Source organism: Isoptericola sp. NPDC019482 (assembly GCF_040632295.1).
Taxonomy (GTDB): domain Bacteria; phylum Actinomycetota; class Actinomycetes; order Actinomycetales; family Cellulomonadaceae; genus Isoptericola.
The window spans coordinates 1-56,240 of record NZ_JBEYBQ010000030.1 but is presented as its reverse complement, the minus strand read 5'-3'; the positions used below and the strand labels follow the sequence as shown (position 1 = coordinate 56,240).

The 56,240-nt window shown below is 73.2% G+C and carries 49 protein-coding genes, 1 tRNA gene and 1 pseudogene; 26 read left to right on the top strand and 25 right to left on the bottom strand.

The genetic code is table 11. The annotated features are described in order from the left end of the window. Nucleotides 1–106: 106 nt before the first annotated feature. From ABZ493_RS17000 to ABZ493_RS16980, 5 genes are read right to left on the bottom strand one after another with little or no spacing between them, the layout of a single operon-like run. A complete protein-coding gene (locus tag ABZ493_RS17000; RefSeq protein WP_430583329.1) occupies nt 107–2,950 on the bottom strand; it encodes a molybdopterin cofactor-binding domain-containing protein in 2,844 nt (947 codons plus the stop codon). Continuing rightward, nucleotides 2,947–3,825 (bottom strand): FAD binding domain-containing protein, encoded by an 879-nt coding sequence (locus tag ABZ493_RS16995; RefSeq protein ID WP_430583328.1) that lies wholly within the window; start codon nt 3,823–3,825, stop codon nt 2,947–2,949. The genes ABZ493_RS17000 and ABZ493_RS16995 overlap by 4 nt, the downstream gene beginning before the upstream one ends. Continuing rightward, the gene (locus ABZ493_RS16990; protein WP_430583327.1) at nt 3,816–5,042 is read right to left on the bottom strand and encodes an XdhC family protein; all 1,227 of its coding nucleotides are present in this window, start codon (nt 5,040–5,042) and stop codon (nt 3,816–3,818) included. Before ABZ493_RS16990 ends, ABZ493_RS16995 begins: the two co-directional genes overlap by 10 nt. A gap of 60 nt (nt 5,043–5,102) precedes the next feature. Beyond that, entirely contained in the window at nt 5,103–6,581 is a 1,479-nt protein-coding gene (locus tag ABZ493_RS16985; RefSeq protein ID WP_430583332.1) for an NCS2 family permease, read from the bottom strand. Nucleotides 6,582–6,618: 37 nt separating this feature from the next. Next, complete coding sequence (locus ABZ493_RS16980; protein ID WP_430583326.1) at nt 6,619–7,158, bottom strand: nucleoside deaminase; 540 nt, start codon at nt 7,156–7,158, stop codon at nt 6,619–6,621. A gap of 430 nt (nt 7,159–7,588) precedes the next feature. Between ABZ493_RS16980 and ABZ493_RS16975 the strand changes: the two genes are divergently transcribed. Further along, on the top strand, nt 7,589–8,515 hold the full coding sequence (locus ABZ493_RS16975) for a sulfurtransferase (RefSeq protein WP_430583325.1): 927 nt from the start codon (nt 7,589–7,591) through the stop codon (nt 8,513–8,515). A 160-nt stretch (nt 8,516–8,675) separates the two neighbouring features. Next, nucleotides 8,676–9,119 carry a SufE family protein gene (locus tag ABZ493_RS16970; RefSeq protein WP_430572182.1) on the top strand — a complete coding sequence of 148 codons (444 nt, stop codon included), beginning with the start codon at nt 8,676–8,678 and terminating at the stop codon, nt 9,117–9,119. Nucleotides 9,120–9,147: 28 nt separating this feature from the next. On the opposite strand, the gene ABZ493_RS16965 is transcribed toward ABZ493_RS16970, so the two are convergent. Continuing rightward, complete coding sequence (locus tag ABZ493_RS16965; RefSeq protein WP_430583324.1) at nt 9,148–9,558, bottom strand: zf-TFIIB domain-containing protein; 411 nt, start codon at nt 9,556–9,558, stop codon at nt 9,148–9,150. Between the two features lie 80 nt (nt 9,559–9,638). On the opposite strand from ABZ493_RS16965, the gene ABZ493_RS16960 reads away from it, so the two are divergent. After that, nucleotides 9,639–10,025, top strand: a complete 387-nt coding sequence (locus tag ABZ493_RS16960; RefSeq protein WP_430583323.1) for a universal stress protein — start codon at nt 9,639–9,641, stop codon at nt 10,023–10,025. Between the two features lie 91 nt (nt 10,026–10,116). After that, on the top strand, nt 10,117–11,532 hold the full coding sequence (locus ABZ493_RS16955) for a sodium:alanine symporter family protein (RefSeq protein WP_430583322.1): 1,416 nt from the start codon (nt 10,117–10,119) through the stop codon (nt 11,530–11,532). Here the strand turns inward: ABZ493_RS16955 and ABZ493_RS16950 are convergent. The 3 genes from ABZ493_RS16950 to ABZ493_RS16940 all read right to left on the bottom strand — a co-directional run bounded on the left by ABZ493_RS16950 (nt 11,486) and on the right by ABZ493_RS16940 (nt 14,656). Beyond that, nucleotides 11,486–12,793 carry a DUF2235 domain-containing protein gene (locus ABZ493_RS16950; RefSeq protein ID WP_430583321.1) on the bottom strand — a complete coding sequence of 436 codons (1,308 nt, stop codon included), beginning with the start codon at nt 12,791–12,793 and terminating at the stop codon, nt 11,486–11,488. The two genes, ABZ493_RS16955 and ABZ493_RS16950, sit on opposite strands and share 47 nt — an antisense overlap. Nucleotides 12,794–12,885: 92 nt before the next feature. After that, nucleotides 12,886–13,767 carry an NAD(P)-dependent oxidoreductase gene (locus ABZ493_RS16945; protein ID WP_430583320.1) on the bottom strand — a complete coding sequence of 294 codons (882 nt, stop codon included), beginning with the start codon at nt 13,765–13,767 and terminating at the stop codon, nt 12,886–12,888. A gap of 157 nt (nt 13,768–13,924) precedes the next feature. Next, entirely contained in the window at nt 13,925–14,656 is a 732-nt protein-coding gene (locus ABZ493_RS16940) for a DUF4352 domain-containing protein (protein WP_430583319.1), read from the bottom strand. Nucleotides 14,657–14,835: 179 nt separating this feature from the next. Between ABZ493_RS16940 and ABZ493_RS16935 the strand changes: the two genes are divergently transcribed. The 3 genes from ABZ493_RS16935 (at nt 14,836) to ABZ493_RS16925 (ending at nt 18,064) form a co-directional block, all read left to right on the top strand. Next, nucleotides 14,836–16,119, top strand: coding sequence for a histidine kinase (locus tag ABZ493_RS16935; protein ID WP_430583318.1), 1,284 nt, complete (start codon nt 14,836–14,838; stop codon nt 16,117–16,119). A gap of 51 nt (nt 16,120–16,170) precedes the next feature. After that, nucleotides 16,171–16,842, top strand: coding sequence for a response regulator transcription factor (locus ABZ493_RS16930; RefSeq protein WP_430583317.1), 672 nt, complete (start codon nt 16,171–16,173; stop codon nt 16,840–16,842). Nucleotides 16,843–16,933: 91 nt separating this feature from the next. Beyond that, nucleotides 16,934–18,064, top strand: a complete 1,131-nt coding sequence (locus ABZ493_RS16925; protein ID WP_430583316.1) for a hypothetical protein — start codon at nt 16,934–16,936, stop codon at nt 18,062–18,064. 5 nt (nt 18,065–18,069) lie between these two features. Here the strand turns inward: ABZ493_RS16925 and ABZ493_RS16920 are convergent, their stop codons facing one another. Genes ABZ493_RS16920 through ABZ493_RS16910 form a run of 3 tightly spaced genes read right to left on the bottom strand, consistent with a single transcriptional unit; the run spans nt 18,070 to nt 20,602 of the window. Then, nucleotides 18,070–18,843 (bottom strand): amino acid ABC transporter ATP-binding protein, encoded by a 774-nt coding sequence (locus tag ABZ493_RS16920; RefSeq protein WP_430583315.1) that lies wholly within the window; start codon nt 18,841–18,843, stop codon nt 18,070–18,072. Beyond that, nucleotides 18,840–19,733: an ABC transporter permease subunit gene (locus ABZ493_RS16915; protein ID WP_430583314.1), complete on the bottom strand. Its 894-nt coding sequence runs from the start codon at nt 19,731–19,733 to the stop codon at nt 18,840–18,842. Before ABZ493_RS16915 ends, ABZ493_RS16920 begins: the two co-directional genes overlap by 4 nt. A 5-nt stretch (nt 19,734–19,738) precedes the next feature. Beyond that, nucleotides 19,739–20,602, bottom strand: coding sequence for an ABC transporter substrate-binding protein (locus ABZ493_RS16910; RefSeq protein ID WP_430583313.1), 864 nt, complete (start codon nt 20,600–20,602; stop codon nt 19,739–19,741). A gap of 201 nt (nt 20,603–20,803) precedes the next feature. Here ABZ493_RS16910 and ABZ493_RS16905 point away from each other — a divergent pair, with 201 nt between their 5' ends. From ABZ493_RS16905 to ABZ493_RS16895, 3 genes are read left to right on the top strand one after another with little or no spacing between them, the layout of a single operon-like run. Beyond that, the gene (locus tag ABZ493_RS16905; protein WP_430583312.1) at nt 20,804–21,190 is read left to right on the top strand and encodes a YciI family protein; all 387 of its coding nucleotides are present in this window, start codon (nt 20,804–20,806) and stop codon (nt 21,188–21,190) included. Continuing rightward, nucleotides 21,187–21,537: a YciI family protein gene (locus ABZ493_RS16900; RefSeq protein ID WP_430583311.1), complete on the top strand. Its 351-nt coding sequence runs from the start codon at nt 21,187–21,189 to the stop codon at nt 21,535–21,537. The genes ABZ493_RS16905 and ABZ493_RS16900 overlap by 4 nt, the downstream gene beginning before the upstream one ends. A gap of 21 nt (nt 21,538–21,558) precedes the next feature. Continuing rightward, the gene (locus ABZ493_RS16895; protein WP_430583310.1) at nt 21,559–22,809 is read left to right on the top strand and encodes a DUF6596 domain-containing protein; all 1,251 of its coding nucleotides are present in this window, start codon (nt 21,559–21,561) and stop codon (nt 22,807–22,809) included. Nucleotides 22,810–22,838: 29 nt separating this feature from the next. Here ABZ493_RS16895 and ABZ493_RS16890 read toward each other — a convergent pair whose 3' ends face one another. Both ABZ493_RS16890 and ABZ493_RS16885 read right to left on the bottom strand, forming a co-directional pair. Next, nucleotides 22,839–23,333, bottom strand: coding sequence for a dsRBD fold-containing protein (locus ABZ493_RS16890; RefSeq protein ID WP_430583309.1), 495 nt, complete (start codon nt 23,331–23,333; stop codon nt 22,839–22,841). Nucleotides 23,334–23,421: 88 nt separating this feature from the next. Further along, nucleotides 23,422–23,691: a Rho termination factor N-terminal domain-containing protein gene (locus tag ABZ493_RS16885; RefSeq protein ID WP_430583308.1), complete on the bottom strand. Its 270-nt coding sequence runs from the start codon at nt 23,689–23,691 to the stop codon at nt 23,422–23,424. Between the two features lie 1,483 nt (nt 23,692–25,174). Between ABZ493_RS16885 and ABZ493_RS16880 the strand changes: the two genes are divergently transcribed. From ABZ493_RS16880 to ABZ493_RS16850, 7 genes are all read left to right on the top strand, one after another. Next, on the top strand, nt 25,175–25,660 hold the full coding sequence (locus ABZ493_RS16880) for a hypothetical protein (RefSeq protein ID WP_430583307.1): 486 nt from the start codon (nt 25,175–25,177) through the stop codon (nt 25,658–25,660). A gap of 1,386 nt (nt 25,661–27,046) precedes the next feature. Further along, nucleotides 27,047–27,727: a hypothetical protein gene (locus tag ABZ493_RS16875; protein WP_430583306.1), complete on the top strand. Its 681-nt coding sequence runs from the start codon at nt 27,047–27,049 to the stop codon at nt 27,725–27,727. Continuing rightward, on the top strand, nt 27,724–27,909 hold the full coding sequence (locus ABZ493_RS16870; RefSeq protein WP_430583305.1) for a hypothetical protein: 186 nt from the start codon (nt 27,724–27,726) through the stop codon (nt 27,907–27,909). The genes ABZ493_RS16875 and ABZ493_RS16870 overlap by 4 nt, the downstream gene beginning before the upstream one ends. A 97-nt stretch (nt 27,910–28,006) precedes the next feature. Continuing rightward, nucleotides 28,007–28,348: a hypothetical protein gene (locus ABZ493_RS16865; RefSeq protein ID WP_430583304.1), complete on the top strand. Its 342-nt coding sequence runs from the start codon at nt 28,007–28,009 to the stop codon at nt 28,346–28,348. Next, nucleotides 28,345–28,554, top strand: coding sequence for a hypothetical protein (locus tag ABZ493_RS16860; RefSeq protein ID WP_430583303.1), 210 nt, complete (start codon nt 28,345–28,347; stop codon nt 28,552–28,554). The genes ABZ493_RS16865 and ABZ493_RS16860 overlap by 4 nt, the downstream gene beginning before the upstream one ends. A gap of 377 nt (nt 28,555–28,931) precedes the next feature. Next, nucleotides 28,932–30,191: a tyrosine-type recombinase/integrase gene (locus ABZ493_RS16855; protein ID WP_430583302.1), complete on the top strand. Its 1,260-nt coding sequence runs from the start codon at nt 28,932–28,934 to the stop codon at nt 30,189–30,191. Then, nucleotides 30,188–30,463: a hypothetical protein gene (locus tag ABZ493_RS16850; RefSeq protein WP_430583301.1), complete on the top strand. Its 276-nt coding sequence runs from the start codon at nt 30,188–30,190 to the stop codon at nt 30,461–30,463. Before ABZ493_RS16855 ends, ABZ493_RS16850 begins: the two co-directional genes overlap by 4 nt. A gap of 97 nt (nt 30,464–30,560) precedes the next feature. Here ABZ493_RS16850 and ABZ493_RS16845 read toward each other — a convergent pair. From ABZ493_RS16845 to ABZ493_RS16835, 3 genes are all read right to left on the bottom strand, one after another. Continuing rightward, a tRNA-Met gene (locus ABZ493_RS16845) sits at nt 30,561–30,634 on the bottom strand. Between the two features lie 170 nt (nt 30,635–30,804). After that, a complete protein-coding gene (locus ABZ493_RS16840) occupies nt 30,805–33,885 on the bottom strand; it encodes a UPF0182 family protein (protein WP_430583300.1) in 3,081 nt (1,026 codons plus the stop codon). A gap of 118 nt (nt 33,886–34,003) precedes the next feature. Further along, nucleotides 34,004–35,173 (bottom strand): PDZ domain-containing protein, encoded by a 1,170-nt coding sequence (locus ABZ493_RS16835; protein ID WP_430583299.1) that lies wholly within the window; start codon nt 35,171–35,173, stop codon nt 34,004–34,006. A gap of 212 nt (nt 35,174–35,385) precedes the next feature. Here ABZ493_RS16835 and ABZ493_RS16830 point away from each other — a divergent pair, with 212 nt between their 5' ends. After that, nucleotides 35,386–36,933, top strand: a complete 1,548-nt coding sequence (locus ABZ493_RS16830; RefSeq protein WP_430583298.1) for a zinc-dependent metalloprotease — start codon at nt 35,386–35,388, stop codon at nt 36,931–36,933. Between the two features lie 47 nt (nt 36,934–36,980). Here ABZ493_RS16830 and ABZ493_RS16825 read toward each other — a convergent pair whose 3' ends face one another. Continuing rightward, nucleotides 36,981–37,523 carry a M48 family metallopeptidase gene (locus ABZ493_RS16825; RefSeq protein WP_430583331.1) on the bottom strand — a complete coding sequence of 181 codons (543 nt, stop codon included), beginning with the start codon at nt 37,521–37,523 and terminating at the stop codon, nt 36,981–36,983. 154 nt (nt 37,524–37,677) lie between these two features. On the opposite strand from ABZ493_RS16825, the gene ABZ493_RS16820 reads away from it, so the two are divergent. After that, nucleotides 37,678–38,763, top strand: coding sequence for a ThiF family adenylyltransferase (locus ABZ493_RS16820; RefSeq protein WP_430583297.1), 1,086 nt, complete (start codon nt 37,678–37,680; stop codon nt 38,761–38,763). Between the two features lie 136 nt (nt 38,764–38,899). On the opposite strand, the gene ABZ493_RS16815 is transcribed toward ABZ493_RS16820, so the two are convergent. The 3 genes from ABZ493_RS16815 to ABZ493_RS16805 form a co-directional block, all read right to left on the bottom strand. Then, nucleotides 38,900–39,271: a WhiB family transcriptional regulator gene (locus ABZ493_RS16815; protein WP_429762635.1), complete on the bottom strand. Its 372-nt coding sequence runs from the start codon at nt 39,269–39,271 to the stop codon at nt 38,900–38,902. 488 nt (nt 39,272–39,759) lie between these two features. After that, the gene (locus ABZ493_RS16810) at nt 39,760–39,957 is read right to left on the bottom strand and encodes a hypothetical protein (RefSeq protein WP_430583296.1); all 198 of its coding nucleotides are present in this window, start codon (nt 39,955–39,957) and stop codon (nt 39,760–39,762) included. 148 nt (nt 39,958–40,105) lie between these two features. Next, complete coding sequence (locus ABZ493_RS16805; RefSeq protein WP_430583295.1) at nt 40,106–42,142, bottom strand: ATP-dependent DNA helicase UvrD2; 2,037 nt, start codon at nt 42,140–42,142, stop codon at nt 40,106–40,108. Between the two features lie 82 nt (nt 42,143–42,224). On the opposite strand from ABZ493_RS16805, the gene ABZ493_RS16800 reads away from it, so the two are divergent. Further along, nucleotides 42,225–42,494 (top strand): mycoredoxin, encoded by a 270-nt coding sequence (locus tag ABZ493_RS16800; protein WP_430583294.1) that lies wholly within the window; start codon nt 42,225–42,227, stop codon nt 42,492–42,494. Between the two features lie 25 nt (nt 42,495–42,519). Here ABZ493_RS16800 and nudC read toward each other — a convergent pair whose 3' ends face one another. Beyond that, the gene (nudC, locus tag ABZ493_RS16795) at nt 42,520–43,521 is read right to left on the bottom strand and encodes an NAD(+) diphosphatase (protein ID WP_430583293.1); all 1,002 of its coding nucleotides are present in this window, start codon (nt 43,519–43,521) and stop codon (nt 42,520–42,522) included. 108 nt (nt 43,522–43,629) lie between these two features. Between nudC and ABZ493_RS16790 the strand changes: the two genes are divergently transcribed. From ABZ493_RS16790 to cynS, 3 genes are all read left to right on the top strand, one after another. Continuing rightward, the gene (locus ABZ493_RS16790) at nt 43,630–44,553 is read left to right on the top strand and encodes a macrolide 2'-phosphotransferase (RefSeq protein WP_430583292.1); all 924 of its coding nucleotides are present in this window, start codon (nt 43,630–43,632) and stop codon (nt 44,551–44,553) included. A gap of 168 nt (nt 44,554–44,721) precedes the next feature. Further along, nucleotides 44,722–45,579, top strand: a complete 858-nt coding sequence (locus tag ABZ493_RS16785; RefSeq protein ID WP_430583291.1) for a formate/nitrite transporter family protein — start codon at nt 44,722–44,724, stop codon at nt 45,577–45,579. Between the two features lie 62 nt (nt 45,580–45,641). Then, a complete protein-coding gene (cynS, locus tag ABZ493_RS16780) occupies nt 45,642–46,079 on the top strand; it encodes a cyanase (protein ID WP_430583290.1) in 438 nt (145 codons plus the stop codon). A 13-nt stretch (nt 46,080–46,092) separates the two neighbouring features. On the opposite strand, the gene ABZ493_RS16775 is transcribed toward cynS, so the two are convergent. After that, complete coding sequence (locus ABZ493_RS16775) at nt 46,093–49,851, bottom strand: UvrD-helicase domain-containing protein (protein WP_430583289.1); 3,759 nt, start codon at nt 49,849–49,851, stop codon at nt 46,093–46,095. Next, nucleotides 49,848–53,327, bottom strand: coding sequence for a PD-(D/E)XK nuclease family protein (locus ABZ493_RS16770; protein WP_430583288.1), 3,480 nt, complete (start codon nt 53,325–53,327; stop codon nt 49,848–49,850). Before ABZ493_RS16770 ends, ABZ493_RS16775 begins: the two co-directional genes overlap by 4 nt. Nucleotides 53,328–53,551: 224 nt before the next feature. Here ABZ493_RS16770 and ABZ493_RS16765 point away from each other — a divergent pair, with 224 nt between their 5' ends. After that, nucleotides 53,552–53,776 (top strand): DUF3107 domain-containing protein, encoded by a 225-nt coding sequence (locus ABZ493_RS16765; protein WP_430583287.1) that lies wholly within the window; start codon nt 53,552–53,554, stop codon nt 53,774–53,776. A 6-nt stretch (nt 53,777–53,782) separates the two neighbouring features. Here the strand turns inward: ABZ493_RS16765 and ABZ493_RS16760 are convergent, their stop codons facing one another. After that, complete coding sequence (locus tag ABZ493_RS16760; protein ID WP_430583286.1) at nt 53,783–54,457, bottom strand: ferritin-like fold-containing protein; 675 nt, start codon at nt 54,455–54,457, stop codon at nt 53,783–53,785. A gap of 363 nt (nt 54,458–54,820) precedes the next feature. Between ABZ493_RS16760 and ABZ493_RS16755 the strand changes: the two are divergent. Both ABZ493_RS16755 and ABZ493_RS16750 read left to right on the top strand, forming a co-directional pair. Further along, nucleotides 54,821–56,122, top strand: a pseudogene (locus ABZ493_RS16755) (DEAD/DEAH box helicase); the annotation flags it as partial. Between the two features lie 13 nt (nt 56,123–56,135). Continuing rightward, nucleotides 56,136–56,240, top strand: a 105-nt coding sequence (locus tag ABZ493_RS16750) for a M48 family metalloprotease (RefSeq protein WP_430583330.1), incomplete at its 3' end; no start/stop codon positions are given.

Genomic DNA, 56,240 nt, shown 5'->3' with positions numbered 1-56,240 from the left:
TAGGAAGCCGAGGGCTCGACCGGCTTGTACAGGAGCGACATCTCGTGGGTCCCGGGGACTATCGGACCGCCGATAGTCCCGGAAATCGCGCTCACAACACCTCGGGTCAGGGCGTCGCGTCTCGCATGCCCAGGTAGACCTTGTCGCGCGCGAGCGGCAGCTCGGTGAACCGCACGCCGGTGGCGGCGCGCAGCGCGTTGGCGAGCGCCGGGGCGACGGGGTTGAACGGGCTCTCGCTCATCGACTTCGCCCCCATCGGTCCGGTGGAGTCGGACGTCTCGGCGAAGTACACCTCGCTGCGCGGCACGTCCGCGAACGTGGGCAGGTGGTACTGGCGGAAGATGTCGGTCGTGACGCGGCCGGCGTCGTCGACCACGACGTCCTCGTAGAGCGCCGCACCGAGGGCCTGCGCGATGCCGCCCTCGACCTGGCCGCGGCACTGGCGCGGGTTGACGACCTCGCCGGCGTCCGCGGCCTGCACGCTCTGCAGGATGCGGATCTCGCCGGTGCCGCGGTGCACGGCCACGCGGAAGCCGTGCACGTTGAACGCGACGGACCGGGGCGTGCCGCCCCAGCGCCCCTCGGCCTCGAGCCGGACGCCGGCAGCCTCGGCGTGCCGGGCCACCTCCGCGAGGGGCACGACGCCGCCCGCGCACTCCACGCCGCCGGGCACCAGGCGACAGTCGGCCGGCGCCGTCCCGGTGAGCGACGACGCCACCACGCGCACCCGCTCCGCGAGCTCGGTCGCCGCCGCGAGCGACGCCTTGCCCGCCACCACGGTGCCGGTGGACCCGAAGGCGCCGGTGTCGTGCTCCACGAGGTCCGTGTCGGACTGCTTGACGACGACGTCCGCGGCCCGCTGCCCCAGCGCGCTGGCCACGAGCTGCGCATGCACGGTCGTGGTGCCGTTGCCGAACTCGGCGGTGCCGACCTCGGCCTCGACCATGCCGTCCGGGCGCAGCCGGGCGCGGGCGTGCGCCACGTGCCCGCGCGGCGGAACCGTGTCGATCATCGACAGGGCGGTGCCCTCGCCGATGCCCCACTCGTCTCCGAGCCAGGGTCGCGTCGGGTCGGCGGGGTCGGCTCCGTACGCCGCGACGTCGCGCGCGCGGCCGCGGGCGAGCGCGTCGTCGGCCAGCTCGATGCACTGGTCGAGGCCGTAGCTGCCGTACAGCACGTCCTCCTCCGGCTCGGGCGCGGTGGACAGCATCGGCACGCCCGGGTGCACCACGTTGCGGCGGCGCAGGTCGAGCGGGTCGAGGCCGAGCCGCCGGGCCAGCTCGTCCATCGCGGACTCGACGGCGAAGATCATCTGGCTCAGCCCGTACCCACGGAACGCGCCCGACGGCAGCGTGTGGGTGTACACGGCGTGCGCGTCGACCTTCTTGTTCGCGCAGGAGTAGACGGCGATCGACTCGCCGCAGCCGTGGAACATCACGCCCGGCCCGTGGTTTCCGTACGCGCCGGTGTTGCTCAGCACGTCGAGGTGCAGCGCGGTCAGCGTGCCGTCGCGGCGGGCGCCGGCGCGCACCCGGATGCGGAACGGGTGCCGGGTCGTCGTGCCGACGAACGTGTCGGTGCGCGTGAGCTCGAGCTGCACCGGCCGGCCGAGCCGCAGCGCGGCGAGGCCCGCGACGTCCTCGACCAGCACCTCCTGCTTGCCGCCGAACCCCCCGCCCACGCGCTCGCACACCACGCGCACGCGGTCCATGGGCAGGTCCAGCACGCGCGCGAGGTGGCGCCGCGCGAGGAAGGGCACCTGGGTCGAGGACCGCACCACGAGCCGGCCGTCGTCGTCGAACGACGCGATCGCCGCGTGCGTCTCGAGCGCCGCGTTCTGCACCCGCTGCGTGCGGTAGGTGGCCTCGTGCACGACGTCGGCCTCCGCGAGGCCCGCCTCGACGTCACCCAGCTCGCTGTGCAGCTCGGCGACGACGTTCGCGTCCGGCCGCGAGACCCGCGCGGTCGCGGCGTCGAGGTCCGGGTGCACGAGCGGTGCGCCGGGGAGCATCGCCTGTTCGGGGTCGATCAGCGCGGGCAGCACCTCGTACTCGACGCGCAGCCGGCGCACGCCCTCCTCCGCGGCGGCCACCGAGTCGGCGACGACGGCGGCGACGCGCTGCCCCACGAAGCGGACCACGTCGTCGAGGATGCGCGTGTCGTCCGGGTCGTCCGTCCACAGCTCGTGCTGGGCCGTGCTGAACCGGACGGCGGGCGCGTCCTCGTGCGTGAGTACCGCGTGGACCCCGGGCACGGCGAGCGCGTCGGAGGCGTCGATCGACAGGATGCGCGCGTGCGCGTGCGGCGACCGCGCCAGCTTGATGTGCAGCAGGCCCGGGTACGCCTCCGGGTCGACGTCGAGCGTGTAGCGCACCTGGCCGGTGACCACGCCGCGGCTCGCGGGGGCGGGCTCCGAGGTGCCGAACGCCGTGCCGCAGCCGCCGATCGTCTCGGCGTTCTCGGTGCCCCGCACCGCGTCCTCGATCGCCCGGTACCCGGTGCACCGGCACAGGTTGCCCTTGAGGTTGCGGGGCAGGTTCGCGCGCTGGTCGTCGTCGAAGGTCGCCGCCGTCATGATCATGCCGGCGGTGCAGAAGCCGCACTGGAAGCCCTGCGCGTCGTGGAACCGCTGCTGCACGGGGTGCAGCCCGTCCGCCGTCGGCTCGTCGGCCGCGGCCGCGAGGCCCCCGATCGTCGTCACCTCGCGCCCGGCGGCGCGCCGCGCCGGGTAGACGCAGCTGTGCACGGGGACCCCGTCGACGTGCACCGTGCACGCCCCGCAGTCGCCCCCGTCGCACCCCTTCTTGACGCCGAGCGAGCCCTGCTCGCGCAGGAACGTGCGCAGGCACTGGCCGGCGCGCGGCACGGCGCCCACGTCGCGGCCGTCCACGCGGAGCACGGGCGAGGCGCCCGGGGCGAGGGTCGTGGGGCGGGTGGTCGCGTCGGTCATCGCCGGCCTCCGTCGGTGGTGCTGTCGAGCAGCTCGCTGGTCAGCTCGGTGCGGATCTCCTCCGCGAGCCGGTAGGTCATGTCGCGGCGCCACGCGGGCAGGCCGTGGATGTCGTCGTGGTAGAGGTCGGACGGGATGGCAGCGTCGATCGCGGCGGCCAGTCCCGCGGCGCCGGGGTGCGCACCGGCGGGGAACCGCAGCTGCACGGGCCGGCGCGTCGAGGCGGTCACGGTGATGACGAGCTCGCCGCCGTCGTCGGGCGTGTCGAGGCGCCCGATCAGCAGCACGCCGGAGCGGCCGAGGTTCGTCAGCGACAGGCGGCGGAACGCCGTCCGGGACCGCAGCGCGGCGGCTGGGACCCGGATCGCGCGCAGCAGCTCGCCCGGGACGAGGGTGTTGCGCATCTCGCCCGTCACGAGCTCGGCCACCGGCTGGGCGCGCCGCGAGCCGCCCGGGCCCCACACCTCGGCGACGCCGTCGAGGGCCGCGGTCAGCGACGTCATCGGACCCGCGGGCAGCGACGTCGCGACGTTGCCGCCGACGGTCGAGGTGTTCCAGATCTTGAACGACGCGACGAACGCGTCGCAGCACGGGCGCACGAGGTCCAGCGCGCGCCAGGTGCCGCGCACCGGCGCCGACGCGGCGGCCTCCGGGAAGGCGTACAGCTCGGCGACCGTGCACGTCGCGGCGATCTCGAGCCCGTCGTCGGTCACCGTGAGCGCGGGCCAGCCGGCGCTCGTGACGTCGAGCAGGCGGCGCAGCGTCTGACTGCCGTAGGAGAACAGGACGGTGCCGCCGGCCAGCCACGCGTCGCCCTCGCGCCAGTCGGCGGGGTCGGCGGTGGGGACCAGGTCGGTGACGGTGTTCAGGTCCACCGGTGGTGCTCCTTGCTGTGCGTGGTTCGGGGTGTGTCCGGTACTGCGTGCAGCGGCCCGTCGGTGCTGCTCAGCGGGACGGCGGCGGCGCGGCCGTAGCGCACCGCGACGAGCTCGGCGACGACGGACACGGCCACCTCCTCCGGCGTCACCGCCCCAAGGTCGAGCCCGATCGGCGAGCGCAGCCGGGCCAGCCGGTCGGGGGTCACGCCCTCGTCGTCCAGGGCCTGCATCCGCTGGGCGTGGGAGCGGCGCGAGCCCATCGCGCCGACGTACGCGAGCGGGAGCCCGAGCGCGAGCCGCAGGGTCGGGACGTCGAACTTCACGTCGTGGGTGAGGACGGCGACGGCGGTGCGGGCGTCGAGCCGCCCGGCGGCGGCCTCGGCGGCCAGGTACCGGTCGGGCCAGTCCACGACCACCTCGTCGGCCTGCGGGAACCGGCGCGGCGCGGCGAACACCTCGCGGGCGTCGACGAGCGTCACGCGGTACCCGAGCAGGTGCACGGCGCGCACGAGCGCGCCGGCGAAGTCGTTGGCGCCGACGACGACGAACCGCGGCGGCGGCAGGCGCGTCTCGACCAGCAGCGTCACGGGCTCCTCGGGGACGCCGTCGTCGCACGCTCCGTCGGGAACGCCGGGGGCGGCGTGGACCGTGGCGGCGCCGCCCGCCCGCAGCACGGCCGCGACCTGCGCGGACACCGCGGGCAGCGCGCCGTCGTCGACCAGCCCCCGCAGCGGGTTGTCAGAGCCAGGTGGGGCCATACCACCCTGTGGCTCTGACAGGTCGTCGAGGAGGACTGCGGTGGGGCGCGCGACGTCGAGGCGGCGCACGAGCGCGGCGGGCGCGTCCCGGCCCGCGACGAGGCGGGCGAGCGCGACGGCGGCGGGATCGCCGTCCTCGCCGGGACGCACGGGCTGCACGTGCACCTCGAGGCTGCCGCCACAGGTGAGCCCGACGGCGAACGCGTCGTCGTCGGAGTAGCCGAAGGTCTCGCGGTGGCACTCGCCGACGGCGATCGCGTCGAGCGCGGCCGCGTGCACGGCCGCCTCCACGCACCCGCCGGAGAGGCTGCCGACGACGGCGCCGTCGGCGCGCACGGCCATCGCCGTGCCGACGGGCCGCGGCACCGAGCCGGACGCGCCGACCACCGTCGCGACGGCGAACGGCTGCGCGCCGGGCTCGAGCCACTCGGCCAGGTGGTCAGCCAGGGTGAGCATCTGGGTCCTTCCCCGTCGGTCGGGCCTGCCGGGTCGCGGCAGGCCCGACCGACGTTGCCGTCAGGCGCCGAGCGCCGCCGAGAGCGGGCCGCGCACGAAGTACACGAGGAAGCCCGCGGCGACCACCCACAGCAGCGGGTGCACGTCGCGCGCCCGGCCGCAGGCGAACCGCAGCAGCACCCACGTGATGAAGCCGATCCCGATCCCGTTGGCGATGGAGTACGTCAACGGCATCGTCACGACCGTGAGGAACACCGGCAGGGCGACGGAGAAGTCGCCCAGGTCGATCTCCTTGATCTCTCGCATCATCATCGCGCCGACCACCACGAGGGCGCCGCTGGCGACCTCGATCGGCACGACGGCGGTGAGCGGCGTGAGGAACATGGCCACCAGGAACAGGCCGCCCGTCACGACCGACGCCAGGCCGGTGCGCGCCCCCTCGCCGACCCCCGCCGCCGAGTCGACGAACACGGTGTTCGAGGACGACGACGTCGCGCCGCCCACGACGGCGCCCACGCCCTCGACGACCAGCGCCGACTTGATCTTCGGGAAGTTCCCGTCCCGGTCGGCGAGCCCGCCCTGCTTGGCGAGGCCCGTCATCGTGCCCATCGCGTCGAAGAAGTTCGTGAAGAACAGCGTGAACACGAGCATCGTGGCCGCGAGCGCCCCGATGCGGTCGAAGGCGCCGAAGCTGAACTGGCCGAGCAGGGACAGGTCGGGCACGGAGACCAGCGAGTCCGGCAGCGCGGGTACCGACAGGTGCCAGCCGCCCGGGTTGTCGTCGCTCGCCGGCCCGAGCTGGAGCACCGCCTCGACGACGATCGCCACGACGGTGGTGCCGACCAGGCCGATGAGCAGCCCGCCCTTGACCCCGCGGGACACGAGGATCCCCATGAGCAGCAGGCCGAGGACGAAGATCATCGTCGGCACGGTGGTGATCGACCCGCCGTCGCCGAGCTGCACGGGCGGGCCGCCCGGCGTGCGGGTGACGAAGCCGGCGTCGACGAAGCCGATGAAGGCGATGAACAGGCCGATACCGACCGTGATGGCCGCCTTGAGCTGGCGCGGGACGGCGTTGAAGATCGCCGACCGCGCGCCGGTGACGGCGAGCAGCACGATCAGCAGGCCGTTGATGAGCACGAGGCCCATCGCCTCGGGCCAGGTGACGTCGCCCACCACGGCGACGGCGAGGAACGAGTTGATCCCCAGCCCGGCCGCGAGCGCGAACGGGAGGTTCGCGACGAGGCCGAACAGGATGGTCAGCACGCCCGCGGCGAGGCCGGTGACGGCGCCCACCTGCGCCGTCACGAGCCAGCCGCCCGCGACGTCGACCGGGGCGTTCTCGGCGCTGGTGCCGCCGAGGATGAGGGGGTTGAGGATGACGATGTACGCCATCGCGAAGAAGGTCACCAGGCCGCCACGGATCTCGCGCCCCGTGGTGGAGCCTCGTTCGGTGATCTTGAACAGCCGCTCCAGCAGGCCGCGGCCGGCGGTGGAGGGCGTCTCGTCGTTCTCGGCGGTGTCCCGCCGCGTTCCCAGGATGGTCACGTCGTCGTGTCCTTTCCGGCCCGCATGCTCAGTAGTCGATGCGGGTCTCGAGGACACGCCACGCGTCGAACGGCGCGACGGCGCTGCCGGTGCGCTCGTGGCGCACGGTCATGACCCCGCCTGCGGTCCGGGTCTCGGGTGAGGCGGCGAAGAAGTCGTAGAACACGGCGTCGTCGAACCCGGCGGCGGCCGCGTCGTGGCGGTCGGCGGCGAAGTAGACGGCGTCCACGCGCGCCCAGAGAGCGGAGGCGAGGCACATGGGGCACGGCTCGCAGCTCGAGTAGAGGACGGCCCCCGACAGGTCGAAGGTGCCGAGCTCGGCGCAGGCCCGACGGATGGCGGTGACCTCCGCGTGCGCGGTGGGGTCGTTGTCCTGGGTGACGCGGTTGTTGCCTTCGATGACGCGGCCGTCACGGGTGACGACGACGGCGCCGAAGGGGCCGCCCGCGCTCGCCACGCTGTCGACGGCCAGGGAGACGGCCTTCTCGAGGTGTGCTGCGGCCGGATGGACGGCGGGAGCGACGGCCGTCCTGGGTGCCTGGGTGTTGATCACGGCATTGCGGTCCATGGTGAGTCTCCACGGTTCGGGCAGCGGCCCCCGGGTGCTCGGGTCCGTCGGCCCCTCGAGGTCCCGGTGGAGACCGGGCGCTCGGCGGGTCGCTGCAGGCGAGTTGTCCTTCATGCCGCCTGGTAGATAGCTGCCGGTGTCGGATCGATCTCGTCGATCACCGCACGGGTGTCGACATCGACTCCCGTACGGCCCGGGCCCGCCGTAGGCAAGCGCGACGCTAGCACCCAGTGACGGACACCACAAGGATTTCGGAATTGCATTTCCGTATCGCGGGCGTTTCGTCGCGATGAACACAGTCTCGCATCGTGGTCCCACATGATGGACACGGGCTGTCCCTGCTGGTGGTGAAGTTCCTAGAGTGTCCAAGGACCCGAGTGGTCGCGACCCACCGCACCCGGCGCGCCCACGCCGCACAGATGGAGGAACCATGCCCGCACCCACCGACCCGACGCCGCGCCTCGCCGAGTACGCGCACCCCGAGCGCCTCGTCACGACGTCGTGGCTCGCCGAGAACCTCGACACGCCGGGCCTGGTGGTCGTGGAGTCCGACGAGGACGTCCTGCTCTACGAGACCGGCCACATCCCCGGCGCCGTGAAGATCGACTGGCACACCGACCTGCTGCAGCCGGTCGAGCGCGACTACCTCGACGGCGCCGGCTTCGCCGACCTGCTCGAGAGCCGCGGCATCTCCCGCGACACGACGATCGTGCTGTACGGCGACAAGAACAACTGGTGGGCCGCGTACACGGCCTGGGTGTTCACCCTGTTCGGTCACGAGGACGTCCGCCTGCTCGACGGCGGCCGCAACCTGTGGGTGGCCGAGGGCCGCGAGCTCACCACCGACGTGCCTGCCCCCGCCCGCGGCGACTACCCCGTCGTCGAGCGCGACGACTCGACCTTCCGCGCCTTCAAGGAGGACGTGCTGGACCACCTGGGCAACGGCCCCCTGGTGGACATCCGCTCCCCGCAGGAGTTCTCCGGCGAGCGCCTGCACATCCCGGACTACCCGGAGGAGGGCGTGCTGCGCGGCGGGCACATCCCGTCGGCCCGCAACGTCCCCTGGGCCACCGCGGTCTCCGAGGACGGCACCTACAAGACCCGCGCCGAGCTCGAGGCGATCTACCAGGAGGGCGGCCTCGGCCTCACCGCCGGCGACTCCGTGATCACGTACTGCCGCATCGGCGAGCGCTCCAGCCACACCTGGTTCGCGCTGCGCTACCTGCTCGGCATCGACGACGTGCGCAACTACGACGGCTCCTGGACCGAGTGGGGCAACGCCGTGCGCGTCCCGATCGTCGCGGGCGCCGAGCCGGGCGAGGTCCCCGCGGGCGTCAAGCAGCGGCAGGCCGCCTGACCCACCCCCTGCGCGAGGTGGTTCGGGCCCGGTGAGGTAGTTCCCCGCTCGCCGAGGTAGTGGTCCAGTCCACTACCTCGGCGAGCGCGGAACTACCTCGGGCCGTCTCGAACTGTCTCGCGCGAACTCGAGCCACCCCGCGCTGAGCGAGACTGGAGCCATGACCGACGCCGCCACCCTGCCCGAGCCGCTCGCCGAGATCCGCGAGGAGTTCCTCGCCCTGCCCGAGCGCGAGCGGCTGCAGCTGCTGCTCGAGTTCTCGCGCGAGCTGCCGGGGCTGCCCCCGCGCTACGAGAGCGCGCCCGGCCTGCTCGAGGCGGTCGAGGAGTGCCAGTCCCCCGTGCGCGCGTTCGCGGAGGTCGACGGCGACGTCGTGCACTTCTACGCGACCGCCCCGCAGGAGGCGCCGACCACCCGCGGGTTCGCGTCGATCCTCGCCCAGGGGCTGTCCGGGCTCTCGGCCCAGCAGGTGCTGGACGTGCCCGACGACTTCCCGCTGATGATCGGGCTCACCCGCGCGGTCAGCCCGCTGCGCCTCAACGGTATGGCCGGCATGCTCACGCGCGCCAAGCGGCAGGTGCGCGAGCAGCTCGCCGCCGCCTGACGCACCCGCCGCCGCGGTCTCGGGCCCGTCAGAAGTCGAACAGGTCCCCGAGGAACGAGTCCTTCTTCTTGCGCTTGCGGTAGCGGGGGTCGTACCCGCGGTCGTCATACCTCTTGTCGTCGTAGCGCTTGTCGTCATAGCGACGGTCGTCGTAACGCTTGTCGTCGTAGCGCTTGTCGTCATAGCGACGGTCGTCGTAACGCTTGTCGTCGTAGCGGCGCTCGTCGTACGACGCCGGGTAGGGCGGGCCCGGGGAGGCCGGCGCGGGCGGCACAGGCCCGCGCGCCTCGGCGGCGATCTCCGACTCGAGGGACCGTTCGATGATCTTGTCGAGCTCACCCCGGTCGAGCCACACGCCCCTGCACTGCGGGCAGTAGTCGATCTCGATCCCCTTGCGCTCGGACATCACGAGGACGGACTGGTCGTGGGGGCACTGCATGATGCGCTGCTCCTTCGTCGGCTGGTGAGGTCAACGGGTCGGACCGGCGCGAGGTTCCCTCCGTGTGCGAGAGTGTGCGCATGACGGTGCTCGTGGCCTACAACCCGTCGCCCCACGGTGAGGCGGCCGTCCGGACGGCGATCGCGGAGGCGTCCCGACGGGGGCTCCCCCTGCACGTGGTCCACCTCGCACGGTCGGACGACCCTGCGGACGGCGACCCGCTCGACGGCCTGCTCGCCGAGGCGGGGCAGAGCATCGAGGTCCAGCCGGTCACCCGGCGACCCTCCGGCACCGAGCCCGCGGACGCGATCCTCGACGCCGCCGACTCCTCCGGCGCGACGCTCGTCGTCCTCGGCTCCCGCAAGCGCTCCAGCGCGGGCACGTTCCTCGTCGGGACGACGACGCAGCGGGTGCTGCTCGACTCCCCCGTCCCGGTGCTCGTCGTCAAGGACGCCTACGACTCCTGAGCACTCCCCGGCAGGGCCTCGCGTCCGCCGACCCCCAACACGCGCGAGACCGCGCTGCGGGTGAAAGTGCCGCCGGGTTACGGTGCGCGGCGTGGATTCTTTCGCTGACTTCATCGCGGCAGCCAGCTCCTTCGTCTGGGGCCCGTTCCTGCTGATCCCGTTGCTCCTGGGCACGGGCCTGTACCTCACGATCCGGCTCAAGGGCCTGCAGTTCCGCAAGCTCGGGCCCGCCCTACGCCTCGGCCTGCTGCAGCGCAAGGAGGCCTCGGGGGGCGAGGGCGACGGCGAGGGCGACATCTCGCACTACCAGGCGCTGACCACCGCGCTCGCCGCCACGGTCGGCGTCGGCAACATCGCCGGCGTCGCGACCGCGATCGGCATCGGCGGTCCGGGCGCCCTGTTCTGGATGTGGGTCACCGGCCTGCTGGGCATGGCGTCGAAGTACTCCGAGGCGTTCCTCGGCTCGAAGTTCCGCGTCGTCGACGAGAAGGGCGAGCAGCGCGGCGGGCCGCAGGAGTACCTCAAGCGGGGCATCCGCGGGCCGCTGGGCAAGATCCTCGCCGTCGCGTTCGCCGTCTTCGCCGCGCTCGCCGCGTTCGGCATCGGCAACATGACGCAGACCAACACGATCGCGCAGTCCCTGGACGACACGTTCGGCGTCCCGCCGCTGGCCACCGGTATCGTCATCGTGCTGTTCGTGGGTGTGGTGCTGCTCGGCGGCATCAAGCGGATCGGCGCGGTCACCGCGTCGTTCGTGCCGGCGATGATCGTCTTCTACATCGTGGCCGGGCTGCTGGTGCTCGGCGCGAACGTCACCGCGATCCCCGACGCGTTCGCCCTCGTGTTCACGGACGCCTTCACCGGCACCGCGGCCACCGGCGGCTTCGTCGGCTCCACCGTCGCCCTCGCCCTGCAGTACGGCGTCGCGCGAGGCCTCTTCTCGAACGAGTCGGGCCTGGGCTCGGCCGCGATCGTCGCCGCCGCGGCCAAGACGCACCACCCGGTCCGGCAGGGCCTGGTGTCCATGACGCAGACCTTCATCGACACGATCATCGTCGTGTCGTTCACGGGCCTCGTCATCATCACGTCCGGCGCGTGGACGTCGGGCGAGGAGGGCGCCGCGATGACGTCGACGGCGATGTCGTCCGGCCCGCTCGCGCAGTTCGGCGGCGCGGTGGTCGCGATCGCCGTCGTCTTCTTCGCGCTCTCGACGGTGATCGGGTGGGCGTACTACGGCGAGCGGTGCGCCACCTCGCTCTTCGGGATCAAGGTGTCGCTGCCGTACCGTGCGATCTTCACGCTCGTCTGCCTCGTGGGCGCCGTCTGGGAGCTGGACCTCGTGTGGGGCGTGGCCGACGTCCTCAACGGGCTCATGGCACTGCCCAACCTCGTCGGGCTGCTCCTGCTGTCCGGGCTGATCGCGCGGGAGACGAAGGCCTACCTCGCGAAGGACCCCGACCTCACCGACCCGCCGGCAGCGCTCGAGGACTTCGCACGGGCCCGATGACGGCGTCGCCCGGCACGACGAACGGGCGCAGGTCGCCGCGCGCGGCGTCCACCTGCTCGACCGGGACGCGCTCCACGCCCCCGGCCTCACTGATCCACCAGCCGAGGTTGGGGGCGAGCGCGGCATAGCCGTCGTCCAGGACGTGCCGCAGCACGGTGTCCGCGAGCCGCACGCCGTCGCGCCATGTCCCCACGACGTCGTGCGCGGGCAGGGCGAGCACGCGCAGCCCGCGGCGGAAGACGACGCGGCCGTCGACCCGCTCGTAGCGGGGCCGCACGCGGGTGACCGCGTTGAGGATGCGGAACGGCCACGGCGGCGCCTGGTCCAGGACCAGGGCGGCGCGCGGGGTGAGCTGGCGCGCGAGCCGGCGCTCGTCGAACTGCACGCCCACGGCCCGCATCTCGGCGGCCATCCACTGCAACGCCAGGTCGGACAGGCCGCAGCGCGAGCCTCCGCCGCCCACGTCGCCGTGGGTGCCGGGGAACCACACCTGCTCCACGCGGCCGGGCGGGTCGTCGTCGGGCACGGTCCACAGGCACGGCGCGAAGGTCAGGCGACGCTCGTCGATCGCGAGCGCCTGCCGCGCGGTGAGCACGGCGGGCCCGAGGGAGACGTCGTGGAAGCGGTTCTTGCGGCGGGACGGGCCAGGGACGCCCAGCGCGCCGACGGTGTCGAAGACCCCCAGGAAGCGGACGGGGACCTCGACCCCGTGCTCCGCGCGGAACGCCTTCTTCTCCGCCCGGATCTCGTCGCCGCGCCGCAGCACCGCCTCCGCCCGACGGTGCCGCCACGACCCCGGTCGTGTCCGCGCCACGGTGCGCTCCGCCCGCGCGACGCGGCGCGCCGTCGGCGGCTTGAGGCGGTAGACGCGCTCCGCCTCGCACAGCAACCCGGCGTCCTGGGCCTCCACGGTCAGCAGGCCCACCTGCGACAGCATCCCCACGACGCTGCGCGCCGTGTACGCCCCGCGGGAGTAGCCGAGGACGACGATCTCGTCGCCGGGCTCGTAGTTCATGGCCAGGAACCGGTAGCCGTCCACCACGTTGCGGGTGAACCCGTACCCGAACGCGCCGCCCAGCAGCTGGTCGACCAGGTATCCGCGGGCGCCGACGCCCGCCACGTAGCCGACGATCTGCTCGACGTCCGGGTCGGCGCTCCCGCCGGAGCGCAGCACGGAGCGCGCGAGCTTCTCGATGTTGGAGACCTGCGGGTTCACCGCGTGGCTCCACGTCCCGTCGCAGCACAGCACCAGTCGCTTCATCGTCGTCCCCTCCATGTACCTCGGAGGGTGGCAGGGGACCGCTGATACGACGAGCGTTCACGCCGTCGCGCAATGTCCCGGCGGGGTGCGGGTCAGACGACGACGCGGATGACGGCGCTGTGGTCCAGCTCGGCGTCGCCGCGGTCCACCATCCGCTGGTACCGGTCGCGCGCGACCTCCGTCAGGGCCGTGTCGACACCGAGCCGCTGCCCGGCCGCGAGGCCGAACTCGAGGTCCTTGAGCTGGGTGCGGCACGCGGCGCCGTCCGCGTAGTCGCGCGAGAGGTAGCGCCGCGACTTGTCCGTGAGCACCTGCGAGCCGGCCAGCCCGGCGCCCAGCACCTCCAGCACGGTGGCGAGGTCCAGGCCGCCCGCCTGCGCGATGGCGACCGCCTCGGCCAGCGCATTGAGCGTGCCGCCCACGACGATCTGGTTGCACGTCTTGGTGAGCGAGCCCGAGCCGACCGCGCCGACGTGGCGCACCGTCGAGCCCATCGCCTCCAGCACCGGCCGGACCGTCGCGAGGTCGTCGTCCGACCCGCCCGCCATGATGCTGAGGCTGCCGGCCACCGCTCCCTCGACGCCGCCGCTCACGGGCGCGTCGACCAGGCGGATGCCGTCGGCGGCGAGCTCCTGCGCCCATGCCGTGACCTCGACCGGGCTCACCGTGCTCATCACGACCAGCACCGGGTCGGCGGTCTGGGCGGACCGCCACCCCTCCCGCAGCCCGTCCGGCCGGTCGACGACGTCCCGCACCTGCGGCAGGTCCGGCAGCATCACGACGACCACGGGCCGCGCCGCCTCGCTCGGCGTCGCGGCGACCGTCGCGCGCGGCTCGCCGTCGGCGACCGCCTCCGCCTTCGCGGCGGTCCGGTTCCACAGCGCGACGTCGAACCCCGCCGCCAGCAGGTTCCGCGCCATCGGCGCCCCCATCGGCCCCGTGCCGACGAACCCGATCCTCTGTTCCGAAGACACCCATGACCTTTCGCCGGCGCTCCATCGCCGCGACCCGTTGTCGCGGTGGTGTCAGGCTATCGATGGGCAAGCAGGGATCCAGCGCGGGGCCACAGGACGAAACGAGCCCGGGCCACGTGAGATCACCTCGCGGGGCCGGGCTCGATCGTCTATCGGCTCAGTCCAGGTCGACTGTTGCACCACCGGAGAACGCCGAGTCGTGGAGCTCGATCGAATCGAGGTCCGCCTTCGTCGGCACGTCGAAGACGACGACCCCTTCCACGGTGTTGCCGGGGTTGATTTCGCTGAGCAGCGACTCCGCCTCGTCGAGGTAGATCGCGGCCTCGGTGTCAGCGGAGTACTGCTTCCCTTCGCTGTCATGCAGGTACTGGTTGTCGCCCATGAAGTACTGAGCCTCGTCACCGATGTTCTCGACCTTCATGTGGACCAGGACGAACTGACCCTGCGCTTCCTCACCGAAGTACTGGTCACCGACGCTCGAGACACCGTCCTCGACGTCCGTCACCGTGAACTCGAACTTGCCGTCGCGAACCGTGTCCCCGATCCCCACGGTCGTCTCAGCGGTGGCGGCTTCGTCAGACGTCGTCTCCGTCGAGACCTGGTCGTCTGCACCCGAGGCTTCGGTTGCGTCGGCCTGCTCCACCGCCGGCGCCTGGCCCTCGGCAGCGGCGGGCTCGTCGCCACCGCTTCCCATCGCGCCGCCGACCACGCCGAGGACCGCGACGGCCCCGACGCCAGTGAGGACCTTGTGCCGCGCGAACCAGTTCTTGTTGGCCTTGGCGGTGGCCTTCGCCTCACGAGCGCGCCGGTTGAGTTCGGCCTGGCTCGTGGGCTGCTCCGGCGAAGGCCCAGTGGGCTGCGGACCCGGGGGCGGGAACTGCTCGGTCATCATTGCTCCTTGTTTAAGGGACGAGGCTTGCGCTCGTACGACTTCAAGGCTCGCGCGAGGTCTGCCCGCCAGACATCGCCCGATCAGGCACTCCGCGTTGCCCGATCGGGTCGTCGTTGCCGCCGCTCTGCAGCCCCGTCCGGCCGACACGGAACCGCCCGCCGCCGTACTGTCGACGCATGTTCGCTCGAGCGACCGGTGCTCCGGGCCGCGACGACGAGGCGGGAACCGGCCGCGCCGCCGTCCTGCGCTGGGCGTCGGTGGCCGGAACGGTGGTCGCTGTAGCGGTGTCAGCGGCGAGCACGCTCGTGGCGGTGGCGCTTGCGTCGCGCGCGGCGGCGCCGACCAGTGCGCTGCACCCCACGTTGTACGTCGTGAGCGCCGTTGTCGGGCTCGCGTTGGCGGGACTGCTGGTGTGGAGGTGGCGGTACCCGGTCGCACTGTGCCTCGGAGCCTCGGCCTGCTCGATCCTGCTCCCGCTGGACGCTTCGGCGGCGCTCCTCGCCCTCCCGTGGGTGCTGGCCACCGGTGCCGTCCGCACCTGCCTGACGGCGGCGGGAGCGACGACGGCGGCCACGGCCGCGTCGCTCGCGCGCGATGCGCTGCGCGACCACGAGGCGCAGGTGCTCGTGAGCGTCGACGAGCAGATCCGCGTCCTGTCCTCCGATCCGGCCGCGGCTGCCTACGTCGTCGTCGGGATCGGCCTGCTGGGCGTGTCCGTCGCGGCCGGTCTCGTCCGCCGGGCGCAGCTGGCCGCCGAGCGCTCCCGTGATGAGCAGCAGGCGGCGGCTGCCGCAGCGGCCGTCCTGCGTGACCAGGCAGGGCGGCAGGACGAGCGCCGTCTCATCGCCCGCGAGGTCCACGACACGGTGGCGCACCACGTCGCCGAGATCTCGCTGCAGGCGTCAGCCCTCGAGGTCACGAGCACCGACGACCCGGCGGCGGCGCGGGCGGCGCGCGAGATGCGCAGCTCGGCGCAGCAGGCCATCCGGGAGCTGCGTTCGCTGGTGACCACGCTGCGCTCGGGCGACCCCGTGACCGGGTTCCCCGGGTCGACTCTCGACGACCTGCGGCCCCTGGTCGACCGGATGGCCGAGGACGATCCCCGGAACACCGCGACGGTGTCCGTCTCGGAGGGTCAGGACGCCGCTCCCACCCTGGTCCGGGCGACCTTCCGCGTCGTGCAGGAGGCGGTCACCAACGCCCACAAGCACGCGCACGACGAACCGGTCGACATCCGCGTCGACGCCTCCCCGGAGCTCGGGGTGGACATCATGGTGCGCAACCGTCTGCCGGACACCGGCGAGAGGAGGGACCGCGGCCCTGCCGTACCCGGGACGGGATCCGGGCTGCTCGGCATGCACGAGCGGGCCGACGCCGTCGGCGGCACCCTCTTCGCCGGCCGGGAGCAGGGGTCGTTCGTCGTGCGCGCCCACCTGCCGTGGGTCGCCCGCGAGTCGTGACCCGGGTGCCCGCCCGGCGAACTCCGGCGCCCGGGGCTATCGTTCGCAGGCATGGAGGTCCGAGTCCTCGTGGTCGACGACGACCCGATGGTGCGGCGGCTCCTCACGACCGTGCTGGCCGCCCAGGGCATCGACGTCGTCGGCGAGGCGACCGACGGCGACGAGGTCGTGCCGGCCGTCGCCGCGCACCGACCCGACGTCGTCCTCATGGACCTGCACATGCGCCGCACCGGCGGCCTCGAGGCCATCCGCGAGCTGCGCCGGCGGCCGCAGCCGCCGGCCGTGATCGCGCTGACGTCGTTCGGCACCGACGAGACGGTGGTCGAGGCCCTCGCGGCGGGCGCCCAGGGCTTCCTCGGCAAGGACGACGACCCCGAGCACATCGCCGCTCACGTGCGCGACGTCGCCAGCGGTGCCGGCGCTCTCGACCACGAGTCGGCGGCAGCCGTCATCCGCCACCTGGGCGGCACCCGACGCCTCGACACGCGTCGCGCCGAGGCACGCCAGGCGCTCGACGCGCTCACGGCACGTGAGCAGGAGATCGCCTCGTTCCTGCCGCACGGGCTGTCGAACCGCGCGATCGGTCAGCGACTCTTCCTGTCCGAGTCGACGGTGAAGGCACACCTGGGGCGCGCGATGGCAAAGCTCGACCTCGGGTCGCGCGAGCAGCTCGCTGTGCTGGTCGACCGGGCCGGCGCGACCTCACCGGGCGCCGGCCCCTGACGTTGAACTCGACGAGCCGACCCTTGGCGGTTCTGACGGGGACGTGCAGGACCTGTCGACTGCGCACCCCACTCCGTGTTTCATGAGCGCTATGGCCGTTGACGTGCACTGGCCGTCCATCCACGAAGCATGGGCGGCCAACAACATCGAGTTCCCGATCGAGTTCCGCCCCGCCCATGGGGCGGAGGCGCCTCCGGGCGCCGACCCGCGGGAGGACCTGACCGATCTCGCCGACGAGCTCAACGAAGAAGCCGCCGAACGCTGGCCCGACACCAACCCCTACGTCGAGGGAGGTGTGGACACGTTCGCGGGCGGCGCGATGGCGTTGATGGACGCAGCGGGAGAGGACGGTGAGGTGCAGACCTACCTCCAGGAGCTCGCCGACGGCATGACCCGGCGAGGTTGGATCGGCCAGCTCCGGGGCGCGCCCCGCGTCGAGGTCCCCGAATGGAGCACCTCCACCGACGGCGCCGGGCGCGCGATCGGGATCTTCCTCCGCTTCATTCCGGTACCTCCCCGCGACGGCGACCGGCGCCACGAGACCCTCGACGAAACCGACGCGGCCTCCCTTCGAGACGTCGCCGATCGCTGGGCGAGTCTTCCCAGCACTCAAGTCGTGCTTTGGAGATCGGAGTTTGTCGAGGAAGCCCCACGGCACGGGCTCGGTCCGATCCTGATCCATGCCGTCAGGCGCAACGGTCAGGCTGAGCTTCGATGGGTCGACACGCCGAGCCGGTCCGTACGCACTATTGACGTCGGGTACGGGCCTCTCGCCGTGCTCGCGCTCGCATCCCGCACCGAGAGTTGGCAGGCCAGGCTTGACGCCCTCACGGACGTCCTGCGCCAGCTCTCCCCTCGTCTCGAGGTCGGCCTGATCGACGTCGCGGGCCCGAGCATCGTCTCCTGGTCCGGCCTGCGCGCCGCGCCTCACCTCGAAGCCACCGGTGTGATGACCCAAATCGACCGGGACCTTGCTCGTGAGTACCTCCCCGACGCCTACGGGCTCCAGGTCCTCACCAGCCGGCATCTTGCGAAGGCCCACGACCTGTCCGCCTGGATGGTCATCGACCTCGGCAACGACCGCCACCTCGTCCAGCACCCCGACCCGGCAGCCTGGTTCGCCCACGACCACCCCGACCCCGACGTCCTGGCCGCCGCCCGCCGCGACTTCGGCGACCTGATCCTCACCCCCGAGGCCTACGCGGCCATCCGCGGCGCGTAGCCGGCTCAGCCCAGCCGCCGCAGGAACTCCCGCGTGCGCGGCTCCTGCGGGTCGCCGAGCACCTGCTCGGGTGTGCCGCGCTCGTGCACGCGCCCGGCGTGCAGGAAGACCACCTCGTCGGCGACCTCGCGCGCGAAGCCCATCTCGTGCGTGGCGACGAGCATGGTCGTCGGCCGCCCCGCCACACCCTCGCTGCGCAGGGACAGAAGGAGGTCGAGCACCTCCCCCACCAGCTCGGGGTCGAGGGCGGACGTCACCTCGTCGAGCAGCAGCAGCTCGGGCCCGTTCACGAGGGCGCGGGCGATGGCGGCGCGCTGCTGCTGTCCGCCGGACAGCTGGTCGGGGTAGGCACGGGCCTTGTCCGCGAGGCCGACGCGCTCGAGCATCGCCAGCGCGGCCGCCTCGGCCTCGGCCCGCGGGACCTTGTGCACGACGCGCGGCGCCAGGGTCACGTTCTCGAGCACCCGCAGGTGCGGGAAGAGGTTGTACTGCTGGAAGACCATCGCGAGGCGGGCGCGCACGGCGTCGGCGTCCACCCATGGGTCGGCGACGTCCTCGCCGTCGAGGAGCACCTGGCCGTCGTCGACCTCCTCGAGCAGGTCGACGACGCGCAGCAGCGTGGACTTGCCGGAGCCGGACGACCCGACCACGACGACGCACGACCCCGCGGCCACGTCGAGGTCGACGCCGTCGAGCACGACCTTGCGGTCGGCGCCGGTGCCGAAGGACTTGCGGACTCCGCGCAGCGCCAGCAGCGGCGCACCCGGGGCCGAGGTCATCGGATCGCCCCCGCGCCCGCGACGCCGCGCAGCTCGCCACGCCAGCCCTGGCGTGCGGACCAGGCGTCGACCAGCCGGGTGAGCGGGATCGAGATCGCGATGAACAGCAGACCCGCGACGACGTACGGCGTGAAGTTGTAGTCGCCCGTGGTGGCGATCTGGGCGGCGCGGATCGCGTCGACGGCGCCGAGGATGGAGATGAGGCCGGAGTCCTTCTGCAGGGACACGAGCATGCTGGCCACGGGCGCGGTGACGTTGCGGACCGCCTGCGGCAGCACCACGCGCCGCGCCGCCTGCGCGCGGGTCAACCCGAGCGACCGCGCGGCGGCCACCTGTGACGGGTGCACCGCCTCGATGCCCGCCCGGAAGATCTCCGCGAGGTACGCCGTGTAGCAGACGACGATCGACAGCCCGCCGAGGAACGCCGCGCTCACCGGCAGCCACGGCAGCCGCAGGGCGGGCAGGCCGAAGCCGACCAGCAGCAGCACCAGCAGCAGCGGCACGCCGCGGAACACGTCCACGTACCCGACGGCGAGGATCCGCAGCGGGAACAGCGCCGGCACCCGGGACGTCCGCACGACGGCGAGCAGCAGCCCCACCACCAGCGCGACGACGCTCGCCACCACCCACACCCGCAGGTTGAGCCACAACCCCGCCGCGACCTCGGGGAGCACCTCCCACGCCCGCTCCGGGGAGAAGAACGCCTCGCGCGCCCGCTCCCAGCCGGGCGCCGTCGTCACGACGTACACGACGGCGGCCACCACCAGCACGGTCGCGACGCCCGCCACCAGCAGCGCCCGGCGGTGCTGCGCCCGCCGGTACGCCGCGCGGGCGCGCGCCCGCTCCGACGGCTGCCAGCCGCCGGTCGGCGTCGTCGCGGGCCCCGTCACGCGCGTCAGGACAGCTCGGGGACGTCGTCCGACTTGAGCCAGGTGGTGCGCAGCTCGTCGAGCGTGCCGTTCTCCTCGAGCGTGTCGACGGCGGCCGAGACGCACGCGGTGAGCGACGACCCCTTGTCGAGCACGAGGCCCAGCTGCTCCGGCTCGCCCACGGGCGGAAGGGTGCCGACGACGTGCGTGTCCGGGAAGTAGACGGTCGACGCCGCCACGCCCTGGTCGACGTCCATCACCATCGCGTCGATGGTGCCCGAGCTCAGCGCCGTCATGCCGTCGCCCGCGGCGTTGAACGGGGTGACCTCGACGTCGTCGCCCCACGCGGCGTCGGCGACGGCGAGCGACGTCTGCGAGGCCGTGACGCCGATCTTCGCGCCCTTGAGGTCGGCCAGGTTCGCGGCGTCGGAGAACTCGCCCTCGTCGGCGACGATGACGCCCTGGCGGCTGGTCAGGTAGGGGCTGGAGAAGTCGACGGCGTTCTTGCGCTCGTCGGTGATCGTCGTCTGGTAGGCCGCGACGTCGAAGGTCTTCACGGCCGGGCTGATGATCTGCTCGAAGGTGACCGACGTCCACTCGACGTCGTCCTTCGCGAAGCCCAGCTCGTCCGCCACGGCGTACACGAGCGCCGATTCGAAGCCCTCGCCGCTCGTCGGCTCGCCCACGTACCAGGGCTCGAACGGGTCGCTCGCGCCCACGGTCAGCGTGCCGTCGGTGAGGGTCTGCATCCCCTCGGGCGTGCAGTCGGTCGCGCTGCCGGACGCCGCGGGCGCGCCGTCGTCGCCGTCGTCGGACGACGAGCAGCCGGCGAACGCGAGCGTGGCGGCCGACGCGAGGGCGACCGCGAGGACAGGACGGGAGGTGCGCACGGGTGGAGCCTTTCCGACGAGGTGGACCGACGAAGACGGAGTGGGTCACGCCGCCGACGAGCCTATGCCGACCGCGGGTCCCGGCGGCATGGCGGTGGTCACAGAGGAACCTCGACGCGGTTGTCGATCTTCCCGACCTCCGCGCGTCATCCAGGCGTACGCGCAGGTGTACGAGCACCCACGAGGAAGGACGATGGGACCATGACCACGTACGTCGTACTGCTGCCCGGCGTCGAGGACGTCTGGGAGCGCGCGAGCGCCGAGGAACGCGCCGCCGTCTACGCGAAGCACGAGGAGTTCGCCCGGCTGCTCGCCGAGCGCGGGCACCGCGTCACCGGGGGTGCCGAGCTGACGCACTCGCGCACCACCAAGCAGGTCTCCCGCGACGCCGCGGGCCGCGTCGTCGTCACCGACGGCCCGTTCGCCGAGACCGCGGAGCAGCTGTCGGGGTTCTACCTCGTCGAGTCGGACGACCTCGACGACCTGCTCCGGATCAGCGCGACCCTCGTCGGCTCGACCGGCGGTGGTGACGCGGACGGCGTCGTCGAGGTCCGCGCCGCCGTCGACCACGGGGAGGGCGAGGCATGAAGGTCGTCGTCCTGCTCACGCAGCCGAACCACTACGAGATCTGGGGCGCCGCCGACGACGCGCACCGCGAGCGCTTCTACGCCCGGCTGGAGGCGTTCGACGCCGCGGTCGCCGAGCGGGGCGCGGTCGTCGCGGGCGAAGGCCTCGGCCACCCCGGCACCGCCCGGACGCTCGGACCGGGCACGGACGGCGACCGCGTAGTCACCGACGGCCCGTACGCCGAGGCGGCCGAGCAGCTCGGCGGCTTCTACGTCGTCGACGTGCCCGACCTGGACACCGCCGTCGAGCTCGCGGGGCTGCTCCCCGACGAGCTCACGGTCGAGCTGCGCCCCGCCGAGGCCGGGTAGCGCCGCCGTGGACGGTCGCCCGTGACGACCCTCGAGGACCTCATGCGCGACGAGTGGGGCCGGCTCCTGGCCCTGCTCGTCGCGCGGTACCGGCGCCTCGACCTTGCCGAGGACGGGCTCGCGGACGCGTTCGAGGCGGCGGCCCGCACCTGGCCCCGCGACGGCGCGCCGGCGAACGGCCCCGCCTGGCTCCTCACCGCCGCCCGCCGCCGCGTGCTCGACCGGCTCCGGTCGGAACGGGTACTGGCACGGTCGATGCCGCTCCTGGAGGTCGAGGCGGACCTCGCGGCCCGGGCGCAGCAGGTCATGGCAGACGCCGGCGAGCCCCTCACCGACGAGCGGCTCCGGCTGGTGCTGCTGTGCGCCCACCCGCGCCTGTCCCGCGAGGCGGCCGCGGCGCTCTCCCTGCGCCTGGTGCTCGGCGTCCCCACGGCCGACGTCGCCCGCCTGTTCCTCCAGTCCGCGCCGACGATGGCGGCGCGGCTCACCCGGGCGCGCAAGAAGCTCGCGGGCGAGCGGTTCGCGCTGCCGCCCGCCGACGAGGTCGCCGGCCGCCTCGGCGTCGCGGCCGACGTCGCCTACCTCGCGTTCACCGCGGGCTACGCGCCCGCCAGCGGGGGCGACGTCGTGCGGGCGGAGCTCGCCGGCGAGGCGGTGCGGCTCGTCCGCGTGCTGCGCGACGTCCGGCCCACGCTGGGCAGCGGCGGGGAGCGCGACGGCGCGGGCGACGGCGTGGCGGCTCGCGACCTCGACGCGCTCCTCGCGCTCGTGCTGCTCCAGCACTCGCGCCGCGACGCCCGCGTGGACGACGGCGCCCTGGTGCTGCTGCCGGACCAGGACCGCGCCCGGTGGCGCCAGGACGAGATCGCGGAGGCCCTCGACCTGCTCACGCCCCTCGCCACCGCTCCCCCGACGCCGTACCTGCTGCAGGCGCTCGTGGCGGCCGAGCACGCGATCGCGCGGACCCCGGACGCGACCGCCTGGGACCGCATCCTCGCCCGCTACGACGAGCTCCTGACCCTGACCGACACCCCTGTGGTGCGCCTCAACCGCGCGGTCGCCGTGGCGGAGGTCTCCGGTCCGCGCGCCGGCCTCGACGCCCTCGCCGGGGTCGCGCTACCCGGGCACCGACTGCCCGCCCTGCGGGCGGAGCTGCTGCGGCGCGCGGGCGACCCCGACGGCGCCCTCCGCGCCTACGACGCCGCGCTCGCCCTGTGCGGGCCCGGGGCCGAGCACGACCACCTGCGCCGCCGCCGGGCCGAGCTCGCCTGACCGTCGCCTCAGGACGCCGGGCGCGGCGGTCAGGGGTGCACGTGCGCCTGGTGGCCCGTCTGCGCGGAGATGTCCTGCTCCGCCTGCCCGAGCAGCGCGTCCGCGAGCCGGCGCAGGGCGCGCGCCGCCGCGACCTCGTCCCCGATGACGGGCATCTCGTGGTCCCCCGGGTCCTTCCGCGCGTGCCCGACGCCGCGCAACGAGCCGACGTCCGGGCCGGGCGTCAACATCGCCTCCGCCGTGGTGCTGCCGCCCGACTCCACGAGCGAGACCCGCACGTCCCACGTCAGCGCCCGCGCCGGCGTCGGCTGCGGCGGCCGTGCCCGCTCCGTCCCACCGCCGTCGTGCTGGACGAGAGTGTCGGCGCCGGGGAAGACCAGCGTCTCCTCTCCCGTGTCCGACCAGCGCACCTGGTAGGGCGGCGACCCGTCCTCGTGCGGGCAGCCCACCACGACGCCGTCGCGCACCGCCCCGCCGACCACCCCGGACGCCACCACGATCCGGTCGCCCACCGTCGCTCTCATCGCCGCCTCCTCGCGTCGTCGGGTGCCCGCCGCCCAGGCCGTCGTCCCCTCCATCATGCGCCCGGCGCGGGCCCCTGGCACGGTGCGGTCAGTGCGAGCGCAGCGCCTCGATCAGCTCGCTCTTGCGCATCGAGGAGCGGCCCTCGATGCCGATCTCCGACGCCCGCTTGCGCAGGTCCGCGACCGTCCAGTCGTCGTAGGAACCGGACTCACCGCCCTTCTTGCCGACCTTGCTGCGCCCGCGCGCGGCGGCGGCGTTCGCGATCCGCGCCGACTTCTCCTTGCTGTTGCCCTCGTCGCGGAGCTCCTCGTAGAGCTCCTTGTCCTTGACGCTCGGCCCTGCATCTCGTCGCGGCATGGTGGCTCCTCCCGATCCGGGCCCGCCCGCGCGGTGGCTTCACGCGGTGCCCGCGCTCGACACCTATCACCCACCGGCGGTGCCGGCACCTCGGACCCGGACATGACGAAGGCCCCGACCGGATCCCGGTCGGGGCCTTCGTGGATGTCGACGACATCCCGTGGTAGCGGGGGCAGGATTTGAACCTGCGACCTCTGGGGTCGGGGAGCAAGCTTCCTGGACCTGCGGCGGGACATCACGAACCGCGAGGTAGGGCCCTTCCTACGTCCCTCGCCATCCCGGCGTCACCCGTCCAATCATGTCCATTCGTGTCCCAAAGATGTCCACAGACGGTCTCCCCAGAGGGAGAGCGGTACCTCCACCCGGGACGTGTCGGCGAGTTGGGGCGCATAAAGTGATAAGCGGGGTTAGCACGGGAATCAGATGGGCACTAGGGGTTGACACGGCCCCTCTGATGGTGTAGAAGGAACTTTGCGCGGGGCTGGTAACCCCGGCAAGACGGCACGGAACCGCTATCGCGAGGGACCGTGACGGGTTGGGAACATCGAGGCGGTGTGGGCCTCGGTGGCGGTCGAAGCGGGCCTGTCTGGGCGAGTGTGGGAGACACCTCGCGGGCATCCTCCTCGGCGTAGCTGGCAATGCCAGCGAACGAGCCCAGGCGCGCATCTGGGAAGGCTCCCGATCACGGTTGATCGAGGAGCCATTTTTCATGCCCGAAGCACTGTTGACCCCTGCCGCACTGGCAGCCCGCTGGGGATGCTCGACCAAGCACCTTGCCAACACGAGGAGCGCTGGTCGAGGACCGGCCTGGACGAAGCCCGCAGGCCGCGTCATGTACGTCCTGGAGGACGTCCTCCGAATCGAGGCTGAGCGCACTGTCCGTCCCATCGGGGGCGACCTGTGAGCGCCCACGTGATCGAGGACTACCGGGACGTGCCCGCGACGCTCTACGTGTCCACGGAGGCGCTCCAAGCGCTCGTAGACGGGATGCCGGGGTTCGGGCACGACTGGCCCGTCCCAAGCCTGTCGGATGCCGCTGTACGGCACCAGGAGCGGGTCGCAGAGATCGCCCGGGACCGAAAGCGGGTGATCGCGTGAGCGGGGTCGAGGCATACCGACAGAAGCGCTCTGAGGCGTATCGACAGGGACCCGACGCATACCGCGCCTGGCAGAAGCAACGCGACTTGCAGATCCCGCGCGGTGCGGCTCGACGGCGGGATAGGGAGCGTCACGTAGAGGGCGTTGCGCGCGAGGCTGACCGCGTGCGGGCACTCGCCAAGCTGGCAACCGGCCCCGCCCTTGATGCCGTCCCACCCGGGTCCTCGGCGACGTCGGGCGGCAGCGTGTACGTGAAGTCGCCCGGGGGCACCTGGGTTGCACCGACGACGGGCGAGAGCTTGACGGCTGGGGAGCTGGCGTCGCGTGGCGTGGCTGGGCTGTTCGTGGCGGAGGCCGGGAGATGAGTGCGGACCGGGCTGTTGCAATGACGGGCAAGACCATGCGGGGCATCGATGTTCGATACTTCGAAGGTGACCCGACATTTATCCGCGTGCTCGGATTCCCGGACGCTGACGGCATCGACGTGACGGGCCTCCGGGAATCAATCGATGCGTTGGAGTTCGGCAGCAAGACTATCCGACTGACGCGAGTGTTTCCCCACAAGGACCCCTACGTCGCGAAGGTGTCGAGCACAACGATTCGCGACGTGCTCGCCTATCGACTGTTCGATGCCGACGCGGCGACAGGGCTCTCCAAGTCCAGCCATAGACGCGTTGCGCTCAGGGTTGGCACCAGTCCAGAGAATGTCCACGATGCCGACGAGATTCTCACGGCCCACGGCTGGCTCACGCACCACGGCGTCGGCGGGGATTACAAGCGACTGATTCCGTCAGGCGGTGACCCGGTGATCGAGCACGTTGTTCGGGTGGTCGGGTGGGAATTCACGGACGTCTACGTGAAGACGCCATGACAGCTCACGGGACTATCTGTCACTGCCAGTGGCCACGACTGTGCCGGTTCGAACTGGACATGATCGAGAACGAGAACGGGGCCTGGACGGAGCGCACCAACGCCTTTGCGAAGGCGTCGCGGCTAGTGCTCGGCGAAAAGCGCGGAGGTGCTCGGTGGTGAGCCGCACAATTTGCACTGTCTGCGACGCGCCATTTCGTGCCCAGCGCTCGACAGCCCGGTTCTGCTCCGGTCGATGCAGGGACCGTGCGCGACGTGGACGCGAGGCCGCACACAAGGCCGCTACGGGTCTCTGGGCGTCCCTAGCAGCGCATCCCGACCCGTGGAGCAACATTCCCACCCGGAGGTGGATCTAGTGGCACTACAGCCGTTGTGGAAGAAGGCTGAGATGGAGTGGTACCGAGGGCGCGCAGCAGACAAACGCGTTGCCGGGTACGAACGGGTTGCCTCGCTCGCCTACTACCGAGCGCGCGCGAATCGTCACGCTCCGCTAGTCGAGGGAGAGGTCGAGGCACTCCTAGGCACGGACATGCAGACATTTAGGCGGTGGGTCAAGGCGGCGATTCGAAACGGTGCCCTCGCGCCCGAGACGTGGAGTAGGTGCCTCGTCGTCCCGCAGGGCGTCTTCCGATACGACGACCGGTCTGCAAGGTCGTGGGGGTACCCGGATGCCGTGTGCCTAACGTGCAAGTCGAGGCAGAATCCCCACCTCCGGATCAAGCCTTAGCGTGGCAAGAGGCGCGGAATCATGCGGGTCCGGGTATCAAAACATGATAGGGCTCTCTATCAAAAGTTGATACCCAGAGCCGCGAGATTTCAACGTTTCTGGGGCATCCCTTATGGGATCTCCAAATCAGCGGAGGTCGAACTAGCGGGGAGGAACGTGGCTGTGAATGTCACGGCGTCACGGCGTCACCGGAACGAGGCTCGACGGAGCGACCCCTAGGGAGCGACGGCGAGGTCAACGGAGGTAGTGGTGACGGGTGATCGGAACACGTTCACGTAGCGGCGTCACAAGTGGGGCCGCAGGCCCCTCGTAGCCGTCACTGGAACACGTTCACGTTCGGCGTTCCAACTTCCCACTTTCCTGACTTGCACTTGCCGCTGACACTACGCGAGTAACGAGTAGCGAGTATCTCGTGGGGCCGGAGGCCCCTCGTAGCCGTCACTGGAACACGTTCACGTTCGGCGTTCCAACTTCCCACTTTCCTGACTTGCACTTGCCGCTGACACTACGCGAGTAACGAGTAGCGAGTATCTCGTGGGGCCGGAGGCCCCTCGTAGCACTAGCGACTAATGACTAGGCAATGGTCCCGAGCATGACAGGAAACTGCTCACCCAACCGGCACAAGGAGAAGGACTCCGCGCCGGAGAAGGAGATTCACCGATGGTCAAGAAGACCACGACCTACACCACCAGCACCACTATCCCGACGCACGCCGAGCGACTTGCAGAGGCACGGCGAGTGCACCACGAGCGGGAAGTCGAGTACCACGACGCAGAGGGCCGCGTGCGTGAACTTGAGACTCGTGCCGATGACGGCGAGGACGTCTCCGCCGCTGACCTGATCGAGGCACGTACCGCTGCCGAGATCGCTGCTCGACGGCTCAAGCCTGCCAAGGCCTCTCTCGCCGACCTGGAGCAGGAGCAGCGACAGGACCAGTGGGCGGAGCAGCGCTACGGCGTTCCGGCAGCGGTCCACCAGGCCCAGCTCGCAGTCACTCACGCTGAACACCACCTGACCTCTGCTCGTGATGCTTGGCGTGAACGAGGTCAGGCCGCTGCCGTGCGACGCCGAGACGCGGCCCAGGACGACGCCCGGAACGCGCTCAATCGTGGGCTCGACGGCATCGACTATGACGTCCTCAAGGCGCGCCTGTCGAAGGCCGAAGGCGAGGCCAGGGCGGGAGAGCTGCGTGCGAAGTTCGACGCGGCGCACGCCGAGGCCCAGGAGGCATACCGGGAAGAAGTCACCGCCTACAAGTACCGGCTCGGGAAGGCTGAGGAGCGCGTGGCACTGGCAAAGGCCGCGTTGGACGAGTTCACCGTTTCTGGCGGTGCCCGATGAGCGAGGACCAGGACGTCCGGGAGATCGACGGGGACGAGAACGTGCAGGAGTTCGACGTCGAGGCCGCAGTCGAGGCCCTCCTCGTGGAGCAGTTCGGCTACGTGGGACGGCGCAAGCCGAAGCCCGTTGACACCCGCTCCGATGCCGAGAAGGCCGCTGACCGCATCCTCGGGGGTTCCTGAGGTGGGACGGCGAGGACCGGCGAGGAAGAGTGACGCCGAGCTGGCACGTCCTCGTCGTGCATCCCGTGACGTCGGACAACCTGACCTCCTTGTCGGCGTGCGTCAGTCGTTCGACTGGCCCGAGCCTGACGAGTCGTGGTCGTACTCGGCGCGGCTCACTTGGGACTCGTGCCTCCAGTCGGGACAGGCCGGGTGGTATCAGGCGTCCGATGTCGCCACGCTGTACCGGGCGTGCTCGTTGATCGACCGGCAGGACAAGAGCGACCGGCCATCGGCGTACATGGAGGCCACCGTCCAATCGATGCTCTCCCGGCTGCTGGTGTCTGTGGGCGACAGGCGGAATGCGAGAGTCGAGTTGGTCGAGTACGTGCCCGACGACGGACCCCGGTACAGCCTGGAGTCACTGGGTGTTGCCGACGTGATCGAGGTGGACTCATGAGCGAGGACGAGTACCTCGTGGAGTGGGTCGCACGCCAGATTCGAGACCTCGGTGAGCACGTCCGATCCGGGCAGGGCGACCAGCGTCACGCTGACCTCCTCGCCGCCGTGGCGCCGGCGTTCGTTACAGACCCGGAGGCGTTCATCCGGCGCGACAGTGACGGGCTTCTAGGTCGCATCCTCTATTGGAGAGTCGGCGTGATCTAGCAGCGTCCACATAGAGGGCACTGTACGGCCCTGTGAGCGCGTAGGCCGTTCTCCGGTACGCGGTACTGGGGAGCGGCCTACGTCCGTCGTAGATGCCCTAAAACGGCTCTCACGGCCTTTCTGAAACTGTCCCAGATCGTCCGCGGCTAAGACCTGGCGGTCCGGGTGCCTTGCCGACAGGGGTCATAGCCACCCCTGTCCGACGCTGAGGCCGAGACGCGCGAGCTGGACTCGTCGAGGTCGAGGCTTCGAGGCGGCGGGTGCGAGGGACTTTCACCCGCTCCACCTCTGGCATTGGCATTGAACCCTGGGGTACCTAGATATCTGTAGACATCTTTCATCGAACGAGGGAGGGCAGGGACATGGCACGGAGCAGGATGCAGCTCGGGACCCACGGAGCGATCACGGTCACGGCTGAGGCAACCATCGACGGTGTGTGGTGCACGCTCGACAAGCACCGTGACGGAACATGGTGGACGCTCGGTGAGCCTGACAAGCGTGTGCAGGTGGACGGGCCGGAGCGGTGGCGAGCAAGGACCGTGGTGCGGGACCTGGACGGGAAGAACCGGCAGGTACGCCGGTACGCCCCGACGAAGGCAAAAGCGGTTACAGCGCTCACCGTGGCTCTCAGGGACCGCGAGGCACCGAGCGCCACGACCATCGGCTACAGGCCGACAACGACGGTCACAGACGCTGCCGCTCTGTGGCTGGGCTCCTCGGCATACGCCGACCTTGCAGAGCGGAGCCGAGACCAGTACGCGGCCACCGTTCGGAACCACGTCACAGGCTCCCAGATCGCTGCCCTGACGCTCCGAGAGGTCAACGTCGTCTCGGTGGTCGAGTCGTGGTTGCAGGCCGTGGCGAAGACTGCCGGTGCTGGTGCTGCGAAGACCGCCAGGTCCGTCCTGTCCAACATCATGGGTGCAGCTCTGCGGGACCGTGCGGTGCAGTACAACGCGGTTCGCTCCACGCGGGTGCCGAAGGCTGACAAGGGCTCGACCTCGAAGACGCGCACCATCGGGCGAGGGAAGTCGGCAACGGTGGTCAAGGTCGAGGGACGGGACACCGCCCGCGCGTTCACCAAGGCGGAGCGTGACGCCATAGTGGCGGCGGCAGACGGCTACGCCGGTGCGAAGCGGAACGATGTTGCCGACGTGATCGCGTTCATGGCAGGCACCGGGACGCGCATCCGGGAGGCGCTGGCGGTTCGCTGGGAGGACTTCGACGCCGACGCGGGCACGGTGTTCGTGGACGGCACCAAGAGCGCCAACGGCGCGCGTCCCGTGCACCTGCCGCCCTGGCTCCGAGACCGGCTCGTGCAGCGGGCGAAGGTGAAGGGCATGACGGGCGTCATATTCGCCTCGCCGGGGAACCCCAGGAGGCCCGATCTCGTGATCGACAAGGAGAGGCCGCGAGATGCGCGCAACGTGACGAGGATCGTCCGTGAGGTGCTGGACCTGGCGGGCTTCACCTGGGCCACGTCACACTCGTTTCGTCGCTCAGCGGCCACCATCGCAGACGGGGCAGGCGTCTCCCTGAACGAGATTGCCCGAAGCCTCGGGCAGGACCCGGCCACGACGGCGCGGTTCTACCTGGCACGGAACGTGGACACGTCGGCTATGGCAGGTGCACTGTGAACGGCGACCGGGACGAGACGCTGACCTACCACCGGGTAATCGAGGACGTGGTGACCGGCACGGCCCAGGTGATCGAGCTGGACACCGAGGACATGGTGGACCCGACCGACCCCTACGGGATGTTCACTCTGAGAATCGCGGAGTACGACTCGATCTCTAGAGACCTGTTCTCGCGCGGCTGGCTGGTGATGGAGAACGAGAACGGCACCGTCGTGGACAGCATCGAGGACCACGGGCGCAAGGCGCTCAGGTACTGGTTCACGCTCGAATGATGTCGATTCGATGTCTCCGGGACCCCTGACGGGTCCGTTCGAGGACAAAGGGAAGGCCCCCCGGTCAGCGTTTCCGCTGGCCAGGGGGCCTCTTTCGTAGCGGGGGCAGGATTTGAACCTGCGACCTCTGGGTTATGAGCCCAGCGAGCTACCGAGCTGCTCCACCCCGCGTCGACTCCCTGAACATTACGGCCTCCCCCGGCGCGAATCAAATCGGATCGGGCGAATGGGACTCAGGTCACACCTCACGGCCCTCCCGCCCGGCCGGACGCCCGGCGCTGCACGGCGACGGGGCCGCCGGTCCGACGGACCGACGACCCCGCGCCACGTACCTCTTCCGGTCAGCCCGCCGACCCGATCTCCTTCTCGGCGGCGACGGCGTCCTCGATCGCCTTCTGCAGGCGGTCCTGCGCCTCGCCGTACGCGGTGAAGTCGCCGGCCTTCAGCGCCTCGTCGCTGTCGGTCATCGCGTCGTTCGCCTCCTGGAGGGCGGCGTTCAGGCGCGCCTGCGGGTCGCCCGACGGCGCGGTGCCGCCGCTCGGCTCCGTCGACGGCTCCGTGCTGGGCTCGGTCGTCGGCTCCGTGCTGGGCTCGGCCGACGGCTCGGTGGCCCCGTCCTCGCCCTCGACAGGCGCGGTGGGCACCTCGCTCTCCGTCTCGCCGTCGGCATCGCCGGCCGTCGCACCCGAGTCGCCGCCGAAGACCTGGTCCAGGGCCTCGTCGAGCGTCTCCGCGTACCCGGTCTGGTCGCCGAACGCGACGAGCACGCGGCGCAGCAGCGGATACGCCGTGCCGCCGGCCGACTGGATGTACACCGGCTGCACGTACAGCAGGCCGCCACCCACGGGCAGCGTCAGCTGGTTGCCGCGCACCACGTTCGACGAGCCGCGCTCCAGGATGTTCAGCTGCTCCGAGATCGTCGGGTTCGAGTCGAAGTTGTTCTGCACCTGGCCGGGGCCTGGCACCGTCGAGTCGCGTGGCAGCTCCAGCATGCGTAGCTTCCCGTAGCCGTCCGCCACCTCACCGGCCGTGGTCCCGGCATCGCCGTCGGCGGCCAGGTACCCGGTGAGGATCTCGCGGTCGGTGTTACCGCCCGGGATGAACGTGCTGGTCAGCGAGAACGCCGAGGACTCCTGTCCCGGCATCTGCAACGACATGTAGTACGGGGGCTGCTTCGCCGCGTTCGAGCCCGTGGCGCCGCCGGTCGACACCGGGTCGGCCGGGTTCGCCCAGAAGTCCTGGCCGGAGAAGAACTGTCCCGCGTCCTCGACGTGGTACTGGGTCAGCAGCGTGCGCTGGACCTTGAACATGTCCTCCGGGTAGCGGATGTGGCTCATCAGGTCGCCCGAGATCTCCGACATCGGCTCCACCGACGTCGGGAAGACGTCCGACCACGCCTTAAGGACCGGGTCGTTCGTGTCCCAGGCGTACAGCGTCACCGAGCCGTCGTAGGCGTCGACGGTCGCCTTCACCGAGTTGCGGATGTAGTTGACCTCCGGCGGCATCTCCACCGGCACGCCCTGCGCGGCGAGGGTCAGCGAGTCCGCCGTCGCCTCCTGCATGGGGCGGCTGGTCGAGTAGGGGTACGCGTCCGACGTCGTGTACCCGTCGATGATCCACTTGACCCGGCCGTCGACGACCGCGGGGTACATGCCCTGGTCGAGGGTCAGCCACGGGGCGACCTTCTGCACGCGCGTCATCGGGTCACGGTCGTAGAGGATCTGCGACTCCTCGGTGACGCGGTCGGAGAACAGCATCTCCTGCGAGCCGAACTTCAGCGCGTAGAGCAGCTTGCTGCCGAACGACCCGACGGACGGGCCGGCGGTCACCTCGTCCGTGGGGAACGTGGTGTTGACCTGCTGGCCGCCCTGCTCGTCGTCGGCCTGGTAGTCGAGCTCCCACGGCGTCGCGTCCTCCGGCGCACCCACGATGGAGTACTCCGAGGTCTCCGGGCTGAAGTAGATGCGGGGCTCGTACCCCTTGTCGGTGAGCGCGCCCTGCGTCGGGATGCCGCCCTCGTAGAAGGCCGGCTGGCCGTCCGGCCCGGGCTGGTTGCCGTACGCCGCCACCACGCCGTAGCCGTGGGTGAACACCGTGTGGTCGTTGACCCAGTTGCGCTGGCCGTCGCCGAGGCCGTCGAGGTTCAGCTCACGCACCGCGATCACGGTGTCGCGGGACTCGCCGTCGATGTCGTACCGGTCCACCGACAGGTTGTCGGCGAAGTTGTAGTACTGCTTGTTCTGCTGCAGCTGGCGGAACGACGGGCTGACGATCTGCGGGTCGAGCAGGCGCACCGACGCCGTCGTGTCGGCGTCCTCGCGCAGCGCGCCCTCCTCGGCCTCCGTCGTGGCGTCGTACGGCTGGGTCTCGATGTCGTCCAGCCCGTACGCCGCGTGCGTCGCGTCGATGTTGCGCTGGATGTAGTCGGCCTCGAGCTCCTGGGCGTTCGGGGTCACCTGGAACCGCTGCACGACCGCCGGGTAGATGCCGCCGATCGCGATCGCCGAGACGACCATCAGGCCGACGCCGATGGCCGGCAGGCGCCACGTCCCGCGCACGGCCGCGACGACGAACAGGAGCGCCACGAGCACCGCGACACCGGTGAGGATCTCCTTCGACGGGATGACCGCGTGCACGTCGGAGTAGGAGGCGCCGTTGTAGGTGGCCGCGGTGCTGCCGCCGTTCGTCGCTGTGAGCAGCGAGTAGCGGTCGAGCCAGTAGTTCGCGCCGATCACGAGCATGAGCGCGGACCCCAGGACGGCGAGGTGCACGCGGGACGCGCGGGTGGTGCGCGGCGTGCCGGCCGGGACGGGCCCGAGGCGCAGACCGCCGTACAGGTAGTGCGTCACCAGCGCGGCGATGCCCGCGATGATCACGACCGCCATGAGGAAGCTCACCGCGAACCGCAGCGCCGGCAGCGAGAAGACGTAGAACCCGAGGTCGATGCCGAACTGCGGGTCCTCCTCCCCGAACGACGAGGGGTTGAGCGCCAGGAGGACGCTGCGCCACTGCGCGGACGCCGCCACGCCGGCGAAGAAGCCGACGATGACGGGCCCGGCGATGGTCACGATGCGCCGCAGCGGCTCGATGGCCTCGCGGTACTGGTCAAGGGTCGCCTGCTCGGGCGTCGACGGCGCGTAGACGGGGCGCACCCGGTACGCCACGGCGAACGACGAGAACACGGCCGCCGCCATCACGAGGAAGCCGACGACGAACAGGACGCCGCGGGTGATCCACTCCGTCCAGATCACGTTGCCGAAGCCGAGCGCGTCGAACCACATGATCTCGGTCCAGAACTGCGCGAGGAGCAGCAGCGCGACGACGACCGCGGCGATCACGACCAGCGTGATGGCCAGGGGGCTGCGGCGACGCTTGGCGGGCGGGCCGCCTGGTCGTCGACGGGGTGGGGCAGCGAAGGACACGGTGCGGGCACCTCACTCGTGCTCGGGACGGACGGACGTTCTGGTGTGGAACGTCCCTGTCATCCCTCAGGTTCCCACGCTTCGCCCGCGGGTGGGTGACGGGCCCATCACAGGCCGGTCACGAGCACGTCGGCAGGTCGTCGCCCTTGCCCGCGCCGATCGCCTCGATCGCCTCCCGCGCGTCGTCGAGGGTCGCCACCCGGGCCACGCGCAGGCCGTCGGGGACGTGCCCCACGACCTCGTCGCAGTTGTCGGCCGGGGCGAGGAACCAGTCGGCGCCGTCGTCGACCGCGCCGAAGAGCTTCTGCTGGATGCCGCCGATCGGCCCGACGCGGCCGTCCACGCTCATCGTGCCGGTGCCCGCGACGTGCGCGCCGTCCAGCTCGTCCTCCGGCGTCATCTTCGTGATGATCGCCAGCGCGAACATCGTCCCCGCGCTCGGCCCGCCGATGTCGCCCGGCCGGATCGTCACGTGGACGGGCCACGCGTACTTCGGGTCGAGGAGCACCCCGAGCGCCGCCCGTCCGTCACCCTCCGACGTCGTCACCGTGAGGTCCTGCACCTCGCCGTCGCGCTCGACGCCCAGCGTGACGTCGTCGCCCGGGGTCACGTCGTCCAGGCCTGCGAGGAGGTCCTGGTGCGTCGTGATCTCCTGCCCGTCGATGCTGCGCACCACGTCCCCCGGCTCGACGACGCCGTCGGCGCCCGAGTCCGGCACGACGCCGGCCACCGTGAGCGTGGCGGGCACCTCGTACCCCAGCTCCGTCAGCGCGGCGACGGTCGCGGCCGACTCGGACCCCGCCATCTGCGCCTGACCGACCTCCTGCTGCTGCTCCCGCGTGGTCTGCTCCGGGAAGATCGACTCGACCGGCTGCACCGAGCGCTCGCGCGAGCCCCAGCCCCACAGCACGTCCCCCAGCAGGACGTCGCCACCGGGGCCGCCGTAGACCGACACGGTCGTGAGACGCAGCTCGCCCGTGACGTCGTAGGTCTCGGCGCCCTCGATCTCGACGACCGGCTTCGCCGTGGCGCTCTTGCCCCCGCTCGACGTCTCGCCCGAGCCGCCCTGCACGTCCTCGCCCTGCAGACCGAGCGTGTCCTCCGTGGGCCCGGGGGCGCGGATGGCGTACGGCGTCGGGAGCACCAGGAGCACGGCGGCGAGGAGCGCCGTCACCAGGAGGGAGACGCCGAGCGTCACGCTGCGTCGCGACGCGCGCGCGGCCGGGAGCGTCGCCTCGTCGGGCGACGACGGGTCGTCGGGCGCGAGGATGTCGCGGTCGAAGGTCACCGGCACATCATCGCCGACGTTCCTGGGCGTGCGCCCGGGCGGCGCGGCCCCGATCAGGGTCCCCCGGGAGATCTGCGCCCAGAGCGAACCGCCGGAACCCCACGGCCCGGCCGGACGTCGTCGGTGGTTACGGTGAACCCGTCGACCGACGGCCGCCGTCGCGGGCGTCCCCACGACCGCGTCCCTCCACCGCCCAGCCGAGGAGCCTCCGCATGAGCAACCTTCCCGACGACCCCGAGGGTGCCGAGGAGCGCGAGCGCATGCTGCGCTCGATGCTGGAGGGTTTCTTCGGCGACCGCACCGACGAGGTCCTCGCCCAGATGCGCGCGCAGGGCATCGACCCGGCCGCGCTCGCGGGCATGCCGGGCGCCGGCACGCCCGACCCGGCGACGATGCAGCACGTCCTCGCGCAGGTGCAGCGGCTGCTGTCGGCGTCCGGCGACGGCCCGGTCAACACGGACGTCGCGCACGACATCGCACGCCAGGTGGCGGTCGCCGAGGGCGACCCGTCGCTCACGGGCGGCCAGGCGAAGGCCGCGACCGACGCCCTCGGCGTGGCGGAGCTGTGGCTCGACGCCGTGACCGACCTGCCGCCCGCCGGCGGTCGCGCGCACGCGTGGAGCCGCTCGGAGTGGGTCGAGGCGACCCTGCCCGCCTGGAACCGGCTGGTGGCACCCGTCGCGACGTCCGTCGCCGACGCCCTCGCCACCGTGCTGCGCGACCAGCTCCCCGGGGACCTCGGCGACGACGCGCTGGGCATGCCGGGCCTCGCGGGCCTGCCCGCCGGCGCGCTGGGCGGCGGCGCGTTCGATCCTGCCCAGATGATGCGCCGCCTCGGGTCGGCCGTCTTCGGCATGCAGGTGGGGCAGGCCGCCGGCACCCTCTCGCGCGAGGTGTTCGGCGCCACCGACGTCGGCGTCCCGCTGCTGTCCGAGCCCGCCACGGTGCTCCTGCCCACCAACGTCACCGCGTTCGCCGACGGGCTCGACGCCCCGCTGGAGGAGGTGCGCCACTTCCTCGCGCTGCGCGAGGCGGCCCACGCCCGCCTGTTCACGCACGTCCCGTGGCTCGCGGCGCACCTGCACGGGCTCGTCGAGCAGTACGCGCGCGGCATCACCATCGACCTGGACGTGCTCGAGCAGCAGGTGCGGGACATCGACCCCAGCGATCCCGAGGCCCTCCGCGGCGCACTGACCGGCGGCGTCTTCGGCCTGCAGCACACCCCCGAGCAGGAGGCCACGCTGCTGCGCCTCGAGACCGCGCTCGCGCTCGTCGAGGGCTGGGTCACGGAGGTCGCCGCGACCGCGGCGCTCCCCCACCTGCCGCACACCTACCCGCTGCGCGAGATGATCCGGCGCCGCCGCGCGGCGGGTGGCCCCGCGGAGCACACCTTCGCCACGCTCGTCGGGCTCGAGCTGCGCCCGCGCCGCTCGCGGGACGCCACCGCGCTCTTCGCGCACGTCCTGGCCGAGGGCGGCCCCGAGGCCCGCGACGCCGTCTGGGAGCACCCCGACCTGCTGCCGGGCACCGCCGACCTCGACGACCCCGCCGGCTACTTCACGCGCCGCCAGGAGCAGGCGGAGGAGCAGTCCGACGTCGACGCCGCGCTGGCGCAGATCTTCGACGCCGCGGACCAGGCAGGCACGGACCGGCCGCGCAGCGAGGATGCGGGGACGGACGATTCGGGTTCGGGTGCGGGTTCGGGTGCGGAAGGCTCGGACGGGCCTGCGGGCGAGGACGGGGAGCGGCCCTCCTCCTGAGCCGGACCTGAGCCGGTACCGGCGGTCCCGGCGGGGTCCCGCCGGGCTCAGCCGGCGGCGGACGGGTCGTCGGCGAGCGCGGGCGTCGCGCCGCCGTCGTCCTGGACGAACGACACGCCCTCGAGGAAGCCGCGCGCCCGGTCGGTGCGCGGATAAGCGTCGAGGAGCTGCCAGAAGGCGGGGCCGTGCCCGGCGTGCAACAGGTGCGCCAGCTCGTGCAGCAGCACGTAGTCGAGCACCCACTCGGGCATCCCCTGCACCCGCGTGGAGATCCGGATCGAGCCGTCGACCAGCGTGCACGACCCCCAGCGCCGGCCCTGGTGCGGCGACCAGGAGACGCTCGTGGGGTGGGCGCGACCTTCCAGATACCGCTCCGAGAGCTCCTTGGCCCGCTCGACGAGCTGGGCGTCGGACGGGCGCCGACGGCGCTCCTTGTCCTCGAGCCGCGCGAGCATCTTCGCCACCCACTCGCGCTCCTGGGCGCGCGAGAAGCGCGCGGGAATGGCCACGACGGTGCGCTCGCCGTCGCGGTACGCGCTCACCGTGGCGGTCCGTCGACGGCTGCGCCGGACCTCCACCGACGTCATCATCGTGTCGTGGGCCACGGCACGACGGTACCGGGGAATCGTGAACTTTGTGTGTCAGAACACACGAACCGGGCGCCCTCGAGGCCCCGTGACGGTCGCTCCGGGAGCCTGTGGACGACGCCCGACCGGTCCCGAGCACCCGTGCCAGGGTGGCCGCATGGCACCCGCCGACCACCGGCCCGCCGCGCCGGGCCCTCATCTCGCGCTGCGTCCGGCGACCCCCGTCCTCGACCACGGCGACGGCGAGGTCCAGCTCGGCACGGACCCGCGGTGGCGCCTCGTCCTGTCCGGGCTGGACGACCACGAGGCGCGCTGGCTGCGCGACGCCGGGGCGCGCAGGCACCGGTCCCTCGAGCGCGGCGCCCGGCACTGGGGCGTGAGCCCCGAGCGTCACGAGCAGATCGTGCGCGCACTGGGCGACGGCGGCTTCCTCGTCGCGACCGCCGGGGACCGGCCGCCCGGCCCCGCGGGCGGCGGTCCGGACTGGACGCCGGACGCCACCGTGCTGGGCGCCCTGCGCCCCGACGGCGCCGGCGCGCTCACCCTCGCCCGGCGCGGCGCGCGCGTCGTCGGGGTGCACGGCCTCGGCCGCACCGGGACGGCCCTGGCGGGCCTCCTTGCCGGGGCCGGCGTCGGCAGCCTCGTGCTCGACGACCGCGACCCCGTCCAGGTCGGCGACCTCGGCCTCGGCGGTCATGGGCCCGGCGACGTCGGCCGCCCGCGGGAGCGGTCCGCCGCCGCGCGGCTCTCCGCCTCGCACCCACGCCTCCGGGTGGGCACCGATCTGCGGGTCCCGGCAGGCGACGAGCCGCGCCTGCCGGACGTCGTCGTGGTCGTCGAGGCGCACGCCGCGCGACCGGAACGCTACGAGCGGCTGCTGGGCGCGGGCGTCCCGCACCTGCCCGTCGTCGTGCGCGAGGCCGACGTCGTCGTCGGCCCGCTGGTGCTGCCCGGCCGCTCGGCCTGCGTGGGGTGCTGCGACCGGCACGCCGCCGATGCGGACCCCGGCTGGCCCTACGTCGTGGCGGACCTCGCGCGCCGGCCGGCCGTCGAGGTCGCCCACGAGACCACCCTCGCCGCGACCGCCGCCGCGCTCGCCGCAGGGCAGGTGCTGGCGCTGCTCGACGGCGCGACGCCCGCCACCGTGGGGCGGTGCCTGGAGGTCGCGCTGCCCGAGGCGGTGCCCCGCGCGCGGGAGGTCGCGCCGCACCCGGCCTGCGGGTGCACCACCTTGCCCAGGTAGTACGACAGAGCGCGAGGTAGTCCGAAGGCTCGCGAGGCGGCGCACCACCTCGAGGTTCGGACTACCTCGCGCTCTGTCGTACTACTTCCGCCTGCTTGGCCGGGCCGCGGAAGCCGCTCGGCGGCGGCTCCCGCGGTCATGCTGCGACGGTCTCCGACTTCCGGGGCCGGCCGCGACCGCGCTTGCGGGCCACGACCTTGCCGTCGACGAAGACCTCACCACCCCAGACGCCCCAGGGCTCCTGGCGCTCGAGGGCACCGGCGAGGCAGCCGGCCTGCAGCGGGCAGCCGCGGCACAGCGCCTTGGCCTCCTCGACCTGGGTGGTGTGCTCGGCGAACCAGAGCTCCGGGTCGTTGGTGCGGCACGGCAGCAGCGCCGCGAACTGGCGGTCGAGCTCGGCCACCTCGGCCGGGCTCTGGGTAAGGGGTTGATGCGGGGTCCAGGGGCCGTTTCCGCCCTGGGGGATCGTGTCGAGCAGCCGCTCGTCCAACAGCTGTGCGAGGCGCACGAGTTCCTCCGTCAGGTCCTGGGTATTGATGTGAACGTCGGTGTTCAGGACCTGCGGGTGGACCTCTGGAGTCAGAGGTCCGGCTCGAACGACCTGGTGAGGTCTTCTTCCCTGAGCGGAAAGACGAAGGCCGCGGGTCCCGGGGGGACTCCGCGGCCTGGATCCGGTTCTAGACCGGATGTCTCCAGGAGGCGGAGTCGGGTGCGATGTGGAGATCGGCGTTGCCTGCTCCGTGCTTGCGCGCGCGGAACGGACGAACGGCGCTGAGCTCGCCACGGGCAGACGTGTACCCGGGCGCGCCGGCAGACGCGGTCGCCATCACGATCTGAGTCATCGTGTCCATCTTGTGCACCCACCTCCTCACTGCTCTCGGACCTCCACCTCTCGGCAGACGCCACTCCGTCTGGGACTCTCCGAGCATAGACGGCCTCGCCCGGGCCGCCACATCTTTTTTCGACTTTTTCTTCGCCGAGTTTTTCAGGGCCCGTTCAGGCCCCCGCCGACGTCGCCGCCTCGAGCGGACCGACGACCCTCAGGTCGCCCAGGCAGCCCTCCACCGCCGCCGCCACGCCCGCGTCGTCCAGACCGTCAGGAACCGCACGGACCTGCAGCCCGCCGTCGCCGCGGCCCGCGTCGAACCCCTCGTCGACGAGGCATTCCACCTGGACCTGCTGCAGGTCCTGCACCTCCGCCTTGGTGATCAGCCCGTCCTCGCGGATCGCCGTGCCGCGGTCGGTCGTGACCCGCTCGAGCGCCTCGGCGAAGCCCTCGGGCAGCTCGTGCGCGGCGTGGCCACCTTCGGGGCGGGTACGGGATGTGCCGTACCCCTGCGAGTCAGTCCGCCTGCTCCGCCACGATCGCGAGGATGGTCTGCCCGTACCGGTCGATCTTGGCGGGGCCGACCCCGTTGACGCGCGCGAGCTGCGCCACCGACGTCGGCTTGAGCTCCGCGATCGCCGCCAGCGTGGCGTCCCCCAGCACGGTGAACGCCGGCTTGTCCGTCTCGCGCGCCACCGACAGCCGCCACTCGCGCAGCGCGTCGAACAGGGCCACGTCGTGCTCGCCGGTGAGCTGCTGGCGTGCCTGGCCCCGCACCGCGCGACCGCGTCCGCGCCGGTCCGCCGGGTCGTCCGGCCACAGCCCGTCGAGGAAGCGGGTGCGCTTGCGCGTGGCCCGACCGCCCGGGTTGCGCGACCGCGCGAACGACAGCTCCAGGTGCTCCCGGGCGCGGGTGATCCCCACGTACAGGAGGCGGCGCTCCTCCGCGACCGCCTCGTCGGTCTCCGCCAGCGAGATCGGCATGAGGCCCTCGCTCACCCCCGCGAGGAAGACGGCGTCCCACTCGAGGCCCTTCGCCGCGTGCAGCGACGCCAGCGTCACGCCCTCCACGGTGGGCGCGTGCTGCGCGGAGGCCCGCTCCTCCAGCTCGCCGACGAGTGTCGCCATCGTGGCCGGCGCGTCCTCGGGCGCCGCGGACGCGACGTCGTCGGCCAGCCCGACGAGCGCCTGCATCGCCTCCCACCGCTCGCGCGCGGCGCCCCGGGTTGCGGGCGGCCGCTCCGTCCACCCGGCGGTGGTGAGCACGTCGCGCACCTGCTCGGGCATCGGCTGGTCGGGGTCGGCCGACCGCGCCGCGCCGCGTAGCAGGACGATCGCGTCGCGCACCTCCTTGCGCTGGAAGAACCGCTCGCCCCCGCGGACGAGATAGCTGATCCCGGCGTCCGCGAGCGCCGACTCGAACGCCGCCGACTGCGCGTTGGTGCGGTACAGCACCGCGATCTCGCTGGGCCGCACCCCGGACGCGATCAGCCGCCCCGCGCGGGCCGCGATCCCCGTGGCCTCCGCGTCGTCGTCGTCGTACGCCGTGAAGCTCGCGGGCGGGCCCGCCGGCCGCTGCGCCACCAGCTCCAGCGCCCCGGGGACCCGGCCGCGGCGCAGCACCTGGTTCGCGAGGTGCACGACCTGCGGCGTGGAGCGGTAGTCGCGCACCAGCCGGACCACCTGGGCCTCGGAGTAGGTCCGCGTGAAGTCGAGCAGGTAGTGCGGCGTCGCGCCCGTGAAGGAGTAGATGGTCTGCGAGGGGTCGCCCACCACGCAGAGCTCCTTGCGGTCGCCCAGCCACTGGTCGAGCAGGAACTGCTGCAGCGGGGAGACGTCCTGGTACTCGTCGACGACGAAGTGCCGGTACTGCGAGCGGACCTCGTCGGCCACCTGCCGGTGGGAGTTGAGCATGTCCGCGAGCATCAGCAGGACGTCCTCGAAGTCGATGACGCCGCGCTCGGTCTTGACGTCCTCGTACGCCGTGATGAGGCGGGCGACCGTCTGATGGTCGTAGCCCGACGGCGCGGGGCGGTCGTCGACGAGCGCCGCCTTGACGTAGTCCTCCGCCGTGACGAGCGACACCTTGGCCCACTCGACCTCGGACGACAGGTCGCGCACGGCGACCCGGTCGACGCTCACGCCGACGCGGCGCGCGGCCTCGGCCACGGCCGGGGCCTTGTGCTCGAGGATCCGCGGCGGCGCGCCGCCCACGACCCGCGGCCAGAAGTAGCCGAGCTGGCGCAGGGCCGCCGCGTGGAAGGTGCGCGCCTGCACCCCCACCACGCCCAGGTCGCGCAGCCGGGTACGCATCTCCCCCGCCGCCCGGGCCGTGAAGGTCACCGCGAGCACCGACGTCGGCTTGTACGTGCCGGTGCGCACCCCGTAGGCGATGCGGTGCGTGATCGCCCTCGTCTTGCCCGTGCCCGCGCCGGCGAGCACGCACACCGGCCCGGTGAGGGCCAGCGCCACGTCCCGCTGCTCGGGGTCGAGGGCGTCGAGGATCGCGTCGGGATGAAGCGGGGCGCTCGGGGAGTTGGTGGTGGTCGACATCGTCTGCGATTCTCGCAGCCGTCGCCGACACGCCGCTCCCGTCGTCCCCAGGCGCACGCGGCACCCCGATCAGGAGGACCCGATGACCACCGCCACCCCGCAGCTCCCCGAACCGGGCACCGTCACGATGTACTCGACCGCGTGGTGCGGGTACTGCCGCCGGCTGCGCACCCAGCTCGACTCCGAGGGCATCGGGTACACGGTGATCGACATCGAGGAGCAGCCGGGGACGGCGGAGTTCGTGGAGCAGGTCAACGGCGGCAACCGCACCGTCCCGACCGTCCTCTTCCCCGACGGCACCGCCGCGACCAACCCGTCGCTGCTGGACGTGAGGTCGCGCCTGGCGGCCTGACGCCGCCGCGTCAGACGCCTGCCGGTCAGCCGGGCAGCTCCTCCCCGAACCACTCCTCCACGAGGGCCCGGGCGATCGACGGCCGGCCCGGCAGGCCCACCTCGCCGGCGCGCACGCCCGCGGCCAGCTCGTCGCGGGTGAACCAGCGCGCGGCGGTCACCTCCGCGCCGTCCACCTCGACGTCGGTCGCCACGGCCCGCGCCCGGAACCCGAGCACGAGCGACGCGGGGAACGGCCACGGCTGGCTGCCGCGGTAGACGACGTCTCCGGGCCCGTCGCCGATGACGACCGACGTCTCCTCGGCGACCTCGCGGCGCACCGCCTGCTCCAGCCCCTCCCCCGGCTCCACGTAGCCGGCGAGCGTCGAGTAGCGGCCCTCCGGCCAGTGCGCGGCGTGGCCGAGCAGCAGCCGGTCGGCGTCGTCGACGACCGCCATGATCACCGCCGGGTCCGTGCGCGGGTAGATCTCGACGTCCTGCGTGACACAGCGACGCACCCAGCCCGCCTGCTCGACGACGGTCGGCTCGCCGCACCGCGGGCAGCGCTCGTGCGACGCGTGCCACGCGGCCAGGGCCACCGCCTCCGCGGCGAGCGCGTCCCCGCGCCGCCCGCCCAGCTCGCGCAGCCCGGCCCAGCGGTGCTCCCGCGCCAGCCGCGGCGCCGGCGCCGCCGGGGAGACCCCCTCGATCCCCACCGCGTCGGAGTCCGCCTCGTCGGGCAGCACCAGGCCGAGCAGCCCCGCGCCGTCCTGCTCGCCGAGGAACAGCCAGCGATGGCCCGGCACGTGCGCGTCCGGACGGTCGGCCCGCTCCGGCTCCGCCGGGAGGCCGTCGGTGTCCGCGAGGTCGACGAGGACGAGGTCGCCCGCTTCGTCGACGGCCACCCGGCCCCGCAGCACCAGGACGACGCGGGTGGCGGGGTCGGCCAGCAGCCGCGGGACCAGCCCGGGTTCGCCGCGGCGTTCGGCCGCCCGGTCGTGGGTGGCGCGGGTGTAGGAGAGGTCCGGGATCGCGAAGGGGGTCGTCACGCCTCGACGGTACCCGCGGCGGCCGCGCCCGAGCGCCGGGCGGGACGACGGCGGACACGCGCGCCGCGGTGCTCCCGGGCACGCCCCGGCACCGTCTACGGTGGGCGGGTGCCACGCAGTCCGCTCGCCCTCGCCGCCCTCGCGACGGCCGCCGTCCCGGGCCTGGACGCCCGCTCGGTCCGCCCCGAGGAGCTCCCGGGCGACTACGACGTCGCCGTCGTCACGGCCGACGACGGCGTCGACTGGCTCGTGCGCGCGCCCCGCACCACCATGGCCGGCGCCGCCCTCGAGGCCGAGACCGAGCTTCTCGAGGCGCTCCACCTGTACGTCGACGCCGGCGTGCTGCCCTTCACCGTGCCGCAGGTGGCAGGCTTCGCCCTGCTGCCCGAGGGCGGGCGCGCCGTCGTGCATCGGCACGTGACGGGCACGGCCCTCGACCTCGACGCCCTGCGCCCCGGGCCGGGCCTCGCCGCCGACCTGGGCCGCACGCTCGCCGCGGTGCACGAGCTGCCCGCGTCGGTCGTGGAGTCCTGCGGGCTGCCGTCGTACACCGCCGCCGAGTACCGCGAGCGCCGCCTCGTCGAGCTCGACGAAGCAGCCGCGACCGGCAAGGTGCCGCCCACGCTGCTGCGGCGGTGGGAGGCCGCCCTCGAGGACGTGGCGCTGTGGCGGTTCCAGCCCGTCGTCGTGCACGGCGACCTCGCCACCGACCAGATGCTCGTCACCGGGGGCCGCGTCACCGCGATCAGCGGCTGGTCCGACGCCCGCGTGGCCGACCCGGCCGACGACCTCGCCTGGCTGCTCGTCGCCGCCCCGCCGGACGCCGTGGACTCGATCATGGAGGCCTACCAGCTGCGGCGCACCGAGCTGCACGACGCGCGTCTCGTCGACCGCGCGCTGCTCGTGGGCGAGCTGGCCCTGGCCCGCTGGCTCCTGCACGGCGTCCGCCGCGGCCTGGACGACGTCGTCGCCGACGCCGAGGCGATGCTGGCCGACCTGGACGAGGCCACCCGCGAGGACGCCCCCGCCTGATCCGGCCTCACCGGCCCCCGCGCGCCGCTGCGAGGTCGAGGAAACCGCGGGCACATCGCCCCCGGCCGAGCCGAAACACGACCTGAACATCCCGGCGACGTGGGCACAACCTCCGGCGACGAGACTCGGCGGCACACCAGCGCCTCCACTCCCGCCGAAGGGTCCGCCATGTCGTACGTGATGCCGCAGGACTTCGTCTCGCAGATGATCGCCACCGGCGAGAAGAAGCTGTTCATGTCCACCCGGGACACCCTCATCCGCTCGTTCATGGGCGGGGCCATCCTCGCGCTGGCCGCCGCCATGGCGGTGACCATCTCGACGAACACCGGCAACCCGCTGCTCGGGGCCGTGTTCTTCCCGATCGGCTTCATCATGCTGTACCTGATGGGCTTCGACCTGCTCACCGGCGTCTTCACGCTGGTGCCGTTCGCCGTCATCGCCCGCCGTCCCGGAGCCACCTGGGCCGGCATGTGGCGCAACTGGGGCCTCGTGTTCTGCGGCAACTTCGCCGGCGCGTTCATGGTGGCCGTGCTCATGGCGATCACCTTCACCTACGGGTTCTCCACGCCGCCCAACGAGATCGGGCAGGCCATCGGGCACATCGGCGAGGGGCGCACCGTCGGGTACGCCGACCACGGCGCCGCCGGCATGCTCACGCTGTTCGTGCGCGGCGTGCTGTGCAACTGGATGGTCTCCACGGGCGTCGTCGCGTTCCTCATGTCGAAGGACACGATCAGCAAGGCCGTCGTGATGTGGATGCCCGTGTTCCTGTTCTTCTACATGGGCTTCGAGCACTCCGTGGTGAACATGTTCCTGTTCCCCTCGGGCCTGCTGCTCGGCGGCGACTTCACCGTCATGGACTACCTGGTCTGGAACGAGATCCCGACCGTGCTCGGCAACCTCGTCGGCGGCCTGACGTTCGTCGGCCTGCCCCTGTACCTCACGCACTACCGCACCCGGCCCGAGCGTCGTCGGCCCGCGCCCGCGGCCGTCGCCGAGGAGCGCGTGGCCACGCCGGTCGGCTGACCGCGCTCCACGCACCGCCCGCACCGAGATCACCCGACGAAGGGACACCCGTGGACCCGATCATGACCAAGGCCGCCGCGGCCGAGCAGGTCGTCACCGCCCGCCTGCGCTCCGGCCTCACCTGGCAGGAGATCGCCGACAAGGTCGGCGCCCCGGTCGTCTGGACGACGGCCGCCCTGCTCGGCAACCACCCGATGACGGCGGACCAGGCGTCCGCGGCGTGCACGCTCCTCGGCCTGGGCGAGGACGTCGCCGAGGCCCTGCGGCTGCAGCCCTACCGCGTGCGTGACGAGGCGGTGCTCACCGACCCGACGATCTACCGCTTCACCGAGGCGCTGGCCGTGTACGGGCCGGCGCTCAAGGAGCTCATCCACGAGGAGTTCGGCGACGGCATCATGTCGGCGATCAACTTCCAGGTGGACATCGCCCGCCGTCCGCACCCGGACGGCGACCGGGTGGTCGTGACCCTCGACGGGAAGTTCCTCGACTACCGCTGGTGACGACCGCCCGCCGCTACCGCGCGCCGCGCACCAGCGCCTCCAGCTCGGCCTCGTCGAGCAGGCGGCGGGGGCGCACGGTGGTGCCGCTCGCGACGTAGACGAACGCGGCGGACACCCTGTCGACCGGCAGCCCCGTGTAGCGGGACCACGCGAGCCGGTAGACGGCGAGCTGCACCTCGCGGGCCGAGCGCGCGGCCGCGTCGCGCGGCTCGTGCCCGGTCTTCCAGTCCACGACGACGACGGCCGGCGCCTCGCCCTCCCCGGGGGGCGGGGCGCCCGGGTCGGGGAAGACTGCGTCGATCCGGCTGCGGAGCATGACGCCGCCCACGGGCGTCTCGACGTCCACCTCGACCGCGAGCGGCGTGCGGGACGCCCACTCCGACTCCGTGAAGCGCTGGCGCAGCGTCTCCAGGTCGACGTCGGGGGCGATCTCGCCGTCCTCCGCGCCGGGCAGGTCGTCGACGTCGACCAGGGACGACGACGTGAAGAACCGCTCCACCCACTCGTGGAAGTGCGTGCCGCGGCGGGCGTGCACCGTGGGCTCCTGCGGCACCGGGCGGCGCAGCTGGAGCGCGAAGCCGTCTCGGTCCCCGGCGAGCCGCACCAGGCCCGACGCCGACACGTGCGCCGGCATCTCGACCTGCCGCGCCCCGCGCTCGCCGCGCTCCGTGAGCAACGTGCGGGCCAGGAGCACCAGGTCGCGCCCCGACGCGTCGCGCAGCACGCCGGTCGGGGCGCCGCCCTCCGGCCTCGCAGGGTCGTGCCGCGCCGCCTCGACCCGGGCCGCCGACGCGCGCAGCACGTCGCGCGGCGTCGGGTCCGTTTCGCCGCCCGGTCCGGGCCGTGCGTCCGCCGCCGGATCGGGCTCGGCGTCGTCCGCCGACCCCGTCGCCGACCCTGTGGACCGTTCGGGCGGGGGCCACGGCGCGGCGTGCTCCACGGCGTCGCGCGGGTTGCCCGCCGCGGGGTCGGGCTGGCCCGCCCAGCCGCCGGCGTCGACCACCCCGGCCTCGACGAGCTCCGCGAGGAACGGCGAGACGCGCCGCGGGGTGCTGCCGGTGCCCCACCAGTGCCCGGTGAGAAAGAGCTCCCGGCGGGCACGCGTGAACGCGACGTAGGCGAGCCGCCGCTCCTCGGCGAGGCGGTGCGCGCCGCTGTCCGCGCGGAACTGGTCGCGCCGGGCGGCGAGGTCCTTGGTGTCGGCGGCCTCCGCCCAGCTGAACTCGGGCAGGTCGGGCGCGTCGCCGCGCAGGTGGTACGGCAGGGCGGAGACGTCGGTGAGCCAGCCGCCGTCCAGGCGCCCCTGCGACGACTCGGCCTGGCTGGGGAACACCCCGTCGACGAGTCCGGGCACCGCGACGACGTCCCACTCCAGGCCCTTCGCCGCGTGCGCCGTGATGACCTGGACGGCGTCCGGGTCTGGCTCGCGGACCGGCATGTCGAGGCCGCGCTCCTGGTCGCCGGCGACACCGAGCCAGGCGAGGAACGCGCCGAGGGTCGCGACGTCGGCGGACTGCGCGAAGCTCGCGGCGACGTCGCGGAACGCGTCGAGGTGCTCCCGCCCGCGCAGGCTCACGCCGGCGGCCGCCCCGCCGCCGGGGCCGTTCCCGACGCCGACGACCGGGGTGAGCGTGTCCGCGAGCACCTGCGCCGTGGCGACCTCGACGTCGAGGCCGAGCGCGCGCTCGGCCGCCACCACGAGCTCCGGCAGGGAGAGGTAGGTGAGGCCCCGCAGCTCGCGCAGCAGGCGGGCCAGGGCGGCCAGCCGGCCGTGGCCCGCGGCGGACAGGATGCGCCCGTCTCGGGCGGCCCGGCCCGGCGCCGGCAGGTCGTCGAGCGCGTCGACGATCGAGCGGTGGTCCACGACGTCGCCCTCGACGACCACGGGCGCGTCGCCGTCGTCCTCCCCCGGCGCCTCCTCCCGTGCGGCGGCATGATCGACCGGCCGGGCGCCGTCGGCCCGCGCCAGGTCGGACGCCCACGAGCCGAGGGCGTGCAGGTCGGCAGCGCCGAGGTTGACCCGCGGCCCGGTGAGCAGCCGCAGCAGCGAGTCGCCCCGCGACGGGTCGTGCACGGCTTCGAGCAACGCGACGACGTCCACCACCTCCGGCGTGGACAGCAGGCCGCCCAGACCGACGACCTCGACGGGCAGGCCGCGGCGCCGCAGCGCGACCTCGACCGCCGCGAACTGCGACCGCGCCCGGCAGAGCACCGCGGCCGTCACGCGGTCGGAGCCGTCGCGACGGGTCGCGCGGCGCCAGCGTGCCGCGACGAACTCCGCGGCCGCCTCCGCCTCCTCGTCGCTCGTCGCGGCGACGTGCGCGCGCACGACGCCCGCCCCCGCGCCGGGACGCAGGTCGAGCGGCGGCACGTCCACGCCCGCGCCGGTGTGCCGCGCGCGCTCGCGCAGCGGCGCCGCGGCGACGTTCGCGGCCGCCAGCACGGCCGCGTCGTTGCGCCACGACGTGCTCAGGAAGCGCACGGCCGCCGGCGCGCCGGCGCGGGTCCGGAACCGCTCGCCGAAGCGGGCCAGCCCCGACGCCGAGGCACCCCGCCAGCCGTAGATCGACTGGTGCGGGTCGCCCACGGCGGTCACGGCGTGCCCGCCGCCGAACAGCCCCGCCAGCAGCTCCACCTGGGCGTACGACGTGTCCTGGTACTCGTCGAGCAGCACCACGGGGAACCGGGAGCGCTCCGTCGCGCCGACCGCGGGCACCGACCGTGCGAGCTCCGCCGCGAACGCGATCTGGTCGCCGAAGTCGAGCGAGTCCGCGACGCGCTTGCGGCGCCGGTACTCCGCGACGAGGTCGAGCAGGCGGGTGCGTTCCGCCACCGAGTCGATCAGACCCTGGATCTCCTTGGTCCGCTTCTTCTGGCGCGGGCCGAGCGGCAGCGCGTCCAGCCGGGCGACGACGTCGGTCAGCGCGTCGCGCGCCTCGTCCACGGGCAGGAGGTGCTCGCCGAGCTCGCCCGACAGCGCCAGGACGGCGCCGGTGACGGTGCTCACCGCCTTGTCGGTGCCGAGGTCGTCGGCCCACGACTCCACGACCTGCGCCGCGAGCTGCCACTGGTTCGCCTCGCCCAGCAGGCGGGAGCCCGGCTCGATGCCGAGCCGCAGCCCGTGGTCGGCCACCAGGGACGCCGCGTACGCGTTGTAGGTCGCGACCGTCGGCCGGGCGAGCAGGTCGAGCCCCGACGTCGCGCGGCCCTGGGCGCGGGCGAGCTGCGCGAGACGGGACTGCACGCGCTGGGTGAGCTCTGCCGCCGCCTTGCGCGTGAACGTCAGCCCGAGCACCTCCTCGGGCGCCACGAGCTCGTTGGCGATGAGCCAGACCACGCGCGCCGCCATCGTCTCCGTCTTGCCAGACCCGGCGCCCGCGACGACGAGCACCGGCTCCAGCGGCGCCTCGATGACCGCGACCTGCTCGTCGGTGGGCGACGGGCGCCCCAGCAGCTCCGCGATGTCGCGCGCGGACAGCCGCGGCTCCGCGGGCCGCGGCGCGCCGGGACCGCCGTCGGCCGCTGCGCCGCCGAGGAGAGCGGCATCGTCGAACAGCACGGCGTCGTCGAACAGCACGGCGTCCGGGGAGGCGGCGCCGACGCCCCCGGAACCGAGGCCTGCCAGCTCCGGGAACCCGAGGTCGGCCTCGCGACCCGGCTCGCCGAGCGCGGCCCACGTCTCGTCCGCGAAAGTCCCGGCGAGGTCGTCGCCGTCGGGGCCGCCGCGCCGCGGCTCGGGCACGGCCGGCCCGGTGCTGCCGTCGCCGGTCACTCGATCACGTTCCTTCCCTCGGGCTGCACCGGGCACGACCGGCGCACCGGGCACATCGGGCACAGGTCGTTCTCGTGCGCGGTGAAGCGGCCCGCCGCCATCGTGTCGGCGGCGCTCTCCACCAGCGCCCGCGCCCAGCTCGACCCGTCCTCGCCGACCTGGAGCGCGGGCTGGTCGCGCAGCGTCGGCCCCACGGTCGGCGTCCCGACGTACACGAGGCGCGCGCCCGCGCTGGACGTGCCGGGCGGCAGGTCGAGGGCACCCTCGGACACTGCGAGCTGGTACGCGCCGAGCTGCGGGTGCTCGGTGGCCTTCGCCCGGGCGGGCGCGCTGCGGCCGGTCTTGAGGTCGGCCACGGCCACGCCGTCGTCGCCCGCGTCCTCGACCCGGTCGATCTTGCCGCGCAGCCGCGCCCGGCCCACCGTGAGGTCGAAGTCCGGCTCCACGAGCAGCGGGTCGCCCGCCTCCGCGTAGTAGGCGGCGAGGCGCTCGATCATCCGCTCGGCCCGGTTCCGCAGCTGCCGCGCGGGCCACCCGTCGGGCAGCGCGAGCTCGGGCCAGCGGCGGTCGAGCTCGGCGCGCAGCGCCGTGAGCGAGGCCTTCGGGAGGTCCTCCGCGATCGCGTGGACCAGCGTGCCGAGCGTCTGGTGCGTGGCGTCGGGCGCCGTGGCCCCCGCCGACTCGAACGCCCACTTCAGGGCGCACGTGCTCACCGTCTCCACCTTGGACGGCGAGACCGTCACGACGTCGTCCGGCCCCCACAGCGGCGCCTCGCTCGACGTCGTCGCCACCCCGTACCAGGTGCGCGGGTCGGCCTCCGCGACCCCTACGTCGGCCAGGTCCGCCAGCAGCGCGGCGGCGACGCCGGCCGGCCCGTCCGGTCGCCCGTCGTCCGGGACGTCCGGGCTCGGGTGGCCGGCCTCGCGCACCAGCGTCGCGCGCGCCTCGGCCACGACGCCGCGCAGGTCGAGCGGCGGGCCCACGGTCACGCGCCGCGGGTCCGGCCCGTCCGCGTCGGTGCGGTCGCCGTCGGGCGGCGCGACGAGGTCGAGGAACACCGACGGAGCGTCCTCGGCGTCCTCGACCGCGGTCACCACCAGCCGGCGCCGCGCCCGCGACGTCGCGACGGCGAACGCCCGCAGCTCGTCCGCGAGCACCTGGCGGCGGGCCTCGGGCCCCATGCCGTGGGCGTCGTCGGACCGGCCGGCGAGCAGCTCGACGAGCGCCTGCGAGCCCAGCAGCGAGTCACGCAGCCGCAGGTCCGGCCACACGCCGTCCTGCACGCCCACGACCACGACGACGTCCCACTCGCGCCCCGCCGCGCCCGCCGGGGTGAGCGCCTCGACCGCGTGCGCGCCCACGGCGGACGCGGCCAGGGAGTCGGCGGGCAGGTCCTGCGACGCGAGGTAGTCGACGAAGGCGGCGACGGGTGCGCCGGGCATGCGGTCCACGTAGGTCTCCGCGGCGCGGAACAGGGCGAGGACGGCGTCCAGGTCGCGGTCCGCGCGCGCCCCGGCGGGGCCGCCCGCCAACGCCTGGTCGCGCCACCGGTCCGCGAGCCCGGTGGCCGCCCACACCGCCCACAGCACGGTCTGCGCCGTGGCACCCGGCTCGCCGGCCGCCGCCCGGCCCGCGGCCAGCACCCGCGCGACGGCGACCGGGCCGCGTCGCACCGGCGCCGCGAGGGTCTCCGCCCGCGCCGGGTCGTCCAGCACCTCGACGAGCAGCGCGTCCGACGACCGCCCGCCACCGCCCGACAGCTCCTCCGCCCGCAGCGCGCGTCGCAGGCGGCGCAGCGCCACGGCGTCGAGCCCGCCCACCGGCGAGGTGAGCAGCAGCGCCGCGGTCTCCGGGTCGAGCGCCGAGCCGACCCCGGGCTCCCCCAGCTCGTCCGCGATGAGCCGGTCGACGCCGCCGCCCGCGGCGCACACCCGCAGGGCCGCCAGCAGGGGCGACGCCGCAGGCTCGTCGCGCAGCGGCAGGTCGGAGCCGAGCAGCGCCACCGGCACCGACGCCGCGACGAGGTCGCGTCGCAGCGACGCCAGGCGGTCGCCGCTGCGTGCGACCACCGCCATCCGCTCCCACGGCGTGCCGTGCAGCAGGTGCTCCGCGCGCAGCTCCCGCGCCACGAACGCCGCCTCCTGCGCGGGGCCCGCGAGCACCGCGACCTGCACGCCGCCCGGGGTCTCTTCCGTGCCGCCGTCGCCCGCGGGGGCCTTCGCGCCCGCACGCCCCGGTCCCTCCGCCGTCGTGGCCGGGGCCGCCTCCGGCGAGAGCGCCGACGCGTCCCTGGACAGGTCCTCCGCTCCCCGCTCGCCGCCGACGTCAGCGGTGTCGACCGGCTCGGCCCGGTCGACCGCGGCCGGGCGCGGCCCGGCGCCACGATGCAGCGCGCCGGAGACGGTCGCGATGCGCGACGTGACGGCCCGCGTCACAGCCCGGAGCTCCTCCGGCTGGCGCCACGCCGTGCCCAGCACGACGGTGCGCGCGTCGAACGCGCCCACGACGCCGGCGCGCGCGGGCGCCGCCGCGCGACCGACCAGCCCGGGCGACGCGCCACGGAACCCCTGCACCGCCGAGTCCGGGTCCGCGAGCAGCACGAGCCGCGCGCCCGCGTCGTGCAGCACGTGCAGCAGGCGCGCCGTGGCGACGGTCGCCTCCTGGTAGTCGTCGACGACGACGAGGTCCCACGACGGCCGCGGCACGTCCGGCAGCTCGTCGTCCCAGCCCGCGAGGGCGTGCGCCGCCTCGTCGATCACTCCCGCCGGGTCGTACCGCGCGCCCGCGTCGGGGGTGCCGAGCCGCAGCGTCGTGACGTCCAGGTACTCCTCGTACAGCTGCGCCGCGAGCACCCACTCCGGTCGGTCGTGGCGCCGCCCCAGCTCGTCGAGGTCCACCGGGCCGAGCCCGCGCTCCGCCGCACGCATGAGCAGGTCGCGCAGCTCCTGCCGCAGCCCGCGCAGGCCGAGCGACTCCTCGGGCAGCCCCGGCGGAAGCGCGAGGTCGGTCCCCTCTCCCAAGAGATGCCCGTCGAGCAGCTCGGCCAGCACGAGGTCCTGCTCCGGGCCGGAGACCAGCGTGGGCGCCGCGTCACCGTGCGCCGCCGCGCGCGACCTCAGCACCGCGAACGCCGCCGACGCGGGCGTGCGCACCATCGGTGCCCCGACCGTCCGGCCCGCGCGCGCCGTCACCTCGTCGCGCAGCCGCGCCGCCGACCGGCGCGACGCCGCGAGCACCAGCACGCGCGACGGGTCGACACCCGCAGCGCCGTCGTCGTCGCACATCGCCCGCACCGCCACCGACGTCGCGACCGTCGTCCGCCCCGTCCCGGGCGCGCCGACCACGAGCGTGACGTCGCCCTCGAGGGCGGCCGCGACCGCGGCCTCCTGCGTCGCGTCCAGCACGACGTCGGCGCTCGCGACCTCGGCGGGCTCCGGCACCACGAGGCGCACGGCGGGAGGGGCTGCTGACGTCACGGGACCGATTCGACCATGCCCCACCGACAGCCCCACCGACGGCCGGTCCCGCGGGCCCGCGACGCGCCGGTTTCACCCTCCGCTGACAAACGCGCCCCGTGCCCGTCCCGGTGCCTGGCGGTGGCTAGGATCGACGGGACGTCCGGGTGACCGGGAACGACAGACGGCCGCACGGCCGACAGACGCGCGTCGGCACGACCGGCGCGGCTCGCGAAGGAGACAACGTGGAGATCACGATCGGTGTGCAGAACCTGGCCCGCGAGCTGGTCGTCGAGACCGACCAGACGGCGGAGGACGTGACCGCCGCGGTGCGCGGGGCGATCGCCGACGGCGGCGTCCTCGAGCTGACGGACTCGCGCGGCCGCACGATCCTGGTGCCGACCGCGACGATCGGGTACGTCGAGGTGGGCTCCACCGAGCAGCCGAGGGTCGGCTTCGGGGCCCTCTGACGCGCGTCAGGCCGCGAGACCCAGGCGGTCCATCCGGCGCGTGTGCTCGGCGGTGAGCCGCGAGACGAGCCACGCCTGCGCGGACGCGCCGCCGTCGTCGCTGGCCGCCCGAGCGCGGGCGGCCAGCGCGGCCAGCGGCGGGTGCGCCGCGAGCAGCACGGGGACGAGCCCCAGCGCCTCGCCGACGACGCGACGCCCCCACAGCGCCAGGCGAGAGGCGAGCACGCCGTCCGCCGCGGCGGCCCCTGCGAGCACGGCGGTCGCGGGGTCGTCGGTGCGCGGCTCGCCCACGGCGGCCACGAAGCCCGCCGCGCCGTCGGGCAGGCCCGCCGCGAGCTCGCGGCACAGGTCCTGCGCGACGCCGAGCCCGACGACGCTCTTGAGCAGGCCCTCCGCCCAGCCGGACGGGGTGGTGCGGGCGTCGAAGTCGGCCAGTGCGCCGTCGAACGGCGTCATCACCGCGGCCGAGCCTTCCGGCCCCGGCACGCCGACGAGGTCGAGCAGCCTCTGTTGGCGCTCCAGCGCCTCGCCCGCCGCGATCGCCAGCGTCTGCCGGGCGCCGAGGTCCGGAGCGTCGACCGACCGCGCCGCGAGCAGCCCGAACGCCGCCAGCCCCGTGTAGGCCGCGAGCCCCACGAGCGTCGTCAGGGCGGGGTCCGGGGTGCTCGGCTGCTGGTCCACGCGCCTCAGGATAAGGCGACCGGCCACGTCACACCCCGGCCGGGCACCCGTCGCGTACCATGGTCGTGTACTTCGGTTGCCCGGTCGTCACGCCATGGGTCTCAATCCACTGACTCGACCGCAGCGGCCCGGCGGGATCCCCGCCGAGCCTGAGCGACGTTCTTCCGCGATCGGCTGCCGACCACCTCGGCGCTCCTTGCGACCCGAACACGGCCCGTCGCCGGACCTCCGGCCCGATCGGGAGCCCGGTTCGCGTGCGCCGACGAGCAGACGAAGGTACCCGTGACCACGACCGAACCCGCCGCCACCGCGGCCCCCACGGCTCCCGCCACCGGCGAGCCCGACTACTCCACCCCCGCCGCCATCCAGGCGCAGGACGTCTCCTTCGCGGACTTCGGGGTGCGCCCCGAGATCGTCGAGGCCCTGCGCGAGTCCGGCATCACCCACCCGTTCCCCATCCAGGCGATGACGTTGCCGGTGGCCCTGCAGGGGCACGACATCATCGGCCAGGCGAAGACCGGCACGGGCAAGACCCTCGGCTTCGGCGTGCCGCTGCTGCACCGCGTCGTCGCGCCCGGCGAGCCCGGCTACGACGAGCTGCCCGCCCCCGGCAAGCCGCAGGCGATCGTCGTCGCGCCGACCCGCGAGCTCGCGGTGCAGGTCGCGAACGACCTCGCCACCGCCTCGAAGAAGCGCTCCGTGCGCATCGCGCAGATCTACGGCGGGCGCGCGTACGAGCCGCAGATCGACATGCTGAACAGCGGAGTTGAGGTCGTCGTCGGCACGCCGGGCCGCATGGTCGACCTGCTCAACCAGGGCCACCTCAACCTCACCCGCGCGGCCACGGTCGTGCTGGACGAGGCCGACGAGATGCTCGACCTGGGCTTCCTGCCCGACGTCGAGAAGATCCTCGCCCGCACGCCCGCGGTGCGGCACACCATGCTGTTCAGCGCGACGATGCCCGGCCCGGTCGTCTCGATGGCCCGCCGCTACATGTCGCAGCCCACGCACATCCGCGCGGCGGAGCCGGACGACGACGGCGCGACCGTGAAGAACACGCGCCAGGTCGTCTACCGCGCCCACGCGCTGGACAAGGTCGAGGTGCTCGCCCGCCTGCTGCAGGCCGAGGGCCGCGGCCGCACCATCGTGTTCGCCCGGACCAAGCGCACCGCGGCGAAGGTGTCCGACGAGCTGCGCGACCGCGGCTTCGCGGCCGGCGCCATCCACGGCGACCTCGGCCAGGGCGCGCGCGAGCAGGCCCTGCGCGCGTTCCGGCACGGCCACATCGACGTCCTCGTCGCGACGGACGTCGCGGCGCGCGGCATCGACGTCGACGACGTCACGCACGTCGTCAACTACCAGTGCCCCGAGGACGAGCGCACCTACCTGCACCGCATCGGCCGCACCGGCCGCGCGGGCAAGCAGGGCACCGCGGTGACGTTCGTCGACTGGGACGACGTGCCCCGCTGGCAGCTCATCGACCGCACCCTCAACCTCGGGTTCCCGGAGCCGGTCGAGACGTACTCGAGCTCGCCGCACCTCTTCTCCGACCTGGGCATCCCCGAGGGCACCAAGGGCCGCCTGCCGAAGAGCAAGCAGCAGCTGGGCGGCCTGGAGGCCGAGGAGCTCGAGGACCTCGGCGAGACGGGCAAGCGCCACAGCTCGTCCGGCGGTCAGCGTGACGGCCACGCTCGACGAGCGGGAGCTGCGCGGCGTGCTCGGGCACGAGCTGATGCACGTGTACAACCGCGACATCCTCACGTCGTCGGTGGCGTCCGCGATG

Excerpts from the sequence above, each read along its gene's own strand:
- ABZ493_RS17000 (WP_430583329.1), bottom strand. The coding sequence starts at position 2,950 with ATGACCGACGCGACCACCCGCCCCACGACCCTCGCCCCGGGCGCCTCG.
- ABZ493_RS16990 (WP_430583327.1), bottom strand. The coding sequence starts at position 5,042 with ATGCTCACCCTGGCTGACCACCTGGCCGAGTGGCTCGAGCCCGGCGCG.
- ABZ493_RS16980 (WP_430583326.1), bottom strand. The coding sequence starts at position 7,158 with ATGGACCGCAATGCCGTGATCAACACCCAGGCACCCAGGACGGCCGTC.
- ABZ493_RS16975 (WP_430583325.1), top strand. The coding sequence starts at position 7,589 with ATGCCCGCACCCACCGACCCGACGCCGCGCCTCGCCGAGTACGCGCAC.
- ABZ493_RS16970 (WP_430572182.1), top strand. The coding sequence starts at position 8,676 with ATGACCGACGCCGCCACCCTGCCCGAGCCGCTCGCCGAGATCCGCGAG.
- ABZ493_RS16965 (WP_430583324.1), bottom strand. The coding sequence starts at position 9,558 with ATGCAGTGCCCCCACGACCAGTCCGTCCTCGTGATGTCCGAGCGCAAG.
- ABZ493_RS16960 (WP_430583323.1), top strand. The coding sequence starts at position 9,639 with ATGACGGTGCTCGTGGCCTACAACCCGTCGCCCCACGGTGAGGCGGCC.
- ABZ493_RS16950 (WP_430583321.1), bottom strand. The coding sequence starts at position 12,793 with ATGAAGCGACTGGTGCTGTGCTGCGACGGGACGTGGAGCCACGCGGTG.
- ABZ493_RS16940 (WP_430583319.1), bottom strand. The coding sequence starts at position 14,656 with ATGACCGAGCAGTTCCCGCCCCCGGGTCCGCAGCCCACTGGGCCTTCG.
- ABZ493_RS16935 (WP_430583318.1), top strand. The coding sequence starts at position 14,836 with ATGTTCGCTCGAGCGACCGGTGCTCCGGGCCGCGACGACGAGGCGGGA.
- ABZ493_RS16930 (WP_430583317.1), top strand. The coding sequence starts at position 16,171 with ATGGAGGTCCGAGTCCTCGTGGTCGACGACGACCCGATGGTGCGGCGG.
- ABZ493_RS16925 (WP_430583316.1), top strand. The coding sequence starts at position 16,934 with ATGGCCGTTGACGTGCACTGGCCGTCCATCCACGAAGCATGGGCGGCC.
- ABZ493_RS16920 (WP_430583315.1), bottom strand. The coding sequence starts at position 18,843 with ATGACCTCGGCCCCGGGTGCGCCGCTGCTGGCGCTGCGCGGAGTCCGC.
- ABZ493_RS16905 (WP_430583312.1), top strand. The coding sequence starts at position 20,804 with ATGACCACGTACGTCGTACTGCTGCCCGGCGTCGAGGACGTCTGGGAG.
- ABZ493_RS16900 (WP_430583311.1), top strand. The coding sequence starts at position 21,187 with ATGAAGGTCGTCGTCCTGCTCACGCAGCCGAACCACTACGAGATCTGG.
- ABZ493_RS16890 (WP_430583309.1), bottom strand. The coding sequence starts at position 23,333 with ATGAGAGCGACGGTGGGCGACCGGATCGTGGTGGCGTCCGGGGTGGTC.
- ABZ493_RS16885 (WP_430583308.1), bottom strand. The coding sequence starts at position 23,691 with ATGCCGCGACGAGATGCAGGGCCGAGCGTCAAGGACAAGGAGCTCTAC.
- ABZ493_RS16880 (WP_430583307.1), top strand. The coding sequence starts at position 25,175 with ATGACGGGCAAGACCATGCGGGGCATCGATGTTCGATACTTCGAAGGT.
- ABZ493_RS16875 (WP_430583306.1), top strand. The coding sequence starts at position 27,047 with ATGGTCAAGAAGACCACGACCTACACCACCAGCACCACTATCCCGACG.
- ABZ493_RS16870 (WP_430583305.1), top strand. The coding sequence starts at position 27,724 with ATGAGCGAGGACCAGGACGTCCGGGAGATCGACGGGGACGAGAACGTG.
- ABZ493_RS16860 (WP_430583303.1), top strand. The coding sequence starts at position 28,345 with ATGAGCGAGGACGAGTACCTCGTGGAGTGGGTCGCACGCCAGATTCGA.
- ABZ493_RS16855 (WP_430583302.1), top strand. The coding sequence starts at position 28,932 with ATGCAGCTCGGGACCCACGGAGCGATCACGGTCACGGCTGAGGCAACC.
- ABZ493_RS16830 (WP_430583298.1), top strand. The coding sequence starts at position 35,386 with ATGAGCAACCTTCCCGACGACCCCGAGGGTGCCGAGGAGCGCGAGCGC.
- ABZ493_RS16825 (WP_430583331.1), bottom strand. The coding sequence starts at position 37,523 with ATGATGACGTCGGTGGAGGTCCGGCGCAGCCGTCGACGGACCGCCACG.
- ABZ493_RS16820 (WP_430583297.1), top strand. The coding sequence starts at position 37,678 with ATGGCACCCGCCGACCACCGGCCCGCCGCGCCGGGCCCTCATCTCGCG.
- ABZ493_RS16805 (WP_430583295.1), bottom strand. The coding sequence starts at position 42,142 with ATGTCGACCACCACCAACTCCCCGAGCGCCCCGCTTCATCCCGACGCG.
- ABZ493_RS16800 (WP_430583294.1), top strand. The coding sequence starts at position 42,225 with ATGACCACCGCCACCCCGCAGCTCCCCGAACCGGGCACCGTCACGATG.
- ABZ493_RS16785 (WP_430583291.1), top strand. The coding sequence starts at position 44,722 with ATGTCGTACGTGATGCCGCAGGACTTCGTCTCGCAGATGATCGCCACC.
- cynS (WP_430583290.1), top strand. The coding sequence starts at position 45,642 with ATGACCAAGGCCGCCGCGGCCGAGCAGGTCGTCACCGCCCGCCTGCGC.